This is a genomic window from Streptomyces sp. NPDC001157, assembly GCF_053598255.1.
This window is the reverse complement of record NZ_JBSFJW010000002.1, coordinates 1-57,011: the sequence shown is the minus strand read 5'-3', so window position 1 is coordinate 57,011 and position 57,011 is coordinate 1. Positions and strand designations below refer to the sequence as shown.

Sequence of the window (57,011 nt, the reverse complement as noted above, 5' to 3'; positions counted from 1 at the left end):
GGGCGCCAGGGGTGGAGGGCTGGTTGTAGAACACGAAGTCGCCGTCGCCGCGGACCCTGCCTTCGTCGTCCGTGATCAGCGCGGACACATCGAAGGGGCCGGGCACTCGGACGGTCAAGGCACCGTCCGGAAGGGGCATGTTGCCCCCGGGCACCAACTCGCTCATCCCCGCCGCCCCGGTGTCGTCGCTCACTCCTCGATGGGCTCCACCGGACAACGTCCACCGGGGCGGCCGGGTTCCCGTCGGCTCAGTGCCGGGCGATGGCGGGAGCGATGTCCTCGTGGCGCTCGACGGGCGGAGCGGCGCGCCGTACCTTCGGCTGCTTGCCGCAGAACGCGGACTCCATGGTGCCCAGCATCGTGTTGAGCACGGCAACGTTGTTGGACGTGGTGGCCACGGCCGCGAAGCTGCGCAGGCCGTCCTTCGTGGCGAACGCGTACGTGTAGTAGCCCTGGACGACGCCCGTGTGCCCGTACACCGGGACCCCGCAGGACAGATCGCGGCGCCCCAGCCCCAGCCCGTACCCCTGTGTGCTGCTGACCGGCACCATGCGCTCCATCTGCCGCAGCTGCGCCGGCGAGGTCAACCGGCCGCCGAGCAGTGCGGAGAGGAAGGTGTTCAGATCCTGTGTGGTGGAGATGAGCGCGCCCGAGCTCTGCGCCCAGGACATCGTCTGCTCGGTGGCGTCCACCAGGGGGGCGCCCTTCTGGTCCGGAGTGAGATAGCCCCTGGCATGGCGGCCGGGGATCTGCGTGCCGGGGTGCACGTAGAAGGTGTCGCGCAGTTTCAGCGGCTTGATGATGCGGTTCTCGTACTCCGTCCCTACGGAGTGACCGGTCAGCTTCTCGATGAGCATGCCGGCGACGACGAAGTTGGTGTTGGAGTACGAGAACGAGCCCGGGGCGCTGGTGCGCGGGTGCCACAGCGAGCGCTTCACGAGCTCGCGGTAGGTGAAGACCTTGCTGCGGACCTCCTGGAAGCCGGGGACCGTCTTCGCGAACATGGTGTTGGTGTAGTCGTACAGACCGCTTCGGTGGCCCAGGATCTCACGCACTGTGATCGTGCGGTCCGGCAGCAGCCCCGGCAGATATCGGTCGACCGGGGCGTCGAGTCTCAGCTTGCCCTCGTCGGCCAGTTGCAACAGCACGACGGTCGTGAAGGTCTTGGTGACACTGCCGATGCGGAACCGGTCGGCGGTGCTGATCGCCCGTCTGCTCCCGCGGTCGGCGACGCCCATGGCGGCCCATTCGACCCGGCCGTGGTCGTCGAGCCGGGCGATCGCACCCGGTGCGCCCTGCTGCAGCGCGGTGACGAGGCGGCCTTGAAGGCCGGCCAGGTCGGGCCTGGGCAGCGGCAGGGTGGAGGTGGCGTGTGAGGGGACCGCGAGCAGGGAGAGCACGACCGTTCCCAGGACCGTGCCCTTGGATGCGAGATGAGTCACATTCACGTGAGGCAACTTTCTTCCGTGTCGTCACATCTCCACAGTCGACGCACAGTTGGTCACCCACTGATCACTGAGCGATGTGGATTTGCAAAGCATTGCCATATATCGCACGGAAAGCGATATTTTAGTCTTTGCATGGACATGACTCGTCCAAAAGGGTTTCTTGCCGGGGTCCGACCAGCCCCCATGGCGCTCAACGGCCTCATGCGTCAAGGCAGTTGGTGATCCCGGCCGCCTTGCAAGGAAGGAACCCTCATCAGTGCGTAGACCGCACATACCCAGCGTGGCGGTTGCCGTCGCCGTGACGACGGCCGCCACGGGCCTGGCCGGCACCGCCTTCGGCACCACCACGGGGACGAGTCACGCCGCTGCCACCGCCGGCACCTCGGCCGCGTCCGTGGTGTCCGCCGCCCGCGCCGCCGCCTTCGCCCACTCCTCGGCGACCGGCGTGTCCCAGGGCGACGAACTGCAGGCCGAGGACGTCATGATCGACCCCGAGGGCGCCCGGCATGCCCGGTTCACCCGGGCACACCAGGGCATGCAGGTTCTCGGCGGCGACCTCGCCGTCCACCTCACCAGGCAGTTGACGTACCCCCACGACGCGCGCAACGCGACGCTGAAGGCGGCCAAGGACCTGTACGGGGCGAACAGCGCCGAGTACAACACGGTGGACCAGACCTGGGCCGCCGTGAACGTCACCCCGGCCAACACCTCGGCCGCACGCCGCTGACAGCGGTACGACGACACCGGTCCGGGCACCCCTGTCAGGCGGGGTGCCCGGACCGGGCACTGTCCGGTCGGCACTGCACTGCGGCGGCCGAACTCAAGTGCGACAATGCAAGACCGGCTACCGTTTCCAGTCCCCGCAAACAGCTGTATCTCCCGCAGGTGAGCCCGAAGCCCGTCCGGCTGGAGGAGTGGATGTCCCCCGACACCCTCGGCGAGTGGCTCCGTCACTCCGAAGGACATCGCCCGGTGAAGGCCCGCTTCGCCCGAGCCGGCCGACTCGGCGCCCTCCTGCTGCTGGCCGGTGCCATCCAGGCCGCCCCGGTGCGCGCAACCGGCGACCAGGCCCCGCTCACCGTGGTGGGAGCGCCCGCGGACCGCCGTGAGGTCGTCACCTGGGGTGCGAGCGCCGAGCGCATGGACGACTCGGTCGCCGACCGTGGCTACCGGCTCGTCGTCCACACCAGCACGGGCGGAAGCGATCTGCGGATCCGGCTCTCCAACGCCTTCGGGGACCGGCCGGTGACCTTCGACAGCGTCTACGCCGGTCTGCGGCAGGAGGGCGCCCGACTGGTCCCCGGCAGCAACCACCGGCTGACCTTCGGCGGCGCCCGTTCCGTCACCGTGCCCGCGGGCACCGCCGCCCTCAGCGACCCCCTGCCCGGCCGACTCCCCGCCGCGACCGAGCTCGTGGTCAGCATCCACTCACCGGATGCGGCCGGACCCGCCACCGGTCACTGGATGGCCCTGCAGACGTCCTACACGAGCGAGGGCGACCACACCGCCGAGGAGAGCGCCGCCCACTGGACGCAGACGATCGGCTCCTGGTTCTACCTGGACGCCGTCTCCGTGCGCCCGCCCGCCGGTACCGCAGCGGTCGTGGCCCTCGGAGACTCCATCACCGACGGCCGGCAGTCCACCACCGACCTCGACCGCCGCTGGCCCGACTACCTCGCCCGCCGACTGTGGTCCGCCGGCATCCACGTCAAGGGCGTGGCGAACGAAGGGATCTCCGGCAACCAGGTCCTCGCGGACGGCGGCGGCCAGAGCGCCCTGAAGCGTCTGCAGCGCGACGTCCTCTCCCAGCCGGGCCTCCGCACGGTCTTCCTCTTCGAGGGCGTCAACGACATCAAGGCCCGTCCCGGAGCCACCGCCCAGGACCTGATCGCCGGCTACCGCATGATCGCCGAGCGGGTGCACGCGGCCGGGAAGTGCGTCGTCGGCGCGACCGTCGCCCCGTTCAAGGGCTGGCCGGAATGGGATCCGGCCGACGAGAAGGTACGGGGGGAAGTGAACCAATTCATCCGCGGCAGCGGCGAGTTCGACGCCGTCACCGACTTCGATCGTGTCCTTCGCAGCCCCTACGACCCCGAGCGCATCCGTCCCGACTTCGACGGCGGCGACCATCTGCACCCCAACGACAAGGGCATGCAGGCCCTGGCCGACGCCGTCGACCTGACGAGCCTCGACTGCGCCGCCCGGCACCCCGGCGGCTGAGATCAGCCCGAGGCCGTCGGCTCCGGTGCGATCAGTCCCTGCCGGTAGGCGATCGCCACCGCCTCCGTACGGCTCGAAGCACCCAGCTTGGCCAGGATGTTGGAGACGTGGACGCTGGCTGTCTTGCCGGTGATGAACAGCTCTTCGCCGATCTGCCGGTTGCTGCGGCCGCGGGCGAGCAGCCCCAGCACGTCCTGCTCCCGGGCGGTCAGCGGCGAGGGGCGCTCCCCCTGGGACGGGGCGGTGGCCAGACGGCCGCGGCGTATCAGACCGTCGATCCGCTCCAGCAGGGGCGCCGCGCCGAGCTGCTCGGCCACCGCTCGCGCCTCGCGGGCCTGCACGGCCGCCTCCTCGCGCCGCTCGGCCGCCAACAGGGCCTCGGCGAACCGCACTTGGCAGCGGACCCGCTCGTACACGTCCCCGAAGCCGAACGCGGTCACCGCCTTCTCCCAGGCCGCCGCGTCAGGCCCGGACACCGTCCGCAGCCACTCAGCCTCGGCGCGGGCCAGCCAGGCCATCCCTTCTGGCCCCTGCGGGGTGCCGTCCTCGCCGTGCAGGGCGGTCTGCCGGGCGAGCTCGACCAGTTCGTCCGCGGTGTCCTTCCAGCGGTGCCACTCGCCGCCGGACGAGCGCAGCTCCACGGCGGCGTCGGCGACCGCGGTCAGGGCGAGCGCCGCGAACCGCACCGTGGCGCTGGGGCGGCGGCCCGACTCGTCGGTCAGCGCGTCGACCGTCGCCCGGGTCCGCTCCACCGCCGCCTCCGGCTCGCCGCGCAGCACGGCCGCCTCGGTCAGCGCGATGCCCGCAACCAGCGTCGCCATCCAGTCGAAGGGCCCCTCCAGCAGCACCCGCGCCCGCTCGACGGCGCCCAGGTCGCCTCTGGCCAGCGCCACATACAGGGCGGGCCCCATCGCATAGCCGCCCGCCGAGGGCAGCACGGCCGCGTCGACCGCCGCGGCACGTAGGCACTCGTCCCAGCGGCCCAGCGTGTACAGCACCAGCAGATGCAGATAGCGCATCTCGAGCGGATACAGCGACGACAGCAGCCCGGCACGGCGGGCGCGGTCCAGGCCCTCGGTCACCCACGGCAGACAGCCCTCGAGGTCACCCGCCTCGAAGCAGCCGACGGCCAGGTTGAACAGGGCGCGCATCTCCACCGGCGCGTTCCCCGCCCGGCGGGCGAGCTCCCGGGCCTCCTTCAGCCGCTCACGGCCCTCGACGGTGCGCCGGCCGCCGCCCTGCAGGATCGCCAGCGAGATGAGCAGGTCGGCCTGCGCATCCGCGACCCCCAGCTGCTCGGCCACGCCCAGGGCCTGTTGGGCGACCCGCAGCGCCGTCTCGTCCTCCCCGATGTGGCGGGCTGCCATGACATGTGTGGCCGCCGCCCACACCCAGGTCCGGGTCGGCGGCTCGGCGGGGATCATGGCGAGCGCCTCGCTGCTGTAGGCGAATGCGGCAGTCAGACTGTCGACGCCCATCAGATTGCCGGCCAGTGTGTACCGGACCCGGGCGGCGAGTTCGGAGTTGGTGTCCTGGCCGATGCCGGCGAGCGCGGCCCGGGTGAGGGACACCGCCCGGTGCGACTCACCGGCGTGCGCGGCCGCCGCCGAGGCGCGCAGGGTGAGCGTCACCTGGTCGATGCCCTCGCCCTCGGGCCGGGCCGCCGGGTCCACCGACGCCCACAGGTCGAGGGCGCTCTCCAGGTGCCGCAGCTCCTCGGCGGGCGCGCCCACGCGGTCGGCGTGCCCGGCCGCTTCCAGGGAGGCGGCGAGCGCCTCGGCCAAATCATGGCTCTCGCGGTAGTGGTGGGCGCGCTCGGCGGCGCTCTCGGCGGGGTGCCCGCGTCCGGCGAGCAGCCGGGCGAACGCGCCGTGCAGCCGGGCCCGTTCGCCGGGCAGCAGATCGGCGTAGACCGCCTCCCGGGCCAGGGCGTGCCGGAAGGCGTAGGTGTCGCCGTCACCGGGGACCAGGAGCTGGCGGCCGATGGCCTCGCGCAGCGCCGCCTCCAGCTCGTCCTCGGGCAGCCCGACCGCCTCGCGCAGCAGGTCGTGCTCCACGCGCCGCCCGGCGACGGCGGCGGTGCGCAGCACCTGCTGGGCGGTGTCGGACAGCTGCTCGATGCGGATGAGGAGGACGTCGGCCAGGCCGCTGGGCACGCCGCCCGCCTCCGTGTCCGTGGCCGCGAGCAGTTCCTCCGCGTAGAAGGCGTTGCCCTCGGCGCGCTCGACGATCCCGCGGACCGTGGCCTCCGGCAGCGGGCGCTCCTGCAGCGCGCGCACCAGCCGGGTCACCTCGGCATCCGCCATGGGGCGCAGCTCCAGCCGCTCCACGGCGGGCAGCCGTACCAGCTCGGCCAGGAGCGGGCGCAGGGGGTGGCGGCGGTGCAGATCGTCCGCCCGGTAGGAGGCGAGCACCGCCAGCCGGTGCGTGGGCGCACCACCGGCCGGTCGCTGCAGGATGCCGCGGCTCAGCAGGAAGCGCAGCAGGTCCCGGGAGGACTGGTCGGCCCAGTGCAGGTCCTCCAGGACCAGCAGCAGCGGAGCGATCTCCGACAGGTCGGCCAGCAGCCCCGCCATGCCCTCGAACAGCCGCAGCCGCCCTCCGCCACTGTCTGAACGCGTGAAGGGATCATCCCGTGCCGCGTCCCCGCCCAGCAGTCGGTCCACCACCGGGTGCCGGGCCAGCGCGTCCGCGAACCGCTCGTCGGCCGCGAGCACGCCCAGCACCTCGGTGAACGGCAGATACGGCAGCCCGACGTCACCGAGGTCGACGCAGTGACCGGTGAGGACCGTCATCCCGGCCCGGGCGGCCCGCCCCGCGACCTCGTCCAGCAACCGGGTCTTGCCCACCCCGGCATCCCCGGCGATCAGCACGGCCCGGGCCTCCCCGCCCCGGGCACGCTCCAGCACCCCGGCCAGCCGGGCGATCTCCTCGTCCCGCCCGATGAGCGGTGTGGTGAACATGGTCTGCGGCACGGATCCATCCTGGCACGCGCCACTGACAGTGCTTCTGAGACAGGGGGCGCCGCCATGGCCCCATCAGGCGATCAGGACCGCAGCTGCCGAGCCCAATCCTCCGGCACCCGCCCGGCAGGGCCCGGCGCCGGCTGGTCCGCGGGGTGGCTCACCGGGGGAGCGAGGTCGGGCCCGGACTCGTACAGCTGGTTGGTGTCGAAGTCCCAGAACCAGCCCTCGCCCGGCTCGAAGCTGCGGATCACCGGGTGGCCGGTGTCCCGGTAGTGGGCGGTGGCGTGCTTGGCGGGCGAGTCGTCGCAACAGCCGATGTGCCCGCACTGTGCGCAGCGCCGCAGATGGAACCACCAGCCGCCGGCCGCGTCGCACTCGACGCACCCGTTGCCGCTCGGCGGGACGCCGGGGTCGATTCCGTCGGCACTGGTCATGCGGGCTCCTCCGGTGTGTCGACGTCCGTCGCGGTCAGGGGCAGCAGGACCTGGAAGCGGGTGTCCCCCGGTTCGGACTCCACCTGGAGGGTGCCGTGGTGCTTGTTGACGACGATCCGCCAGGAGATGTCCAGACCCAGCCCGGTGCCCTCGCCCACCGGCTTGGTGGTGAAGAACGGGTCGAAGATGCGGCCGCGGATCTCCTGCGGCACGCCGGGCCCGGTGTCGCGGAACTCCACCAGCAGCCGGTCGTGAGCGAGCGCCGTCCGCACCGTCAACGTGCCTTCCCCGCCGACGCTGTTGATGGCGTGGACCGCGTTGTCGATCAGGTTGGTCCACACCTGGTTGAGCTCCGCCGGGTAGGCCGGGATCTTCGGCAGGGTGCGGTCGTAGTCCTTGACGACCTCGATCCGCGAGCCGATCTTGCCCGACAGCATCAGCAGCGTGCTGTCGAGGAGTTCGTGGACATCGGCGTTCTGGTACGGGGCCCGGTCGAGCTGCGAGTACTGCTTGGCCGCGTCGACCAGGTGCGAGATACGTGTCGTGGAGTCCTCGATCTCGTCCATCAACAGCTCGGTCTCGACCGTGTAGTTGAGCCAGCCGATCGCCCCGGGCAGGATCTCCGGATCCACGTCCGCCGCGACCTGGTCCAGCCAGTCGATGTCCAGACCGGCCTGCACGAACGTGGGCGCGAGCCGCCAGCCGTCCGGGATGCCGTGGTCGTCGAACCAGTCGGTGAGGGCGTCCTCCCGGTCCGCGGCCTCCAGCGGGCTCAACGTCGGCGCCTTGGCGACGAGTTCGGCGGTGCGCTCCTGGACCTCGATGAGGTTCGCCAGCGCCTCGCGCGGATACGGACCCGCGGAGATGACACCCAGCTTGTGCCGCATCTTCGCGACCCGCTCGCGCAGCGTCGCGGTGGCCCGCACGGCCGCCGCCGCCGGATTGTTGAGCTCATGGGTCAGGCCGGCGGACAACGAGCCCAGTGCCAGCAGCCGTTCCCGCTGCCCGATGGCCCGCTGGGTGCTCTTCGAACCGAAGAACAGCCCCTCCAGCAGGTGCACGGCCATAGGGAACCACTCCTGCATGATGGCCGCGAACGTGTCGGCGGGCAGCACGAAGAACCGGGTCGGCTCCGTGACGCGCATCGAGTTGTTGTAGACCTGACGGACCCGGTCCCCGATGTACGCCTGCATGGCCCCCGAGTACACACCGGGCTGAGAGGTGCGGGTCACCTCGACGTCGTCACCGCCGACCCGCCGGGACAGCACGACGGTGCCCTCGATCATCACGAAGAAGCAGGTGGCGGGCTCGCCCTCGGTGTACACGGGACCCGCCTCGAACCGCTCCACCCGCCCCTCGCTGCACAGCCGCCCCAACTGCTGCGGGGTGAGCTTCTCGAACAAGAACAGCGAACCGATCTCCTGCGGGCTGCAGGGCATCACCTGCCCGCTCACGACTGCTCCAGATACCGGTGGACGAGCATCACGGCCATGGCTCCCTCTCCGACGGCGGACGCGACCCGTTTCGCGGACTCGGCGCGGGCGTCGCCCGCCACGAACACGCCGGGAATGTTGGTCTCCAGGTGGTACGGCGGCCGGTCCAGCTCCCAGTCCGCCGGCGGCCGCCCGTCCGGGGTCAGGTCGGGCCCGGCCAGGATGAACCCGTGCTCGTCGCGCAGCACTGTGCCGTCCAGCCAGTCGGTCAGCGGGGCCGCGCCGATGAACACGAACATCCACTGGGCGTCGACGAGTTCGGTTTCGCCGGTCTCCGTGTCGCGCAGGGTGAGCTGTTCCAGCCGGCCGGAGCCGTGCGCGGACTCGACGACCGTGCGGGCGCGCACCGAGATGTTGGGCGCCTCGTTGATCTGCTGGATCAGGTAGTACGACATCGACGCCGACAGGTCCGCCCCGCGCACCAGCAGCGTCACCGACTTGGCGCCCCGGGACAGGTACATCGCCGCCTGCCCGGCCGAGTTGGCGCCGCCGACGATGTACACGTCGTGGCCCTGGCAGGAGGCCGCCTCGGTCAGCGCCGAGCCGTAGAACACCCCGCAGCCGGTCAGGTCGGTGCAGCCCGGCGCGTCGAGCTGCCGGTAGGACACGCCGGTCGCCAGGATCACGCTGTGCGCGGCGACCGCCGAGCCGTCGGAGAACCGCACGGTCCGCGCGGCCCCGTTGACCTCGAGTCCCGTCACCTGGCGCGCGGTGAGGATCTCGGCGCCGAACTTCGCCGCCTGCCGCCGGGCCCGGTCGGTGAGCTGCGCCCCGGACACGCCGTCCGGGAAGCCCAGGTAGTTCTCGATCCGTGAGCTCTGACCCGCCTGCCCACCGGTCGCCGACCGCTCCACCAGCACGGTCCGCAGCCCCTCCGAAGCCCCGTACACCGCGGCCCCGAGCCCGGCGGGCCCGCCGCCGATGACGACGAGGTCGTAGAAGTCCGCCGCCGGCGTCGTCGCCAGCCCCACCCGGGCGGCCAGCTCGGGCGCCTCCGGCTCGACCAGGGGTGTCCCGTCGGGGGTGATCACGAGCGGCAGCCGCTGCCCGTCCTGCCCCGCCGCCGCCAGCAGCCGCTTCCCCTCGGGCTCGTCCGCCGAGTACCAGCGGTACGGCACCTGGTTGCGGGCCAGGAACTCCCGTACGTCCGAGGAACGCGCCGACCAGCGGTGCCCGACCACCTTGGTGCTGGGCACCGGCCGGAAGTCGCTGCAGCGCCACGCCTCCAGCAGGTCGTCCAGGACGGGGTAGAGCTTCTCCTCGGGCGGGTCCCAGGGCTTGAGGAGATAGTGGTCCAGGTCGACGACGTTGATCGCGTCGATGGCCGCGCTGGTGTCCGCGTACGCGGTCAGCAGCACCCGCCGGGCACCCGGATACACATCCAGGGCCTGCTCCAGGAACTCGATGCCGTTCATCTGCGGCATGCGGTAGTCGGCCAGGATCACGGCCACCAGGTCGCCGCGCAGCTTCAGCTCCCGCAGCGCATCCAGCGCGGACTCGCCGGACTCCGCACGCACGATCCGGTACGACTCGCCGTAGCGCCGCCGCAGGTCACGGGCGACGGCACGGGAGACTCCCGGATCGTCGTCCACGGTCATGATGACGGTCCGCGCTGCGTCGGACGCCTGTGCCATACGTCTCCCACCCCGAGTGGTCGGACCGGCGGCCGGCGAGCCCTGTCGCAAAGGCAGCCACCACGCCGGCTCCCGCCCATCGTATGTTCGATCGTCCTGCTTCGCTCCGGTATACGGCGGGCCTCCGCTCAGCGGCGCCTCGACGAGAGCACGCAGAACTCGTTCCCCTCGGGATCGGTCAGCACCACCCACGGCTGCTCACCCTGTCCGACGTCAGCGTGCCGCGCTCCCAGCGCCAGTAGCCGGGCCACCTCGGCGTCCTGGTCGTCGGGGCGGAAGTCCAGGTGGAGGCGGTTCTTGATGGTCTTGCCCTCCGGCACCGGGGCGAAGATCAGTCCCGGCAGGCGGTCCTTCTCGGGGCGGATCTCGTACTCGTCGGCTGCGTCGTTGACCACGACCCAGCCGAGCGCCTCGGCCCACCACTGCCCCAGCGCGACGGCGTCGGCCGCGTCGACGTTCACTTGCTCCCATTCCAAGGCCATGGCAGGAGCGTAGTGAAGACTGGGTCCGATCGACCTGACGACGAGACAGGAGGCAGTCGCATGACCCGCCCGATCACCGCAGGTGTCGACGGAACCGAGGAGAGCATCGCGGCACTGCACTGGGCAGCCCGGGAGGCGGTCCGCCGGGGGCTGGCGCTGCGCGTGCTGCAGGCCTGGCGCTTCCAGCCGTACGAGGCGATCGACGCGGCGGACCCGGACACACAGGCCGGATGGGTGCGGGACGCGCTGGCCGAGGCCGTGCGGGGTGTCACCGCGCGCCATCCGGACCTCGACGTCGCCACGGACGTGGTGGCGGGGGAGACGGTCGACACGCTGCTCGATGCGGCCGCGGAGTCCGAGATGCTGGTGCTCGGCTCACGCGGGCACGGTCCCGTCGTGGGCTTCCTGCTCGGCTCCGTCGGCCAGCAGGTGATCGCCGAAGCGACGCGGCCGGTGGTGCTCGTCCGCGCGGGCGACCAGCCGGCGGCCGAGGCCGCCGGTCGTGAGGTCGTCGTCGGCCAGCAGGGCCAGCCGGACGACAGCGCCGACACACTGCGGTTCGCCTTCGAGACGGCGGCCGCCCGCGGCGCCACCGTACGTGCGGTGCGGGCCTGGACGCTGCCGCCGGTGTTCGCGTACAGCCCGGGCTCGATGCACCTCCTCGACGAGGCCGGCGGCCTGGAACCGTTCGAGTCGAAGGCACTGGCCGCCGCACTGCAGCCCTGGCGGGAACGCTTCCCCGACGTGCGCGTGATCGAGCACCTGGAGATGGGCAGCGCGGGTCAGGTGCTCCTGTCGGTGGCCGCACGGGCCCAGCTGATGGTCGTCGGCCGGCGCGCGCACCGCACGGCGGTCGGCGCGCGCATCGGCTCGGTCGCGCACGGCGTCCTGCACCACGCGGACTGCCCGGTGGCGGTGGTCCCGCACGCCTGAGTCACTCCGGCGTGACCGGCTCCAGGGTCTCGCGCGCCTTGGGCAGCACGTTCTCGATGTAGTCCTCGACCGCCGTGTTCAGCCCGATGTCGTGCTGTGCACGCTCGGACAGGTACCAACGGTGCTCGAGCAGCTCGTGGTAGATCTCCGCCGGATCCATCGCGCCGCGCAGTTCGAGGGGCACGGCGCGGACGGTGGGCCGGAAGACGTCCCGTACCCAGCGGTGGGCCAGCACCTCGGGGCGGGCCGCGAGGGGGTCGCCGGGCGCGTAGTCGTCCTGGGTGGCCATCCAGCTCTCCAGGTCGTTCAGCAGCCGCCGCGCCTGGTTCTCCTCCGCGTCCAGGCCGGTCAGACGCAGCAGCTGGCGCTGGTGGTGGCCGGCGTCGACGACCTTGGGCACGAAGGTGACCGTGTCCCCGTTCGAGGAGTGCTGGATCTGCATCTCGGCCACGTCGAAACCGAGGTCGTTGAGGCGGCGGATGCGGCGCTCGATGTAGTGGTACTTGCCCGCCGGGTACACGGACGTGCGGGTGAGCTCCTGCCAGAGGTCCCCGTAGCGGGCACAGATCTCCATGCCGAACTCGACCGGGTCGACGGACGGGTGCAGCGCCCCCGAGGCCTCCAGGTCCAGCAGCTCGCCGCTGATGTTCACGCGGGCGAGGTCGAGGTCGTACTCGCGCTGCCCGTCGCTGAGCTGGGGGTGCAGATCGCCTGTCTCGGCGTCCACGAGGTAGGCGGCGTAGGCGCCCGCGTCGCGCCGGAAGAGGGTGTTGGACAGCGAGCAGTCGCCCCACGCGAATCCGGCGAGGTGCAGGCGCACGAGCAGCACGGCCAGCGCGTCCATGAGACGGTGCATGGTGGCCGGACGCATCGTCGTCTCGAACATCGAACGGTACGGCTGTGAGCCGCGCAGATGCCGGGTGATCAGCACCGGTTCCAGCGGCTCGCCCTCCTGGTCGGCGCGTCCGGTGACCACGGCCAGCGGATCCACCGCGGGGATGCCGAGCCGGTCCAGGTCGCGCAGCAGCTCGTACTCGCGCAGCGCGGGCCGTTCGGCGAGTTCCTTGACAGCGATCACCTCGTCGCCGGCGCGGGCGTAGCGCACGACGTGGCGGGATATGCCGCGCGGCAGCGGGACGAGGTATTCGTCGGGCCATTCCTCCAGGGGCAGGTGCCAGGGCAGGGCGAGCAGGAGCGCGGGGTGCTCCGGGTTCGTCGCGCTGATCTGCAGTGCCATGGCGTGTGTGTCCTTGCCTCGCGGGTGATCGTCACCTCACCTTAGAGGGCACGCTCCTTGGCCTGAAGTGCCGCTTCACGCAGTGGACCGCGGTGCACGGGGCCGTGCCCGGGCAGCAGCAGCTCGCCGTCCAGCGCGGCCAGGACGTCCAGTGAGGCCACGGCACGGGCCCGCTCGTGGTGGAACATGTCGGGCAGCAGCTGCGGCCCCTGGATCCGCGAGGTGGGGTGGGCGCTGGCCAGGGCGTCGCCCGAGATCAGCACCCCGGCCTCGGGCAGATGGAAGGCCGCGTGGCCATCGGTGTGGCCGGGCGTGTGCACCGGCACTGGGCGGCCCGGCAGGTCCAGCGGGCCCGCCGCCGGGAACGGCTCCGGGGCGGCGACCGGCACATGGGCCGTGCCGCCGGAGCGAAGGGCGTGCACCGACCAGGGCAGCACACCGGGCCGCCAGCTGTTCATCACGATCTGCCCGACGGTCACCTGCTGCAGGAACTCCCGGCGTGCGTGCGGCACTTCGGCCTCGTGGAGATACACGGGCGTGCCGTAGGTGCAGCGCAGATACTCGGCGGAGCCCAGATGGTCGTTGTGCGCGTGGGTGATCAGCACCGCGGCGACCGCCTCCGGTGCACCGCCCACCGCCGCCAGGGACGCGAGCAGTTGCTCCCGGTCTCCTAGGTAGCCGGTGTCCACCAGAGTCATCTCGTCGCCCTCGGTGAGGATCACCCAGTTGGTGTTGCTGCCGTGCACCAGGTGAATGCCGTCGGCGACTTGCCGCACGTCTGCCTGCATGATTTCCCCGCGTGGTGAGGTCCCTGCCCGAACAGCACCAGCAAAGCAGACCCGTCCCGCACCGGAAGCGGCAGGTCCGCGCCAATCTGCGGGTTCAGGGGGAGACCGTCGTGGCAGGGCGTCGGCGCACCAGAAGCAAGATTCGGCTGTGATTGCAGCGGGGTGCCGCGAAATTCGGGCCCACGCGGAGTCGGCGGCCTTCTGCTGCTGTCGGACTGCGCCGCCGGCCCATGGCTTCGGCAGCGGTTCGTGGGCCACTGGGCAATCCGGGCTGGGTCCGCTCCGCAGGTCCCGTTCGAACCTGCGTCGCGGCCCAGCCCGTACTCGATGCGTGCCGGGCTCGGTGTTGCGCGTCAGCGGTGACCGACGTACGCGACGAGCCCGCCGACGGTGAGGCCCACTGCGCATCCGCTGCGGAAGCGTTGGTGGCGCATGCCCGGGGTGTACTGCGCGGCGGTCATTCCGTACGGTGCGCGGACCCCCAGCTCCACGCCGCACAGGCACACGACATATCCGTGACGCAGGGCGGCGGTCTCCCACTCGGGCTCGTACGGGACCCAGGTCCGGGAGTAGATCTCACCGTCGGGCGTCCGCAGTTCCAGCCTGGAGTAGGCGTCTTCGAGGCTCTGCCACGGTCCTGGCCGGCCATCGGGTATCTCGTGCAGTTCCCATCCGGGGACCGAGCGCAGGTCGGCGTAGCCGGGCGGCCTGCGTTTCATGCCGAAGTAGACCTCGTCGGGGTCGCGTCGCGGTGGTTCAGGCATGCGCAGCTCGTCGAATATGGTGGGCCGCCTCTCGTCGAGGCTGTCGCCGTCATCGTCGGATCGCGGCGGATCGGGCAGGCGCTCGTCGGAGAATTCAGGCGGTAGGCGCTGCATGCCGAACAGGATGGCGCCTTCGATCTGCGGTTCCTTGGGTACTTCGTCGAGCGAGGCGGCGTACGGCACCATGTACTGGATGCCATAGCGGCCCACGTGCGCGGCACGCCTGAACTCGAAGAGGGCAGCGGGCATGTGACGTGCGTGACCGAGGGTGACGGTGCCTTCCGCGGTCTCCAACCCCATCAGGATGCCCCCGAGCAGCAGCCCCGGGTCGTCGCAGAACAGGATCTCCCCGAGGTCGTCGACCTCTTCGTACTGACGCCTGCTCATCTCCTGCAGCCCTCCGGTTGGTTACCGTTCCGCGTCCGCGAAGCAGACGGCTGGATGTTGAATCATCCTATTGAAGGATCGTTGAACAATCCATACATTGGAACGCGTGCACCGCCAAGCCGGCGGTTTCACCGAGAGCAGGGGGTGAGGGTGGGCAGGCGTGGGTCGGCGGGTGCTGGTGGGTGCCGCAAGCACCGGCGCGGCGTTGGCGCTGTGGGCGGTCGTCCGTCTGATCGTGCACATGGCCTGCGTCGCGCACGCCCCGTGGATCGCAGGTCCTGACGAGTGCGGCGGAACCCGGGAACCGCCTGGGTCGAGGGGCGGGCGATCTTCACCACCGAAATGGTGGATGTGCTGGCCCGAATGCGAAGACTCCACATGCCTTTCCGCCGGGATTTGTGGTTCGGGCCCGGCGGAAAGGAATGCGTTTGGGAATTGCTCCGGCATTCGTCTCTGTGCGCGGACGGAGTGCACCGTCCCGTCGCGCGTATCGCGTATTGCGACTAGATGCTTGATCCGCCGCCGGAGGTGTTGTTCCACCACGCGCTGTAGGCGTTCAGCGAGTACCGCTTCTGTACGCCGTTGGTCGAGGTGATCTCAAGGCCGTACTGCATGGTGTCGAAGGTGGTGTTGCGCAGGAGGTTCTGCGACGCGGCCCATCGCCAGACCGCCGAGGCGTCGATGGTACCGGTGTTGCTCTGCTGGGCCGGGATCAGCTGCAGGACGTTCCAGCCGGGATCGGCCTGCCACACCGACGCGTACCGGACGCCGCCGATGGTCACGTCGGACGCGACCTGCCTTCCCCAGCCGCCTGCCTGCCCTGAGGCCCAGCTGGTGAAGACCATGATCTCGTCCTGGTTGCCGGACGACCAGATGTCGCTCGTCCAGTTCCAGTGGTCACTGCCGGTGACGGGAGCCGACGACGTGTTGTACCAGAAGCCGGCCGAGTTCAACTGCGACAGCGGCGTCTGGGGCCGGACCCCGATATTCGGGTAGGACTTGATCCCGCCGCCGGAGTGGTTGGCATCGACGTACCAGGACTTGATGCTGTCGACGGTCAGGCACTGCGGGCCGTTGTTCTCGCCCCAGACGTCGTTGTAGATCGTCCAGGTGCCCTGGGTGTACTGACCCCACCGGTCGCAGGTGGAGTAGACCGCGGCCTGCGCGGGAGACGCGATGCTCAGGAACCCGGCTATCACGGCGGCCATCAGGGCCAGCCGACCGAACCCGACCGACTTGCTGCTGACGGATTTAAGCGTTTGCCATCTCATGTGTCCCTCCAAGGACGGCGATGGGTTGTTCCGACCCCCCGGTCTGGTGGCGGACTCTGGCGCCGCGAGGTGTCGCTCGCCGGCGAGTCCGGGCTGGGGACGGCGCGACTCAGCCCGTCCGAGGTGCTTGCGCAGTTGGCCGACTGATCGGCTCGATGGCCGGCCCTGGGCGAATCCCAGACGCAGGAGAGAAGTGTCGAAGCGCTTGCGTCAGTGGACGATAATGATGGGATGTCTGAACGGCAAGGCTCTGCGCAGGAAAGCACATTTCTTTCACTGTCGGACATCGCTGGCGCATCGCTGTTGAATCACTTCGTCGTCGAAGCGCTTCGAATATCAGACCGCGCCCTCCACCTGGCCTTCACGGAACCGCTACTGGCCCGGGTGGATGGGGCGGAAGGTGCCGGGGCGGGCGCCATGTGCTTCACGGTGCCGCGCGCGGCGGAAGGGCTGCCTCCGGCACCGTCCGCCGGAGGCAGCCCCCTGCGTGCAGCCGAAGCGGCCGCCTCTCCGCCTCACTGCACGCCGTGCGGGCGGAACTGGATGCTGATGCGCGGTCCCGCGGCGCGTGTGGTCTTGGGGATGGAGTGCTCCCAGGTTCGCTGGCAGGAGCCGCCCATCACGATGAGATCGCCGTGCCCCAGGGGGCGCCGCACGCTCTCGCCGCCCCGCACCGGACGCAGCAGCAGATCGCGGGGCGAGCCCACGGAGAGGATGGCGACCATGGTGTCCTCGCGTGCGCCCCGCCCGATCCGGTCGCCGTGCCAGGCGACACTGTCCCGCCCGTCGCGGTAGTAGCAGAGCCCGGCCGTGGTGAACGGCTCGCCCAACTCGTCGGCGTAGTGCGCGGACAGGGCCGTGCGCGCCTCGTCCAGCACCGGGTGCGGTAGGGCTTCGTCCGCACCGTAGAAGGCGAGCAGCCGGGGTACGTCCACGACCTGGTCGTACATCTTGCGCCGCTCCGCACGCCAGGGCACCTCGGTGGCCAGCTGTTCGAACAGGACGTCCGAGCCGCCGAGCCATCCGGGCAGGACGTCGATCCAGGCGCCGAGGCCGAGGTGCGTCCGGCGGGCTCCGTCGAGGGAGCCGAGACGCAACTCGTCGGTCTGGTCGAAGAGCGAGCCCTGGAGGTGCGTGGTCACAGACCCAGCGTACTCCTCTATTCGAAAATCTGTTCCTATCATGTCCGGGTGGAATGGTGCCGGAGCCGGTCCCCGGCCTTTCGATACATCGGTGTATCGGATACATTCCCGTATCGAACGGAGGTCGGGAGATGACGACGGAAGAAACGGCCCCGCGCGTGACCAGGCGCCGGGTCCGCACCCGCGCCAACCTCCTCGACGCCGCCTTCTCCGTGTTCGCCGCCAAGGGCTTCGGGCGGGTCTCCATCGAGGAGGTCTGCGAGGCCGCCGGCTACAGCAGGGGAGCCTTCTACTCCAACTTCGACAGCCTGGACGAGCTTTTCTTCGCGCTCTACCAGCAGCGCGCCGACCTCATCGCGGACCAGGTCTCCGGCGCCCTCGCTCAGGACGGACCGGACCTGGACGTGCCCGCCGCCGTCGACCGCGTCACCGAAGTTCTGCTCCTCGACCTGGACTGGCTCCTGGTGAAGACGGACTTCCTGGTGCACGCCGCCCGCGACCCGCACGTCGCCGAGACCCTGCTGGAACACCGTGCACGGCTGCGCCGGGCGGTCGCCGACCGGCTCGCCCGGGCGCGGGGCTTCGCCGAACCGCCCGCCGTGCTCGGCGACATCGACGGCGCGGCGCACGCCGTGGTCGCCGCGTACGACGGCGTCACCACCCAACTGCTGCTGGACAAGGACGTCGACAGCGCCCGCGGCTGGCTCAAGCAACTGCTCACCGCGCTGCTCACCGACGGCAGCGGCACCGCCCGATAGATCTCCGAACGAGCTCCTTCAACCAGACCACCCAACGAGCAAAGGAACCCTCGCCATGGATGCGGACGTCATCGTCGTCGGAGCGGGCCTCGCGGGCCTGGTCGCCGCGCACGAGCTCACCAGCCGGGGCCGCAGGGTCGCGCTGGTCGACCAGGAGAACGCCGCCAACCTCGGCGGCCAGGCGTTCTGGTCCTTCGGCGGGCTGTTCCTCGTCGACTCCCCGGAGCAGCGCCGCCTGGGCATCAAGGACTCCTTCGACCTGGCCTGGAACGACTGGCAGGGCAGCGCCCGGTTCGACCGGGTCGACGACGAGGACTCCTGGGCGGTGCGCTGGGCGCGCGCCTACGTCGAGTGGGCGGCGGGCGAGAAGCGGTCCTGGCTGGACGGGCACGGCATCAAGTTGCTGCCGACGGTCGGCTGGGCCGAACGGGGCGACCTGAGGGCGGACGGACACGGCAACTCCGTGCCCCGCTTCCATGTCAGCTGGGGCACCGGCACCGGTGTGGTGGAGCCGTTCGTCGACCACGCCAAGCAGGCCGCGCGCGACGGACTGCTCACCTTCTACCACCGCCACCAGGTCGACGAGCTGGTGATCGAGGAAGGCGCCGCCCGCGGAGTGCGCGGCACGGTGCTCGCCGAGGACCGCTCGCCCCGGGGTGTGTCCTCCAACCGCGACCGCATCGGCGAGTTCGAACTCACCGCCCAGGCCGTCGTCGTCACCACCGGCGGCATCGGTGCCAACCACGACATCGTCCGCCGCTACTGGCCCGAGCGCCTCGGCACCCCGCCCACCGAGATGGTCACCGGCGTACCCGCCTACGTCGACGGCCGCATGCTCGACATCAGCGCCGAGGCGGGCGTCCGCCTGGTCAACCGCGACCGCATGTGGCACTACACCGAGGGCCTGCAGAACTGGGACCCGAGCTGGCCCGGTCACGGCATCCGTATCCTGCCCGGCCCGTCCTCCCTCTGGTTCGACGCCCTCGGCCGCCGGCTGCCCGACCCCTGCCTGCCGGGCTACGACACCCTCGGCACCCTCAAGTACCTGCGCACCACCGCGGACATCGCGGACTACGACCACTCCTGGTTCATCCTCACTCAGAAGATCATCGAGAAGGAGTTCGCGCTGTCGGGCTCCGAGCAGAACCCCGACATCACCGCCAAGGACAAGGGTGCGGTCCTGAAGAACCGCCTGGGCAAGGGCGCCCCGGCCCCGGTCGAGGCGTTCCTGCGCAACGGCGCAGACTTCGTGACCGCACCCACCCTGGAGCAACTCGTCACCAAGATGAACGAGTTGACGGACAAGCCGCTGCTAGACGCGGACGTCCTGCGCCGCCAGATCGAGGCCCGAGACCTGCAGATCACCAACCCCTACAGCAAGGACTCCCAGATCCAGGGCATCCGCAACGCCCGCCGCTACATCGGCGACCGCCTCGGCCGCGTCGCCACCCCGCACCGCATCCTCGACCCGGCGGCCGGCCCGCTCGTCGGCGTCAAACTGCACGTCCTCACCCGCAAGACCCTCGGCGGCATCCAGACCGACCTCGACTCCCGCGCCCTGGGCGCCGACGGCAACCCGATCGACGGTCTCTACGCGGCCGGCGAAGTGGCGGGCTTCGGCGGCGGAGGCGTGCACGGCTACAACGCCCTGGAGGGCACCTTCCTCGGCGGCTGCCTCTTCTCCGGCCGAGCGGCGGGACAGGCGGCGGCGAAGCAGACCGCCTGAGCGACTCACGGACGGACGGCAGGGGCGGTCGGACTGCACACCGGCTGCCCCTGCGGCATTCCCGTCGACGAGCGGTCGACGCAAGGGGATTGACCCGCGGACGCCTCCGCTGGTTCAGTGGCTGAGCCACTCATCCACCACCCTTCCGTACGAGGAGGCATCCGTGGAGGCACTGCCCCGCGAGACGATCGTGGACGTACTCGAGGCCCGGCTGCGCGAGGACATCCTGGCCGGACGCCATCCGGCGGGCAGCTATCTGCCTCCGGAACGCCAACTGGCCGACGGATACGGCGTCACCCGCACCACCCTCAAACACGCCTTCGGTCGCCTCGTCCAGGCAGGCCTGCTGGAGACCCGGCACGGGGTCGGCACCAAGGTCCGCGACTATGCCCGGCTCGGCGGCGCGGACCTCCTGCCGATGCTCGTGCGGCACGACGCGAGATGGGTCCGCGAGATCTTCGAAGTACGGCGGTCCGTGGGCGCGTTGATCGCCGAGCGGGCAGCGGTCCGGGCCACCCGGGCGCACCACGCGGAACTGCGCCGCCTCTTGGCGGCCGTACGGGACGCGGACGGTGCGGACGCCGTGCAGCTGGCCGACGTCGAGGTGCACCGCGCCCTCGCTCGCGCGACAGGCAACCGGGTCTACGTCCTGCTGACCAACACCCTCTTCAATGCCTACCTCCCCGTTCGCGCCGCCCTGCGCGGACCGTTCACCGACGCGGAAACCGCCCACCGGCGCCTCGCCCCGGTGGTGGAGGCGGTGACGTCCGGCGACAGCAGCCGGGCCCACACGGCCGCCGACGCCTATCTGCGCGACACCGAACGCATCATGCTGGAGGGACTGGCGTGAGGGGCACCTCGTTCACGGAGGCCATGCTCGGCACCGTCCGGCTCGACGGCCGGGACCCGGTTCGCCGCATCCGCCTGGACCTGCGGGCCGAGGCCGACGAGGTCCTGCGCCCGCACCGCACCACCCGGGCCCGGCTCAGCGGCCGTATCCGCATCAGCGGACTGGCAGACGACCCGGACGCCACAGGCGAGTTGGAGATATCGCCGCTGGCCCGCCGCCGCATCCGCTACCGGCTGACGTTCACCGCCGACGGCCGCGCGTTCACCCTGGACGGCTGGAAGTCCGTAACCCCCCGTCATCCTGTGCAGTCGATGACCGTACTGCCCTTCACGCTGTACGAGGGCAGTGCGCGAGTGGGCCTGGGTACCCTCCGCTTCCCCATCACCACCGGCCTGGCACCCTTCCTCCTGAGCTTCCGCTTTCCCCGGCAGGAGGAGCCCGCCCAGTACCTCGCACCGCGCTGGGACGGCAGCCCCGGCCGCACCGAGGTCTGGTACACCACCCTGACCGACCCCATCACCGGCACCGGGATCTGGCTCCACCACGAACTGGTCGCGCCCGCCGACGGATCCGCACCGTACGCCCACGGCTGGGCCGCCGCCTTCCCGCCCGACGCACAGGTCAGCCACGTCCGCTTCGGGCCCGCCCCCTGGAACAGCCCCGAGCACGGATTCACAGCCGGCGGCGTCTCCGCCACCCCGGGCCGACTGACCGGAAATGTCGACGATTTCCACTGGGATCTTGCCGAACAGCCCCTGGCCGAGCCCCTGTTCACCTTTCCCCGCTGGTCCTGGCGGCACCCCCTGCTCCCCGCCGCCCATATGCTTCCGGCGGCCCGGGCCACCTACGACGGAACCTTCAGCGACGGAAAACAGACGCTGACCCTGCACGGCGCCGTCGGCGCCTCCGCCCGCATCCACGGCCACGGCAACGCCCACCGCTGGGCCTGGCTCCACGCGGAACTGGGCCGGGGAGACACACTCGAGGTGATCGCCGCGGTGTCGACGCGGCCCGTACTGCGGCGGCTGCCCCCGCTCGTCTTCCTGCGTCTGCGGCACCGCGACCGCACCTGGCCACGCCGGGCGGAGCGCTCCGCGGTGGGCCTGTTCGGCATCGGACGGTTCCGCGCCCGCATCGGACTGCCCGAGTGGACGGTGACCGGCCGCACGCTGCTGCGCCGCATCCGCGTCGAGGTCACCCAGCCGGCCGAGCGCACCCTCGCCCTGGACTACCGCGACCCGGACGGCGCCCCGGCGGTGTGCCGCAACAGCGAGAGCGCCGACGCGAAGATCATGCTGGAGCGCTGGTGGGGCCACTGGCGCACCGAGGCCGCGTGGACGCTGCAGGGCACCGCACACGCCGAGGTGGGGGACCGATGAGCGGGCCGGGGCTGGTCGCCGCCCTGCTCGCCGACACCGGCGAGGAGGAGTGGCTCGCGCGGGTGCCCGGCAGGCTCGGCACGTTCCTGTCCGCACTGCCCGGTCCCGTACGGGCCGCAGCGGGTGCCGCCGCCACCGCCGTCGACGCGTACGCCGTCCTGCACAGCGGGCGCCGCCTGGCCGCCCTCGCCCCTGACGAGCGCGAGACGGTGCTCGCCTCCCTTGCCGCACGCCCCGGACTCGTACCGGCGCTGGATCTCCTCAAGGTCCCCGTGCTGCTTGCCGCAGCCACCGAGCGAACGCCCGCCCCGCGAGCGCCGGTTGTCGCCCCCGAGGACCCTCCCCTGAACTGCACACCGGCCACCGAGTGGCCCGCGCGTGCCACCGCGGACGCCGTCGTCGTGGGGTCGGGCGCCGGAGGAGCCGTCGCCGCTCGTACCCTCGCGCGGGCGGGACTCGCCGTCGTGGTGCTGGAGGAGGGCCAACACCACACCACGGCCTCGTTCGGCCGCCGCGCCCCGCTGGACCGCTTCACCGACCTGTACCGGGACGCCGGGGCGACCGTGGCGCTGGGCGATCCGCCGCTCCTGCTGCCGGTCGGACGGGCCGTCGGCGGCACCACCGTCGTCAACTCCGGCACCTGCTACCGCACTCCTGACCATGTCCTCGACCGCTGGAGCAGCCGCCACGGCTTCCACCTCGCCGACGGCCTTCCGGCACGGCTGGACGAGATAGAACGCACCCTGCGCGTGGCCACCCAGCCCCTCGACGTCCTCGGCGCCAACGGGCTGCTAGCCCTGGCCGGCGCCGAACGACTCGGCTGGCGGGCCGGCCCGCTGCGCCGCAACGCACCGGGCTGCAGGGGCTCCTGCCAGTGCGTGGTGGGCTGTCCCACCGGCGCCAAGCAGAGCGTGCAGCTGTCCGTCCTGCCCGACGCATGCGTCCACGGAGCGCACATCGTCACCGGCGCACGCGTCCTGCGGATCCTGCTCGACCACGACCACCCGGGTCCGCCACGGGCCGCCGGCGTCCGGGCCCGCCGGGCCGACGGCAGCGAACTGGAGATCCTCAGCCCCCTCGTCGTCACGGCCGCGGGCGCCCTGCAGACCCCGCCGCTGCTGCGCCGCAGCGGCCTGGGCGGCCACCCCCGCCTGGGCCGCAACCTCAGCGTGCACCCGGCCACCAGCGTCGCCGGCCGCTTCACGCAACCGGTCACCTCCTGGGAAGGCGTCCTACAGAGCACCGGTGTCGAGGAGTTGCACGACCGCGGGATCCTGATCGAAGCGACCGCGAGCCCGCCCGGCATGAGCAGCTTCGTCCTCCCCGGCCTCGGGCGTTCGCTGCGCCGTGAACTGGAGGGGGCCGACCGGCTGGCGGTCCTCGGCGCCATGATCGCCGACCGGCCCGCGGGCCGGGTTCTCGGCCGGGACCGCACCCTCGTCCGCTACCGCCTGGACCCCCGCGACGGGGCTCGGCTGATGACGGCCGTACGAGCCATGGGCCGCATCCTCTTCGCCGCAGGTGCCCTGGAGGTGCTCACCGGCATCCCACGGGCGCCGCGCGCCCGCAGCCTCCCGGAACTCGACGCGCTGCTCACCGGGGTCACCCCGCGCGAGCTGCACCTGTCGGCCTTCCACCCGGCCGGCACGGTCGCGGCGGGCAGCGACCCCGAGTTGTCACCGGCCGATGCCGAGGGTCGGCTGCGAGGCGTCGACGGCGTTCTCGTCACCGATGCCTCCGTCCTGCCGGGCTGCCCGGAGGTGAACCCGCAACTGAGCATCATGGCGGCCGCCCTGGCCGTCACCGAGACCTATCTCGAACGCGAACCCAGCAGCCGGAGCAGCACCTCGGCATGACTCTGCTCGGGTTCCTTGGACGCGGTCAGTAGCGTCACGGGCCCCTTGGCCGCCAACTCCCGGACGCGGCCGAGGAGTTCGGCCGCCTCCGGGGCGTCCAGCTCCGCCTCGTAACGCTCGGCGAACTCCTCGTACGACCCCTCACCGGCGTGGTACCAGCGGCGCAGTTCCGTCGACGGGGTGAGGGCCTTGGGCCACTCGTCCACCTGCGCGGCGTCCTTGGACAGGCCGCGCGGCCACAGCCGGTCGACCAGGACGCGCACACCGTCGTCCGGCTCGGGCGGTTCGTAGACTCGACGCACGCGAACGCTCACGATCGGGCCTTTCTGGGTGGCGGGTGACGTCGAGCGTAGTGCTCAGGCGTCGGATGACGTCGTATCACTTGACCCGATTGAGGAGGAAAGCGGGCCGGGCTGCCCATAACCTGGGTTCGTATGATCATCGGCCACCCCCCAGGAGTGCATGTGAGGCCCAGCCGACGCCCCGTCAGACCCACCACCGTCCTCCGCCGTGAGGCCCTGACCGCGACCGTCCCCGTCGCCCTCGCGGCACTGCTCGCAGCCGCCGGACCCGCGACCGCCGGCACGGGCGGCGCATCCGGTGTCGGCGACCCGTACTTCCCGCTCGCCGGCAACGGCGGCTACCACGTCCACCACTACGACCTGACCCTCCGTTACGACCCGCCGAGCCGTCACCTCGACGGATCTGCCGTCCTCATCGCCCGCGCCACCCAGGACCTGACCCGGTTCGACCTCGACTTCAAGGGGCTGAAGGTCACCGGCCTGACCGTCGACCACGACCGTGCGCAGTACCGCCGCGACGGCCAGGAACTCGTCGTCACTCCGCGCCGCCCCCTGCTCAAGGGCGAGGTGTTCCGCGTCAGCGTCACCTACAGCGGTGTTCCCAAGCAGGTCACCGACCCGGACGGCTCGGCCGACGGCTGGATAACGACCGACGACGGCGCCTTCGTCGCGGGGGAGCCGCAGGGCGCCATGACCTGGTTCCCGGCGAACAACCACCCCAAGGACAAGTCCTCGTACGACATCACCGTCACCGTCCCCGAGAACCGCACCGCCGTCTCGAACGGCGCGCTGGTCCGGCAGCGGACCGCGCACGGGCACACCACCTTCCACTGGCGCCAGATCGAACCCATGGCCGCCTACCTCGCCACCGCGACGATCGGGAAGTTCAAGGTCGAGCAGTACACCACCCGCGACGGCATCCGCGTCTACAACGCCGTCGACCCGCGCGAGGCGTCCGAGGCGGCACCCGTCCTGAAGAAGCTGCCGTCCGTCCTGGAGTGGGAGAGCAAGCTCTTCGGCCCCTACCCGTTCCGCAACGCCGGGTCGATCGTGGACCACGCGCCGGACGTCGGATACGCGCTGGAGACCCAGTCGCGGCCCCTGTACGACTCGGCGCCGGATCTGAGCACCCTCGTCCACGAGAACGCTCACCAGTGGTTCGGCGACTCCGTGTCGCTCACCTCCTGGAAGGACATCTGGCTCAACGAGGGCTTCGCGACCTACGCCGAGTGGCTCTACAGCGAGCAGCACGGCGGCGACAGCGCCCAGGAGACCTTCGACGACCTCTACGGCCGCCCGGCGAGCGACCGCCTCTGGGCGTTCCCGCCCGGCGACCCCGGCAGCGGCAAGAACATCTTCGGCACGCCCGTCTACGCCCGTGGCGCGATGGCCCTGCACGAACTGCGCACCGCCGTCGGCGACCGCACGTTCTTCGGCATCCTGCGGGCCTGGGCGGCCGAACACCACGACGGGAACGGGACGACCGCGCAGTTCGTCCGCCTCGCGGAACGCAAGTCGGGCAAGGACCTCAACCACCTCTTCACCACGTGGCTGTACAGTGCCGGGAAGCCGAACCAAGCCTAGAACCTGACGAGTTCCTCACATGTGTCGGTCACAGTCGACCCGTGATCATGAATAGACCCCGTGTCGCCCTGCTCGCCGCGTCCCTGTTGCTCACGGGATGCGGCGGCGGGGCAGTGGCGTCGCCGGGCCACCCGTCCGGCGCCGCCACGGCCACGACGAGCACACCGAACGTCTCCGCCCTCGCCCCGCCCGCGCCGGAGATGTCCGTACAGGCCGCCCCGCTGCACCTGCCCGGCCTGGGACCGAGGACACTGGCTGCGATCCCCACCGACGCCCGCCAGGCAGTGGTCGTCACCGGACGCGGCCGGAACTCCCCGCAGTCCACGGTCGTGCTGTACGAGCGCACCGCGGCCGGCTGGCGGGCCGGCGCGAGCTGGCCCGCACACAACGCGCTCAAGGGCTGGTCCGACCACCACACGGGCGGTGACCTGCGTTCACCCATCGGCGTGTACGGCCTCACCGACGCAGGCGGACTGCTCGGCGATCCCGGCACCCGACTCCCGTACCACCGCTCCGGCGCCTTCACCTCACCCGGCACAGGCTTCGAAGGCGAGCCGCTCGCAGGCTCCTTCGACTATGTCATCGCCATCAACTACAACCGCCGGCCCGGCACTTCGCCCCTGGACTGGACCCGTCCCCTCGGCGCGGGACGCGGCGGCGGCATCTGGTTCCACGTCGACCACGGCGGTCCCACCCACGGCTGCGTCAGCGTCTCGGAGCAGCACATGAAGGAACTGCTGCGCGCGCTCGACCCCGGCCTCCACCCCGTCGTCGTCATGGGCGACGCGAAGTCCCTCGCCCGCTGAAGCGCTTAGGATCCGCCGCGTGTGCGCACATGTGCTGGTCGCCGAGGACGACGAGATGCAGGCCGAACTCATACGCCGCTCGCTGCTGGCGGAGGGTCACTCGGCCACGGTGGTCCATGACGGCGCGGCCGCCCTGGAAGCCGCCCGCCGGCTCAGACCCGACCTCGTGGTCCTCGACCTGATGCTGCCCGTGGTCGACGGCTTCGGCGTGTGCCGGGTGCTGCGCGGGGGCGAGGAGGACATACCGGTGCTCATGCTGACCGCACGGTCCGAGGAGGACGACGTCCTGCTGGGTCTGGAACTGGGCGCCGACGACTACATGACCAAGCCGTACAGCCCCCGCGAGCTGATGGCCCGTATCCGTACCGTGCTGCGGCGCAGCGGCCGGACGGCCGGCGTACGGGAGGATCCCGTCGTCCGCACGGCCGGGCTCGCCGTCGATCCGGAACGGCACGAGGTGCGCTGCGACGGCGAACCGGTGGAGTGCACACCGGCCGAGTTCCAGATCCTGCTCGCCATGGCGGCGGAGCCCGAACGGGTCTTCACCCGGCGGCAGTTGCTGCAGTGCACCCGCGGTTTCGACCGGGCCTCCACCGAGCGGGCCGTCGACGTCCACATCATGAACCTGCGCAGGAAGATCGAGGCCGACCCGCGCCGGCCGGTGCGGCTGCTGACCGTGTTCGGGGTCGGCTACAAGCTCAGCGGCGGACGTCCGTGAAGCGCCGCATCCCGCTGCGCAAGCGGATGCTGGTGCGACTGCTGATCGCGTCCGTGCTGATAGCGGTGTGCTCCGTGGCGGCGACGGCCTGGCTGGCGGTGGAGACCACCACCCGGGCCCTCCGTGAGGAACAGGGCCAGGACCTCGCCGACGACATGCGGATCCTCGCGGAACTCAGCGGCTACGCGGCAACCCACCCCGACTGGAAGGGCGTCGAGGCCACCGTCCGGTCCCTGGCCGCGACCATGGGCCGGCGCATCGCCCTGACCACCGCCGACCGCACCCTCATCGCCGACTCGGCGCGCAAGGGGACCTCCCTGCCCCTCGGTGCCGCCGCCACCGTGGACCCCCTGCACACCGACACCTACACCGAGACCGGCGCCCAACTGAGCGGGATCGATCCCCGTGCCGTGGGCCCCTACCGCCTCACGGCGAAAGAGCGCGCCCGACTGGACGCTCTGGCCGAGAAACAGCAGACGTGCTACCACCGGTTCGGCGTCGAGACCAAGGTCGAGCACAGCCCGAGCGGCCGCCCCGCGATCGTCGGCTCCGACGGCACCGCGGCCCCCGACTACCTGGCCCAGGACTGCGGCTACGGACTGTTCAGCGACCCCACAGGCACCGAGAAGAAGGCACTCGACGACCTGACCGAGGGTGCACGCGCCTGTCTGCATCAGCACGGCCTGAACCTCGGCAGCCCGCTCTACCTGATGCTCAATCCCACCGGCAAGGCCCCTGTGAGCCGGTACGCCATCGCCAAGTTCGCCAAGGCGGACAACGCGAAGGTGATGAAGACGGCACAGGCCTGCAGCGACGAGGCGCTGCGTACCCAACTCGACCCGTATGTCGCCCCCGTGGCCGAGCTGTACCTCGGCGGCGACGACACCACCCCGCCCCGCTTCGACATGTCCCCGGCCAACAAGGCCAAGATCGTCGGTGCCGCCGGTCTCGTCCTCGCCGTCACCCTCGCCGTCACGGCCGTCGTCGCCACCCGGCTCGTACGGCCCCTGCGGGCGCTGACCGAGGCGGCGCAGCAGCCGCCGGACATGCATGTACGGGTTCCGGTGACCACGCGCGACGAGACCGGCATCCTCGCCGAGGCGTTCAACGACCTCACCGAGCGGCGCGCCCGCCTGGAGGCCCAGCGCAAGGCCATGGTCAGCGACATCGCGCACGAACTGCGCAGCCCGCTGACCAACATCCGCGGCTGGCTGGAGGTCACCCGGGACGGCGTCGTCGACCCGGACCCCGCGCTGCTCGGCTCCCTGCACGAGGAGGCGCTGGTACTGCAGCGCATCATCGACGACCTCCAGGACCTCGCGGCCGCCGACGCGGGCACCCTGCGCCTGCACCGCGAACCCGTCCGGGCCGACGAACTGCTGGACCAGGTGGCCGCCGCCCACCGCGTCGCCGCCGACGCCGCCGGCGTCACCGTACGCACCGAGGACGACGGCACCGCTTGGCTCGACGCGGATCCGGTGCGCATGCGGCAGGCGCTGGGCAACCTGGTCTCCAACGCACTGCGGCACACACCCGCCGACGGCACCGTCACCCTGGCCGCCCGCCGGGACGGCGACGAGGTCGTCTTCACCGTGACCGACACCGGCACGGGCATCGCGCCCGAGGATCTGCCGCATGTCTTCGACCGGTTCTGGCGGGGCGAGAAGTCCCGCAGCCGTCGCACCGGCGGCAGCGGTCTCGGCCTGCCGATCGTCCGTCACCTGGTCGCCGCTCACGGCGGAACTGCGGTCGCCGAGTGCGAACCGGGCGCCGGTGCCGTCTTCACCTTGCGACTGCCGGGCACCCCGGCCCCGCAGAGCTGATGCCGGACCGGCGCTAACGGTTGCGTGCGGCCGCGCGCCGGCGCCGCCTGCGCTGCATGGCGTGCCGCTCCGTCTCGCCGGTGCCGCCCCACACGCCCAGGATCTCCCCGTGGCCCAGCGCCCATTCAAGGCACTGCTCCCGGACCGGGCAGCGGGCGCACACCGCCTTCGCCTTCTCCGTCTGCATCAACGCGGGGCCTGAGGTGCCGATCGGGAAGAACAGCTCGGGGTCCTCGTAACGGCACGCGGCCTGGTCTCGCCAGTCGTCCATGAAATGTCACCTGCGATCGAAGTCGTACGTGCCCTCGCGAATGGCTTACTCGGTTTCGAGTCACCTGTCGATGCGCGAGTGAAACGACGGAAATCACACAGATGCTCTGCTCATTGCTCGCGCATGCCCCATGGGGAGCCGTAGGCGGTCAGCAGATCCAGGAACGGGCGGGCCGGGAACGCCTCCGGGCCGAGGACGCCTGCACCGGTCCAGGCGCCGGTGGCGAGGAGTTCGAGCGCGACGACCGGATTGACAGCGGTCTGCCACACCACCGCCTGGCTGCCGTACTCCGCCATGGACCACTGGTTGTCGACCACGTGGTACAGGTACACCTCGCGCGGCGCACCGTCCTTGACGCCGCGCACCCAGGTGCCCGCACAGGTCTTGCCGTGCATCCGTTCGCCCAGCGTCGCCGGGTCGGGCAGGCACGCGGCGACGACGTCCCGGGGCGAGACGGCGACCGGTCCGGCGGCGCTGGGCACCGTGACCGGCTCGGTGCGGTCCAGGCCCAGCAGATGCAGCGTCTTCAGCGTCTCGATGAACTCCCGGCCCAGGCCGTACTTGAAGGTGACCCGGCGCGCGTCCACCCACCGCGGCACGAGCAGCACCTCCTCGTGCTCCACGTTCACGCACTCGACGGGACCGATGCCCTCCGGGAAGTCGAAGACCTCCGGCTCGCTGAACGGCTCGGTGGTGAACCAGCCGCGCCCGGCCTCGTAGACCACCGGCGGGTTGAGGCACTCCTCGATGGTGGTCCAGATGCTGAAGGACGGCGCGAAGTCGTAGCCGTCGACGGTGAGGTTCGCGCCGTCGCGGACGCCGATCTCCTCGATCTCGTCGAAGAGTTCGTCGGCGGCGTGGCGGGCGAAGACGTCCGACAGACCGGGCTCCACGCCCATGCCGACCAGAGCCAGCGCGCCCGCCTTCGCCCACTCCTCGGCCTGCGCGAACTGGTCGTCGCCGAGCTTGACCCCGCACTGCGCGTACGGCCGCTCGGCGTGCGGGTGCGACAGCGACATCGCCATGTCCAGGTAGGTGGCGCCGGCGGCGCGTGCCGCGCGGAACAGCGGCATCACGAAGCGCGGGTCGGTGGCGTTGAGGAGCACGTCGCAGCCGTGCCGACGCAGCAGTTCCGCCACTGCCGCCTCGTCGCTGGCGTCGACACGGGCGGCGGAGAAGCGGCCGTCGTCGAGGGCCGCGACCGCCGCGTCGGCCCGCGCCGGGTCGTGGTCGGCCACCACCATCGCCTCGAAGAACGAACGCCGGGAGGCGATCCGGGTGATGGCGGTGCCGACACCGCCGGCGCCCACGAGCAGTACACGCATGACAGATCTCCCTGTCCGGAGGGTTGATGACGAGGGGCCCCGGCGGAGATACAACGCGGCCGGTTCACGTAAGGTCAATGGCGTTGGCATAAGGGCGCGGGAGGTTGTCATGCCCAAACCGGTGGTGCCCGAGGAGAAACGCCGCAGGCGCCGGCCCACGAAGAGCGGCACGGTCCTGTCGGAGCGGCTGATCGTCGAGACCGCGCTGCGGATGCTGCGCGAACACGGCAGCGCGGGCCTCACCGCCCGCCGCCTGGGCCTCGCCCTGGACGCCGACCCGAGCACCCTCTACCGCTACTTCCGCGGCATGGACGAGCTCACCCTCGCCATCGGCGACGCGCTCATCGGCCAGGCCCTCGACGGCTGGCGCCCGACGGGGGAGTGGCGGGCGGACCTGCGCTCGGTCGGCCTGCGCATCCACGCCGCCTATGTCGCCCACCCGCAGGCCGCGGTGCTGACCACGAGCCGGGTGACCGGTCGGGCGAACGAACTGGCCGCCGACGAGGCCGTGCTGGACGTCCTGCGCACCGCCGGATTCCCGCTCCCGGACACGGTGCGCATCTACCACGCCTTCATCGACCAGACCTTGGCCTTCGCCGCCCTCGACGCCGCCGCCCTCGCCCTGCCCAGCGCCGCCCTGCGCGCCGACGAGGACATGTGGCGCTCGACGTACGCCCGGCTGCCCCGCACCACCCACCCGCGCATCGCCGAGGCGGCACCCCTGCTGGCGGCCCGCATGGTCGACAGCGCGTATCCCACGGCGCTGGAGATGCTGCTGGACAGCGTCGCGGCGCAGCTGGCGGCACTGGGCCGCTGACGGGATCCGCTCACTCGATTGCTTGATGCAAGTCACGTCTCTATAGTCGGTTGAGTCGATTGCATCAAGCAATCCACCGTCCGGTGCCGGAGGCGGAACATGGAGCGTCGCTGGAAGGTCCTCGTCGTCACCTCGGCCGTGGTCTTCATGGCCCTGCTGGACGTCACCATCGTCAACATCGCGTTTACCGACCTCGGACGGTCGTTCCCGCACGACTCCCTGGCAGAGCTGTCGTGGGTGCTGAACGGATACAGCGTGGTGTTCGCCGCCGCTCTCGTACCGGCAGGGCGCCTGGCCGACCGGTACGGACGCCGGCGGCTCTTCCTCGCCGGGCTGCTGCTGTTCCTGGCCGCGTCCGTGGCGAGCGGCCTGGCTGCGTCGGTGCCGGTCCTCGTCGCGGCACGCGTCGTGCAGGCGCTGGGCGCCGCGGTCGTGCTGCCGACCTCGCTGAGTCTGACCCTGCCGGAGTTCCCGCCCGAGCGGCGCGGCACCGCGATCGCCCTGTCGACGGCCGCGGGCGCGGTCGCCGCGGGTGTCGGGCCCTCGCTCGGCGGTCTGCTGGTGGACTGGCAGGGCTGGCGTGCGGTGTTCTTCGTCAACCTCTTCATCGGCCTTCCCGCGCTCGTGGCGGCCGCGCGGCTGCTGCACGAGAGCCGCGACGAGCGGGCGAAGGGCGTTCCCGACGCGCTCGGCGCGCTGCTGCTGGTCGGCGCGGTGGGCGGCCTCGCCCTGGGCATCGTCAAGGGCGAGGACTGGGGCTGGAGTTCGGGCGGAGTGCTCGCCGCGTTCGGGACCGCCGCCGTACTGCTGTCGCTGTTCGTCCTGCGGTCCGTCGCGCACGCCACACCGGTGGCCGACCTCGGCCTGTTCCGCCTGCGCTCCTTCACCGTGGCCACCATGGGCACGTTCGTCTTCGGCGCCGGGTTCTTCGCCTCGCTGCTGTGCAACGTGCTGTTCCTGACCACCGTGTGGCACTGGCCGGTCCTGCGCGCCGGAGCCGCTGTCACACCGGGGCCCGTGATGGCCGCCCTCATGGCCCCGTTGGCGGGCCGGCTCACGGATCGGTACAGACCGCGTGTCGCCGCCGTGCCGGGCACGCTCCTCTTCGGCACCGGCCCGCTCCTCCTGGCCCTGACCGCCACGGCGCAGCCGCACTACTGGCCGGTCCTGTTCCCGGCGGCGACCATCACCGGCGTCGGCGTCGGCCTGTCCCTGCCCGCGCTCGGCGGCGCCGCCGTCCTGGAACTGCCGCCGCCGAGCCTGACCACGGGCATCGGCATGACGTCCGCCCTGCGCCAACTGGGCGCCGTCGTGGGCGTCGCGGCCCTGGTCGCCCTCCTCGGCACGCCCGGACCCCAGGCCCTCGGCGGCTTCCGTCACGCCTGGCTCATGATCACCGGCACCGGCTGGCTCGCCGCCGTCGTCTCGCTCGCCCTGGGCCGCGTCCGGGCACCGCGACCGGAACCCGAGAGGGCCGCCCGGCCGCGTCCCGCGCCCCTGAACGAAGCGTCATGACGTCACTGAAGGAGACACCATGAAGGAGACCGACGCCCTGCGCCGTGCCGTGCGCTGGCCCGGCATCCCCGACCGGGTGACCGCCGTGCTCGCCCAGCAGATGCTCGCGACCCGCCAATTCCGCGAAGGCCACGACTACTTCACCGCCCTCAGCGCCGAGCGCCCCGAATCGGCCCTCGCCGAAAGCCTGGCGGGAGTCTTCCAGGCCCGTCTCGACGGACCGGACGAGAAGGCGATCGCCCGGCTCGACGCGGCCGCGGAACGCGGTCTCGGGCTGCCGCAGTACTTCCGGGGCACCGCCCTCGCGGGCTTCCCGGACTGTGCGGGACGGGCCGACACGGCGATCGCCGACCTGGAGTTCGTGCTCGCGGTACGGGACCAGTTCCCGGCCGGCTTCCTGCACTCCGTGCACGCCGCCCTGGCCCGTGCCTACGCCTGCCAGGGTCGCACGGAGGAGGCGCAGGCCGCGCGCGACCGCCTCGGGCACGCCCCCGGCCTGTCACTCGTCACGGACTACCTGGTCAGCGCCGAGGACGGCCTGCGCATGACCGCGCCACGGCTGGTGGAAATGGCCCCGGGCGTGCACGTCGCCCAGGGCTACGACTTCGCCGACTTCGCGTTCGTCAGCACGGACGACGCCATCGTGGCGATCGATGCGGCGAGCCACCCCCGGCACGTGGAGGCGGCCCTGCGCGATCTGCGGGCCGTCACCCGGGCGCCGATCACCCATGTGATCCTCACCCACGCCCACTTCGACCACATCGGCGGCCTGGATGCACTCGCCGGCCCCGGAACCCAGGTCGTCGCCCAGGCCGCCTTCCCCGACGAACTCACGCTGCAGGCCGTGAGCCCGCCGCCCTTCCCGGCCCTGCTGCCGGACGGCCAGGACCGCCACCCGCACGTCGTCCCCGACCGGCTCGTGGCGCAGCCCGAGAACCTGACCGTCGGCGGGCGGAGGTTCACACTGATCCCCATCGCCGGAGGCGAGACCCGCGACGGCCTTCTCATCCAACTGCCGGACGAGGGCGTGGTGTTCACCGGGGACATGTGCATGCCCTACCTCGGTGCGCCGTTCTTCGCCGAGGGCTCGGCCGAGGGGTTGTTCGACGCGCTGCGGACGGTCCAGGACCTGAGCCCCCGGCTGCTGATCCACGGCCACCCGCCGCTGACCGAGAACTTCACCGTCGAGGCGTTCCCCGGCCTGCTCGCCGCCCTGCGCAACCTGCACGCCGTCGTCGCGGAGGACATCGTCGCGGGCCGCTCGCTGACCGACGTGCTGGACCGCGACCACCTTCCCGAGCTCCTGCGCGGGCATCCGGCCGCGATCCTCCCGTACCTGGTCATGCGCGACGGCTTCATCCAGCGCGTCCACGACCAGCGGACCGGTTACTGGAAGGCTGACGGGGACGGCGTCGACCCCATCGGCCCGGCGCAGTGGGCCGCGGCGCTGGACCTGCTGGCAGGCGGCCGGGCGGAGGCGTTCGCCGCGGCGGGGGAGGAACTGCTGACGCGCGGGGAACCGGCCGCGGCACTCAGGATCGTCGACAGCGCCCTGCTCAGCCACCCGGACGACGCGTCGCTCGCCGAACTGCGCGGACGGATCCTGCACGCCCTCGTGGAGCGGCACCAGCTCTTCAGCCCGTTCAGGTTCGCCTACTATGCGGGGCTCGCGGGGCTGACCGTGTCACCCGCTGGCTGAGCACCGGGCCCGGGCTCCATGTCGCAGTCGTACGGCCCCAGTGGCTTCCCGCAGACGGAGCAGGTGAGCCCTGACTGCAGTCGGCCGCCGCAGCCGCGGTGCAGGACCACCAGCGGCGGCCCTTCCGGGGCCCGGTGCCGGTCCCCCCACAGCAGCAAGGACATGATCACCGGCCACAGGTCCAGGCCCGCGGGCGTCACCACGTACTCGTACCGCTCCGGCCTGGTCTGATAGAGCCGCCGCTCCAGAATCCCGGCCTCGCAGAGCTTGCCCAGCCGGTCGGACAGCACGTTGTGCGCGATGCCGAGACTGCCGCGGAAGTCCTCGAACCTCCGCGTGCCGCGCAGCGCGTCACGCACGATCAGCAACGTCCAGCGCTCACCCACCACTTCGAGCGACCGCGCGATCGAGCAGACCTGACCTTCGTACGTACGAGGAAGCACGGCCCCATCGTACGTCGATTGCATCACGCAAGTCAGTGGCGGCGGGCGGCAGCGCCCCGCAGTGCCCCGGCGGCCGCCTCCGTCACCGCCTCGGCCACCGCCGCGAGCGCCGGGGAGTCCAGCTTCCACTGCTGCCAGTACAGCGGGACGTCAAGGGACTGATCCGCGATGCGGATCAGGCGCCCGGCCCGCAGCAGCGGTTCGGCGTGCACTTCGGGCACCAGACCCCACCCCAGGCCCACCGCGACGGACTCCGCGAACCCCTCCGAGGTGGGCACGAAATGCCGTACCGGACTGGCACCGCCCCGGCCGTGCCGCAGCCGGCGTACGAAGGCGTCCTGCAGGTCGTCGCTGCGGTCGAAGGCCACCGTCGGCGCCACCGCGAGCGCCTCCCGCAGCGGTCCGCCGCAGTGCTCCCGCGCGAAGTCCGGACTGGCCACCGGCACGTAACGCATCCGTCCCAGCGCGCGCACGCTGCAGCCCGCGACGGGCTCGGCGGACGACGTCACCGCCGCCATCACCAGCCCCTCCCGCAGCAGCGAAGCCGTACGCGTCTCGTCCTCGCGGCGCAGCTCGAAACAGAGCCGGGGCTCGTGCCGCACCCGCGTCAGCGCCGGGAGGAACCAGGTGGCCAGCGAGTCGGCGTTGACCGCGATGGAGACCCGGGTCGGCTCCCCGGCCCCGCTCATACCGAGCTCCGCGCGCGCATCGCGCTCCAGCCGTGCCAACTGGCGGGCGAACCGCACCACGACCTCGCCCGACTCGGTCGGCCTCACCGGTTTGGTGCGCATCAGCAGCACCCGGCCGGTGCGCTGCTCCAGCGCCTTCACCCGCTGGCTGATGGCAGAAGGCGTCACATGCATCGCCGCGGCCGCCGCGTCGAACGTGCCCTCGTCCACGACGGCCAGCAGCGTCCGTACCTGGTCGAGGGGCAGCTCCGTCAGCTCCGTCTTCACATCTACTAATGATACGTAAGAATCTTTAGCTGTACGATCAGTGATCGTCTCCGTAGCGTCGATGCCATGACCAACGCTCTGACCGCCGCGGCCGCAGGCTTCGGCACCGGCCTCTCGCTCATCGTCGCCATCGGCGCCCAGAACGCCTTCGTCCTGCGCCAGGGGATCCGCCGCGACGCGGTCCTCGCCGTCGTCGGCATCTGCGCCCTGTCCGACGCCGCCCTCATCGCGCTCGGCGTCGGCGGCGTGGGCGCCGTGGTGGTCGCGTACCCGGAGGCGCTCACGGCGGTCGGCTGGATCGGCGGCGCCTTCCTGCTCTGCTACGGTGCCCTCGCCGCCCGCCGGGTACTGAGGCCGGGCGGCGCCCTGCGGACCGAGGGGGAGACGACGGTCTCGCGCAGGCGGGCCGTGCTGACCTGTCTGGCGCTGACATGGCTCAACCCGCACGTCTACCTCGACACCGTGTTCCTGCTCGGCTCGATCGCCGCCCACCGCGGCCCACTGCGCTGGACGTTCGGCCTCGGCGCCGCTCTCGCCAGCCTGTGCTGGTTCGCCGCGCTCGGTTTCGGCGGACGGGCGCTGGGCCGCTTCCTGGCGAAACCGGCCGCCTGGCGGGTCCTGGACGGACTGGTCGCCGCGACGATGATCACGCTCGGCGGCCTGCTCGTTGCCAGAGCCTGAAGTCCACAGGCTGAGATGGCGCGCCCGAACTGTCTTGCGGTGCTGGGATAGTGAACGCCGGACCCGAAAGATGTATCGAGCAACCAGGACGCCCGTGGACACCAGCGAGAGCAGCACCGAACCGCAGACACCGGACCCGGTCGCGGTCGACCCGCCTCGGCGCGGCTGGCGCCGCTGGGCCATGGACACCCGCCCGCTGCGCATTCCGGCCTACCGCAGACTGTGGTCCTCGACGATCGTCACGGCCGTCGGCAGCCAGCTCACCGCGGTCGCCGTGCCCAAGCAGATCTACGACATCACCGGCTCCTCCGCGTGGGTCGGCGCGGCGAGCCTCGCCGGGCTGCTGCCGCTGATCGTGTTCGCGCTGTGGGGCGGCGCGGTCGCCGACAGCATGGACCGCCGCAAACTGCTCCTCATCACCAACAGCGGCATCGCCGTCACCTCGCTGCTGTTCTGGCTCCAGGCCTTCACGGGGCTCGAGTCCGTGGCCGCCCTGATGGTGCTGCTCGCGATGCAGCAGGCGTTCTGGGGCCTGAACGCCCCCGCCCGCAACGCCTCCATAGCCCGCTTGGTCCCCGAGGGGCAGCTCCCCGCTGCCAACGCTCTGGGCTCGACGGTCATGCAGACCGGACAGGTGGTCGGACCGCTGCTCGCGGGCGCCCTCATCCCGGTCATCGGCCTGCCCGAGCTGTATCTGATCGACGCGCTCGCCCTCTGCGTCACGGTGTGGGCGGTCTACAAGCTGCCCTCCCTGCCGCCCTTGGCGGGCGCGGAGAAGCGACGCGCGGGCGTGCGGGAGATCGCGGAGGGCTTCCGCTACATATCCCTGCACAAGGTGCTGCTGCTGTCCTTCCTCGCCGACATCATCGCGATGGTCCTCGGCATGCCCCGCGCCCTGTTCCCGCAGCTCGCCGCCCAGACCTACAGCTCCTACGGCGAAGGGCTCGCCCTCGGCCTGCTGTTCGCGGCGATCCCCATCGGCGCGGTGCTCGGGGGACTGTTCTCGGGCACGTTCTCCCGGGCCCGCCGGCACGGCTGGATGGTGATCGGCGCGGTCGTCGCCTGGGGCGCGGCGATCACCGGCTTCGGGCTGAGCGGCAACCTGTGGATCGCGGCCGCGTTCCTGGCCCTGGCCGGCGTCGCCGACATGGTCTCGATGGTCTTCCGCGGGGCGATCCTGCTGTCCGCCGCCACCGACGAGATGCGCGGCCGTATGCAGGGCGTCTTCACGGTGGTCGTCGCGGGCGGCCCGCGCCTGGCCGACGTCCTGCACGGCACCGCGGGCTCGGCCTTCGGCCCGCGCACGGCCGTGGCGGGCGGTGGCCTCCTGGTCGTCGCCGTGATGCTGACGCTGGCCGCGGCGATCCCGGCACTGCGCCGCTACCGCATCTGAGCCCGGAGCCGGGCCGGTCCCTGTCGTTCGGATCAGGCCGGCCGCAGGGAACTGCGCCTTGCGGCCGCGGGCGTGCAGAGTGGGGGAGTGCGTGCCAGACCCCGCGACGCCGAGCTGATCCGAACGACAGGCCTAGAGCGCGCTGCGCCCGCGGCTGGCGTGCTGTTCCATGAGCTTGCCCCGGGTCATCTCCAGCCGGTGCGCGAGGATCTCCGCGACGCTGCGCACCAGCGCGAGCCCGAGCTGGGTGTCCTCCTCGCACAGCCGCAGCACCGCCGCCGCGTCGAACTCGTAGGCGCGCACCGGACTGAAGGCCTCCGCGCCGAAGTCCCATTCGTGCGGCGGGAACAGCCAGGACCAGCCGAGCAGATCGCCCGAGCCGAGGCTCGCCACGGTCACCCGGTGCAGCGAGTTGACCCGCTGGTCGAGCGAGACGGCGCCCGAGCGGATGACCCAGAAGCGGTCGGCCCTGCCGCCCGCCTCGAAGATCCGGGTGTCCTCCGGGAAGGAGACCTCCTGCGCGAGCGTCATCAGGCTCTGCCGCTGGGGCGGGGGGAGGGCGGTCAGCAGTTTTATCGCTTTGGTCATGACGCGGGGCTCCTCGCCGAGGATCGGTTCCGGTGCTTTCCCTACGCCCATTTCAGCCGCTGCCGGCGCCCCGAGCACCTCGGCGGACGGCAGTTCTCGCCGAGAACCCCCAAGACATGAAAAAGCCCTGGCTGGACGGGGGAGGCCAGCCAGGGCCGTAAGCGGTGGCGTCAGAGGACGGTACGGTCGACTCCGGCACCACGTATGGATGAACCGTAAACCATCTGCGGGCGTTTTGCTCACTCACAACCGGGTCACGTGACCGGTTTCACTCCGTGGCCTCTTCACCGGCCGCCACGACCCTGATCGTCTGGAGCTCCGGATCGCTCGGGTCCGGCAGATACATCCCCGCCTCCAGACCGGTGCGCAGGTAGCGCAGCACGGGCTCGGTGAGCCGCTCACCCGGCAGTACGGCCGGGATGCCGGGCGGATACGGCGTGATCATCTCCGCTGCGACGCGGCCTGCGGCATCCCGGGTGGGCACGTTCTCCGCGGGGCCGAAGAAGGCGTCCCGGGGCAGCCCGGCCTGCGGCATGCGCAGCTCGGACGGCGACGGCACGTCCACCCGCGGGCCCGGTCCGAGTCCCGGTGCGGCGCGGGCCAGGTCCTTGAGTGCGGCGAGCAGCTCCCCGGTCGTCTGCCGGTCGTCGCCGTGGGTGATCTGCGCGCCGATGCGGCGGTGGTCCACCAGATGGGCGTCCACGGCCCGCTGGTCCCGCAGCCAGTCGGCGGCCCTGAACCCCGTGATGCCCAACCCGCCGATGTCGATGATCACCGGCAGCGGATCGAAGTCGTCGGCCAGGCCGGGACCGCAGAAGTCCTGCCGGTCATTGACGTGCATCCCGTCGATCTCCTCGACCGCGGCACGGACCTCGGCCGCGAGGTCCAGCGCACCACCCATCAGCTCCCTGCCGTGCAGGGCCATCTGGCGGCGCCAGCCGTCGAGTCCGGCGTAGATCAGAACCGAGGGGCTGGTGCTGCCCAGCAGATCGGCCCGCATCTTCAGCAGTTCCGGCGGGACGAGGTCGCCGCGCAGGTGGAAGACGGAGCCCTGCTCCAGCCCGCTGCCCATCTTGTGGATGCTCGTCACACAGATGTCCGCGCCCGCGTCCATCGCCCATGTCGGCAGGTCGGGATGGAACGGCAGATGGGCGCCCCAGGCCTCGTCCACGACCAGGGGGACGGAGCGCAGGTGGCAGACCTCGGCGATCGCTTGCAGTTCTGCGCAACTGCCGTACGGCGTCGGGCTGGTGACCAGCGCACCCTTCGCGTCGGGATGAGCTTCGAAGGCCGCCTCGAAGCCGTCCGCGGACGGCGGATGCGCGAGATGGCGCTGCGCGTCCCAGCGCGGATCGACCCAGACGGGCTCGATGCCCGACAGGATCAGCCCCGCCACGACCGACTTGTGGGCGTCCCGGCCGATCAGCAGCTTCTCGTGCGGTCCCGCGACGGCCAGCATGGCCGCCTTGACGGACAGCGAACTGCCGCACGTGGTGAAGAACGTGTGCTCGGCGTGCACGGCATCGGCCATCAGCTCCTCGGCACGGACCAGCACCCGCCCCCGGGTGAGCCGGTCGTCCAGCCCGCCCGATGCCAAAACGTCACCGAGGAACACCGCATCACCCAGCACCTCCCGTACGGCGGGGTCGGCGCCGCGGGCCTGCTTGTGCCCCGGCGGGGTGAACCCCAGCCGCCCGCGGCGGCGATATTCGACGAGGGCTTCCAGCACGGGCGCTCGGCTGTGATCGACTGTCATGCGCACCCGGGTTCCCGGCATCGGCCACCGCGAACCGGGCGCACACCGAGCGGTCGGAGCGGACGCCCGCTCCGTCCGTGAGCCCTGTCAGCCGGTTTTGCCCGGGGTCAGGATCTCGTCCAGCACCCCGAGGACGGCTTCGTAGGCGAGTGTCCGTACGGCGGCCTCGCGCGCCGCCTCCGGCTCCTCCGCCCGCAGTCCCTCGTCCTGCGCCCGCCACCGGCGCTTCTCCTGCTGCGCGTATGCCCGCGCGCGCTGGATGCGCCGCAGCAGTTCGTCTGAGTCCACGACATCGGTCATGACATCCGCGTACCCCCCGATGGCAGAGGCACGTACTTTTGGCCCGGAGGTTTGGCGGGCCCTGCGCGGGTGAGCCGAACAAGGAGACCTGCGGTGCTCGCGCAGCGGGAGGCGCAGTCGCTGCGAACGGGCGGGGGATCAGCCGTGTCCGAGAGGCGTTTGCCCGGACGGCGGCGGCCGCGGGTGTGGCAGGGTCCGGCTTTCCTGCCCCCGCACGAGGAGGCCGGTTCTTCACCGATCAGGGAGTCAGGCGATGTGCGAGGAGCACGGGACCGCATCCGCCCTCGGGCGACTGGGCGCGCAGCGAACCGGACCGCCGCGCTCGTGTCAACCCGCAGAGGCGCGCAGGGCGGTCGAGCGGGCGGTCACCGACAGCTGCAGGGCCACGCACACCCACTGCGACGAGGAGGCCCTTGGGGACGCCCTGCTCGTCGCCAGCGAGCTGACGACCAACGCGATCCTGCACGGCGGCGGTGTCACGGACTTCCGTGTCGACGTGCTGGGGACGGGTGTGCGCGTCTCGGTGAGCGACCGCAGCGACCGACTGCCCGTGACCAGGCAGACCTCGGATCCGCGGCGGCGGCAGCGCGTCGGCGGCCACGGCTGGCCCATCGTCTGCCGGCTGGCCCGTGACGTGCGGGTGTCCGAACTGCCCGCCGGCGGCAAGTGCATCACCGCCGTGGTCCCCTTCCGCTGAGCGCCCTCCCCGACGTGGCGGTTTGTTCCCACGCGGGCAGGGCATACGGATGTTCGTGCTTCGGACCGGAGGCGCGCCAGCGGGAGCGGCATGGCTGCCCCGGGCCCTCCAGTCGGTCCGGGCGTCGGCCTTCCCGCGGTAAGTCCCTGAAACCCTCATTCAGGAGCGAATCCGCATGCTCATCGACATGTCCACAAGCACTTCCGGCACGCAGACCCGGACGACCGCCCGCGCCCGGCGGCACGACGACGCCCCCGACACGGCGGACCTCTTCGCCCGCCTCGCGACCTTGGAGGACGGCCCCGAGCGGGAGGCGGTCCGCGACGAACTCGTCACGGCCTGGCTGCCCATGGCCCACCGGATCGCCGGCCGGTTCCGCGACCGCGGCGAGTCCGTCGAGGACCTCCGCCAGGTCGCGGCACTCGGCCTGGTCAAGGCGATCGACCGGTATGCCCCCGAGCGGGGAGCCTTCGAGAGCTATGCCGTGCCCACCATCACGGGCGAGGTCAAGCGCCACTTCCGCGACCGCATGTGGGCCCTCAGGGTGCCCCGCCGGATCCAGGAACTGCGCAACAAGGTACGGGTCGCCCGCCGCGAGCTGACGCAGACCCCGGGCAGCCCCGAACCCTCCGCCGCCGACATCGCCGCCCACACCGGGCTCACCGAGGACGAGGTCAATTCCGGCCTGGAAGCCCTCGAAAGCTTCAGCACCCTGTCGCTGGACGCCGAACTCTCGGGCGACGAGGACGGCTACAGCCTCGCCGACACCCTCGGCGCGGCGGACTCGGCGTACGACGTCGTGATCGACCGCGAGGCCGCCAAGGAGGGCCTGCGCCGCCTGCCCGAACGCGACCGGGCCATCCTCTATCTGCGCTACTTCGAGGACATGACACAGAGCCGGATCGCCGACCGGTTCGGCATCTCCCAGATGCATGTCTCGCGCCTCATCAGCCGCAGCTGCGCCCGGGTGCGCGCCGAGGCGCTGGGGCAGCAGGGCGCCGACGGGCGGGCGGCCGCGGCTTGAGCGGCCCGGAGCGAGGAGGAGACCGATGCTGATCCCTCATCCGGCCGTTCTGCGCAGGCTTGTCCACGAGTACGAGGCCGCGCTGGCCGAGGAGGACGAGCGCTGCGGCCCGGCGAGCCCACGGCTTCAGGACCTGGCCTACACCCTGTGCGTGTCGACGGGCACACGGAACGTGGGGCGGGCCCTGGAAGCGGCACACCGGCTGCTCGCGGCTTCACCCCCGGCCCGCCCGGAGACGCCGGAGATCGGCATCCGGTGACACCGGACATGGCCGACGTCCAGGTTCCCGATGACCGGGCGGCGCACGGCCCGGTCATCGGGAAGCACACCCGCCATACGGACCTCGGGAGGCGTCAGTGAACTCCAGTTCCATGGCGCGCACGGGCAGGCTCGGGGCCGAGCGGGCGGCGCGCGGCTCGGTGACCGAGGGCGCCGCCCGGGCGGGGCTCGCCGCCTGCGGCGCCATCTATCTGCTGGTCGGCGTTCTCGCGCTGCAGATCGCCTTCGGCCACGGCAGTCGGCAGGCGGACCGCGGCGGCGCCCTCGCCACGCTGGCGGGGCAGCCGTTCGGCGCCGTGCTGCTGTGGGCGCTCGGCCTCGGGCTGGCCGGCATGGCGGTGTGGCGGCTGTCGGAGGCCGTCTTCGGCTCGGTCGGCCCGGACGGCCGTACGCCACGAATGCGGCTGCTCGCGATCGCCCGTTGTGTCTTCTACGCGGTGGTCGCCTACTCGGTGCTCACGTTCGCCGCGGGCCCCCGCGACGGCGGCGGCCGATCGAGTGACGTGCAGTCCCGCGACGTCACGGCCAGGGTGCTGGACCTGCCCGCCGGGCAGTGGCTCGTGGGGGCGGCCGGGGTGGGTGTGGTCGTGGCGGGCGTGTGGATCGCCGCATGCGCGGTGCGGCGCGACTACCGCGACGAGCTCAAGCTCGGTGAGATGTCCCTGTGGGCCCGACGGCTGGTGGACGTCACCGGCGTGGCCGGCGGTACCGCGCGCGGCCTGGTCTTCGCCGCGGCGGGAACCTTCGCCGTGCGCGCCGCGGTCGACTACGACCCGCAGCGGACCAAGGGGCTCGACGACACCCTGCGCTCGTTCGCCCACACGCCGCTCGGCCCCTCGCTGCTCGCCTGTGTGGCGGCCGGGCTCGCACTGTTCGGGTTGTTCTCGTTCGCGATGGCTCGCTGGCGCAGGGTCTGACACGCGCCACACGGGGAACACGGACTGGATGAACGAATCCGAGTTTCCACCGGAGCACCGGCCCGTCGACCTCTACCTCGGTCTCCTGCGCGCCCGGATGGACACGGAGGACTTTCGGCAGCTGCTCGGCGTGGTCGAACCGGTCCTGCGGGCGATCGAGGAAGAGCGCATGCCTTCCGTGGACTTCGCGCTCGGCGAGGACCGCGGCGAGGGGCTGTCCCAGGAGGTCCGCGACGAGGCCGCCCTGGTCATCGCGGCCGCCGTCACCGGGCGGCTGGACAACGAGGTGGTCGAGATCGACCTCGAGGGGACCGGGCCGATCAGAGTGATCACCGATGCGGACACCGCCGCGGACCCGGTCCGGCTGGGTGAGATCGCCGACTACATCCGCGAACGGCACCGCCAGGACGAGGAACTGCGCGGTATCGCCGAGGTGAGCGGCCTGCCCACGGACCTCTGAGGTCGCTCAGCGCTTGGGTGCCGCCACCGGCACCTTCAGCGGCCGGGCGAGGCCCACCACTGCCTCGTCGAGGCGCTGCAGATGCCGTAGCACCCGGTCGGTGATGCGGCCGTAGCGCGAGCCGCCGGGCAGATCGGACTCCAGGAGGGAGGCGATGCTCGCTCCCGTCTCGACCTCGACGGCGGCCCGCTCGTCCGCGACGCGCGCGGCGATCGTCCCGATGTTGCCGAGGATGCGCTTCCCGGCGCGCCGCAGCCGCGGATCCGCCGCGATCGAGGGATGCGTGGGCAGCAGCTCGGCCATCGCGGCCAGCGAACGCGCGTGGTACGCGCAGGTCTCCAGCAGCGCGACGACATAGCGGGCGGTGTTGCGCCGGGCTCGCAGCGGAGTCACCGGGTGAGTGAGTGGCTGGGTGGCGGTGCGCAGATCGGCCAGCGCCTGGTCCAGGTCGCGTGCCTTGTCGAGGAGCTCGGCCGGCTCCCCGCCGCTGAGCTGGTCGAGGGCGCCCTCGGTGACGTCGGCGAGCCGGTCCAGGGCCGTGACGAGGAGGTCGTTGGTACGGCGGTCGGTGTGCACCGGCAGGACGAACGCCGCCGCGATGATCCCGCAGGCCGCGCCGAGCGCCGTCTCCTCCACCCGCAGCACCAGCACCGACAGGCTGTAGGTGTGCAGCAGGGTGTAGAGCACGCCCAGCGCGGCGGTGACGAAGAAGGACATCAGCGTGTAGGACAGCGGTGCGGTGTAGAACATCGCGAACACGCACAGCAGCACCAGCGCGAACGCCGTCCAGGTGTGGTGTCCGACCAGCCCCGCGAGCAGCAGACCCGCCACCACACCGAGCACCGTGCCCAGCAGCCGCCGGTACCCCTTGACCAGGATCTCGCCGGTCGAGGCGGTGTTGATGAACACGATCCAGCAGGTCAGCACCGCCCAGTACCAGCGCTGGCTGGACAGGAACTCGCCGCCGACGATGGCCAGCGCCGATCCCACCGCGACCTGCACGGCAGCACGCGTGGTGGGACGCTGCAGCCCCGTCGCCGCCTCCTCGGCGGCCTCCTCTCCGGCGTCGATCGCCGCGTCCTCCGCGTCCAGTTCCTCGCGTGAGCGGGCTGTCGACGGTGTGTCGTCGGCGTCGTCCTGCGGGTCGCCGAGCGCGATCCGCAGCCCCAGCACCGCTCGTGCGGCCTCACCGATGCCGCGGAAGACGTCCTGGACGGCGGGTGAGGCCTTCGGCAGGTTCTCCTCGTCGCGGTAGCCGAGGAGCCGGTTGCGCAGCTGGGCCAGGCCGGTTCCCAGGTCCTCGGAGACGGGCCGCAGCACCAGCAGGCGCAACGCCTCCAGGTCGCGGCGCAGGATCGCGGTCGACTCGTCCTGCACGGGCAGCCGGCCGCCCGGCGGGACGGGCGCGCCCGGCAGGTGCAGGGTCAGTGTGTCCGCCCGCTCGGTGCTGCGGGCGGTCAGCAGCAGCAGTCCGAGGCGTTCGGCGGCGATCTCGGCGTCCGCGATGCGGCGCTGCAGGAGCCGGGCCACGGCCTCGTCGGCGGTGCCCTCCTCCAGCCGCCCCTGGATCATCATGGCTGTCTCGTTCAGGCGGGCGGTGCCGTCGCGTACGTCCTGAAGCGCCTTGTCGATCTCGTCCGGCCCGGCGTCGAGGAGGGCGATCTGTGCGGTGACCAGTTGCGCCAGCCGGGCGCGGAAAGCCTCCCGCAGCCGCTGCAGGATGCCCGCGGGCGTCTCGGGCACGAGCGCGAAGCGCACCGCGGCGCTGGAGGCGACGGCGACGGCCACGACGCCCCACAACTGCGGCAGCCCCGACAGCGTGGCGCCGACGAACAGGGACATGAAGTAGACCTGGAAGCCGATCAGCCCGAGCGTGGTGCCGCGGTCGCCGAAGCGGCGGGCGTAGACGGCGCAGAAGATGAGGGCGACGAAGAAGAGGTCGCCGCCCACCACCCGGGAGTGCAGGACCGCTCCCAGTGACACGGAGGCCAGCGCCACCACCATGCCCAGCGCGAGAGTGACGGCCTGTTGGCCGCGCTGCTTCTCCCGGATGGCGAAGGTGGAGACCATCGCCGCGATGGCGCCCGCCACCAGATGGCGCACGTCGGCGCCCAGCAGGGAGAGCACGGCCAGCGTGAGGGCGATGGCGCCGACCGTTCTCAGGCCCGCGGCCAGACGCAGCAACCCGGGATCGGACGCCGCCACGAGATCGCGCAGCCGTCCCCGGACCGACCCTCCCGCTGCCCTCACGCCGCCGTACTCACTCCCGCTTCACGTCATGATCCGCCTCTCAGCATCGCACGACGTGACCGGAGCTTGCGCACCGGCTCAGGTCTCCTTCCGGTCCGTCTCCTCGACATGCGCCCGCACCTGTTCGGGCGTCAGATAGGCGTTGGTGAACTCGAAGTCCTTCAGTGTGGCGGCCTTGCGGGCCTGGAAGCCGGTGCGGACGAAGTCGTCGCCGGCCAGGGCGTTGAGCGTCCAGTTCGTCGCCACGCGGACCTTGGCGACGTTGGTGCGCAGAGCCATCCAGTGGTAGCCGCGGGCGGCCACCTGGGCGGGCAGACCGCGCAGTTCGATGCCGAGCGGCTTGGAGACGGCGTCCCTGCCGCCGAGGTCGACCACCAGGCCGAGGTCCTTGTGGACGTACGGTGTCAAAGGCTTGCCCCGCAGGGTAGCGATGACGTTGTCCGCGACGTGCTTGCCCTGCCGCATGGCGTGCTGCGCGGTCGGCGGGCAGATCGCCGACTCGTCGTCCTTGGCCTTGTCCGGCACCGCGCCGGAGTCGCCCAGCGCGAACACTCCGTCGTGGCCGGGCAGGTTCATCTCGGCGTTGACGGCGAGCCGTCCCCGTACCGTCTCCGCGTCGAGCGTGGCGATGAGCGGGCTCGCGACGACACCGGCGGTCCAGATCAGGGTGCGGGTGGGGATCACCCGGCCGTCGGTGAAGGTGACCTCCTCGGGGCCCGCCTTGGCGATGGAGACACCCAGCGAGACGTCGATGCCGCGCCGCTTGAGGATCTCCTGGGCGCTGCGGCCGAGCTTGTCGCCCAGTTCGGGCATCAGCTTCGGGGCGATGTCGATCAGATGCCACTTGATCAGCGCCGGATCGATGCGCGGGTAGCGCTTGACCGCGGCGTGCGTGAGCTTCTGCAGACAGGCGGCGGTCTCGGTGCCGGCGTAGCCGCCGCCGACCACCACGAACTGCAGCCGCGAGGCCCGCTCCGCCGGATCGTCGCTGGCGTCGGCCAGGTCGAGCTGGGAGATGACGTGATCGCGGATGTACGCGGCCTCGGCGAGGGTCTTCATACCGAAGGCGTGCTCGGTCAGACCCGGGATGTCGAAGGTGCGGGTGACGCTGCCGGTGGCCAGCACGATGTAGTCGTACGGCTCGTTGACGATCCGGTCGGTGATGGTGCGGATGACGCAGACCTTGGCCTTCAGGTCGACGCCGATGGCTCCGCCCGGAATGATCCGGGTGCGGTACTTCTTGCTGCGCCGCAGCGAGACGGCGATCGACTGGGGCGTCAGCACGCCGGAGGCGACCTGGGGCAGCAGCGGCAGATAGAGCTGGTAGGCGAACGGCGTCACCAAGGTGACGTCCGCTTCGTCGGGCGCGAGTTTCCGCTCCAGCCGGCGTACGCACTCCACGCCGGCGAAACCTGCGCCAACCACCAGGATCCTGGGTCGTGTCACGGTGTTCATCCCTCTCTGCGGCTCCAGGCGGTCTGCATCCAACGCCCTTCGCATGCCCTGGATCGCTGCTTGCACCACATCGATCCCACCGTGGCCCCAGCCGTTCCGCCAGCTGGGTGCGGCAGGCAGACGAACGCGTCGAGCACCACCATGCCCGTCCGCGTGCGGAAACGCACCGGTCAGGAGTGAACCTTTTGGATCACGGGCTGCACAGGAAGTGGCGGGATTGTGTTCGGTGTGGTCAGCGGAACACGTTGTCGGCCTCGTCCCAGCTCGACAGCTCGTCCGGCACGGTCTGCCGCGGAGCGCGGGTGCGTGCCTGGTACATCGCGTCGATCTCGAACGCGTAGTGCCGCACGATCGCGTCCCGGCGCAGCTTCATGGACGGCGTCATCAGCCCGTTGGACATGTCGAACTGCTCCGGCAGCACCCGGAAGACCCGGATCGACTCCGAGCGCGACACGGCGCTGTTGGCCGCGGCCACGGCCCGGCCGATCTCCTCCCGCAGCGCATTCTCCTCACGGGCCTCCCGGCTCGGCATGTCGCTCTGCAGGGACAGGGAACCGCGCCAGTACGCCAGGAACTTCGGATCCAGGGTGATCAGCGCCCCCACACAGGGCCGGTTGTCGCCGACGACGACCGCCTGGTGGATCAGCGGATGCATTCTCAGCCGTTGTTCCAGGGCGGCAGGGGCGACGTTCTTGCCGCTGCTGGTGACGATGATGTCCTTCTTGCGGCCGGTGATCGTCAGATAGCCCTGCGCGTCGATCCGCCCCAGGTCGCCGGTGGCCAGCCACCCGCCCCTCAGAACGGTCCGCGTCGCCGCCTCGGCGTTGATGTAGCCCTGGAACACCGAGGGACCTCGGACCAGGATCTCGCCGTCCTCGGCCACGGCGATCTCGTTGCCCGGCAGTGCCTGACCGACGGTTCCCGACAGCTCCCGGCCCAGCGGCTGCGCGGTGACGCCGCCGGCGGCCTCCGTCAGGCCGTACCCGTCGTTCACATAGATGCCGATGCCCTCGTAGAAGAGGGTGAGTTCACGGCTGAGAGGCGAGCCGCCGGACGATGCCCGCATCACGCGGCCGCCGACCGCGGCGCGCAGCTTGCGGTACACCGTCCGCTCGAACAGGGCGTGTTGCAGCCGCAGATCGAAACCGGGCCCCGAACCGCCGCCCAGTCGCTGCCGCTCCAGCGCCGCTGCGAAGTCCCGTGCCGTGTCCGCGGCCCGCTCGAACAGCGCCCCGCGGCCGGCCTCCTGGGCGACCCGCAGGAAGTTCTTGTAGATCTTCTCGAGGAGCGAGGGAACCGCACAGAGATAGGTGGGGCGGAAGGAGAGCAGGGACGCCGAGAGCGCGTCCTCGCTCATGTCGGGCTCGTGCGCCATCACCATGTTGCCGCGAATGCACAGGGTTTGGACGAGAAGGCCGTAGACGTGCGAGAAGGGCAGGAAGGCCAGCACCGAGGCCTGCTGCTCGCCCGGGGGGATCACGGTGTGGCCCCAGCCCGTCAGCAGCGTGTCGCAGGCGCTCGCCAGGTTGCGGTGGCTGAGCGCACAGCCCAGCGCCCGGCCCGTGGTGCCGGAGGTGTAGCTGATGGCCGCCGTGGAGTCCGGCATCACGATGCGGCGCAGCGAGTCGACCGTGGCGAGCGGGATGAACCTCCCGCGTTCCCGCAGGTCGCCCAGCGCCCCCGCGTCCAACTGCCAGACGTGGCGCAGCTGCGGCAGCGCCCCGCACACGGAGCCGACCGTCATCACCGCCTGCTCGTCCTCCACCACCACGGCCACGCAGTCGGCGTCCCGCAGGACCCACTCCACCTGATCGCGCGAGGAGGTGGGGTAGATCGGCACGACCTCGGCACCGAGCGCCCACAGGGCGTGGCTGAGCACCGTCCACTCGTACCGGGTGCGTGCCATGATCGCGACGCGGTGGCCCGGCGAAATCCCGGAAGCGACCAGTCCCTTGGCGAGATCCACCACCTCGTCCCGCACCTCCACGGCGGTCAGCTCCTCCCACGTGGTGGAGGACGGGGTGGGGCGGCGCGCGAGCATCGGCCGGGTGGGATCGAGGGCTGCCGTGTCGAAGATGCTGTCGGCCAGTCCGCCGGTCAGGGGCGAGACGGTGGGGGGAGCGAGGGCGAAGTCGCGCATGCGCTGCTCCTGAGCTGTACGGAGGGTGACCATGCCGACGAGTTCCGTTGTCGACGGTGGTCGAATCTAGCCCAGGTGGGTGCGGATGGTGACCGGAACCTGTGAAGTTGCGGATCCGTGATGATCAGGCCTGGGTGTGGCGCACGCAGGCCGTGACGACCTCCCGCAGGTTGCGGTTGCGCGCCAGGAGTTCACGCTGAATCTGTGCGCCGGTGCCGTCTTTGAGCAGCCGGACGCAGGTCTCCTGGGCGCGCTCGAGATCGCCGGTGTCGGCGAGCGCGCCGCCGATGTGTTCCAGCAGCGCCCGCACCACGCTCTCGGCGGGCAGCCGCCGCATGGTCACGGGGTGCAGCAGTTCGTCGGTGAGACCGGAGCGCGCGGCCTGCCAGGCGCCCAGCCGCAGCAGGCTGACGCTGTGGTCGAGGGGCGGGTGTCCGGCCCACCACTCCCGCGCGGCGGTCTCCACGAGCCCACGGGTCAGCGTGGCGACGAGGGCGGCCGTGTCGGCGTGCAGGCACACGTCGGCGACCCGGACCTCGACGGTCGGGTACTGCCGGGACAGACGTGCGTCGAAGTAGATCATCCCCTCGTCGAGGATCACCCCGCTGCCGACCATGTCCGCCACCCGGCCGTGATAGCGCTCGGCCGACCCGAAGACCTCGGTGGGTCCGGCCGACGGCCAGCGCTGCCACACCCGGCTGCGATAGCTGTCGTAGCGGGTGTCCCTGCCCTGCCAGAACGGGGAGTTGGCGCTGAGCGCGGAGATCACCGACAGCCAGGGCCGGATGCGGTCGAGGACCGCGACGCCCTCCTCGTCGGAGTCGACGGAGACATGGACGTGACAGCCGAGCACGAGCTGCTGCTGTACGGCGATGCCGTACTGCTCCTCCATCCACTGATAGCGGCTTCCCTTGGTGACGGACGGGCTGACGGGCAGGGGTGAAGTGGCGAGCGCGGCCACCGTGCACCCGATCTCCCCGGCGTGCCGGGCGGCCTCCCGGCGACAGCGCACGATCTCCGCGTTCAGGTCCGCCATGTCGGCCTGGGGATGCGTGTTGAACTCCAGCATCTGGTTGTACAGCTCTTTCTCGAACACGCCCTCGCACGTGTTGTCCCGCGCCGCACGGGCGAGCACCGCGGCGGCCAGCGCCTTCGGCTCCCCGCTCTCCGGGTGCACTAGGAGGAGCTCCTCCTCCACTCCGACAGTGCGCACCTGAGGCCGCCTTTCTGTGGCCGGGCTGCGGCTACGACGAGCACCGGGTACCCCGCCGACCGGTCACAACAACGGGGTCAGCCAGACCGTGGCGAGCGGCGGCAGGGTGAGCGTGATCCTTCCCTCCTCCACCTTCACGTCGTCGGGGTTGGTGACGTCGCTGCCGCCGTAGCGGGAATCGTCGGTGTTGAGGATCTCCCGCCAGGCGGGCACCTCGTCGGGCGCCCACAGACGGTAGCCGTGACGCACGACGGGGGAGAAGTTGGAGACCGAGAGCAGCGGGCTGCCGTCGGAGGCGAACCGCAGGAACGCGAAGACGTTGTCCTCGGCGGCGTCACCCATCACCCACTGGAAGCCGCAGGGCCGGGTGTCCTGCTGCCACAGCGCAGGGGTGCGGCGGTAGACGGCGTTCAGGTCGCGCACCAGGTCCCTGACCCCGCGGTGATCGGGCTCGGCGCCGTAGCCGGGATCGACCAGCCACCATTCCGGGCCGTGCTCCTGGGACCATTCGGAACCCTGGGCGAACTCCTGCCCCATGAACAGGAGCTGCTTTCCCGGGTGGGCCCACATGAACCCCAGATACGCCCGGTGGTTGGCGCGCCGCTGCCACCAGTCGCCCGGCATCTTCGACACCAGCGCCTGCTTGCCGTGCACCACTTCGTCGTGCGAGATGGGCAGGACGTAGTTCTCGCTGTAGGCGTACACCATCGAGAACGTCATCTCGTTGTGGTGGTACTTGCGGTGCACCGGCTCGTGCTCCATGTAGCCGAGGGAGTCGTGCATCCAGCCCATGTTCCACTTCAGGCCGAAGCCCAGGCCGCCGCTGTCGGTGGGGCGGGTGACCCCGTCCCACGCCGTCGACTCCTCCGCGATGGTCACCACTCCGGGCGCCCTGCGGTACACGGTCGCGTTCATCTCCTGCAGGAACGCCACCGCGTCCAGGTCCTCGCGCCCGCCGTGCACGTTCGGCGTCCACTGGCCCGAGTCGCGCGAGTAGTCCAGGTAGAGCATGGAGGCCACGGCGTCCACCCGCAGACCGTCGATGTGGAACTCCTCGCACCAGTAGACGGCGTTCGCCACAAGGAAGTTGCGCACCTCGATGCGACCGAAGTCGAACTCATAGGTTCCCCAGTCCGGGTGCTCGGCCCGCCGAGAGTCCCCCGGTTCGTACAGCGGATCCCCGTCGAACCGCGCCAGCGCCCAGTCGTCCTTGGGGAAGTGGGCAGGCACCCAGTCCATGATCACGCCGATGCCGGCCCGGTGCAGGGCGTCCACCAGGTACTTGAAGTCGTCGGGCGTACCCAGCCGCGACATGGGCGCGTAGAAGCCGGTGACCTGGTAGCCCCAGGAACCGGCGAACGGGTGCTGGGTGACCGGCATGAACTCGACATGGGTGAATCCCAGGCCGTTGACGTACGACGGGAGTTCCTCGGCGAGTTGACGGTACGTCAGCCCGGGGCGCCAGGAGGGGAGATGGACCTCGTAGACCGAGAAGGGTGCCTCGTGGACGGGGACGTCACCCCGGTGCGCCATCCACTCGGCGTCTGTCCACTCGTAGTGCGAGGCGTGCACGATCGACGCCGTGTCCGGTGGGACCTGCGCGTACCGCGCCATCGGGTCGGCCTTGAGGAAACGGCCGCCGTACCGGGAGGTGATCTCGAACTTGTAGCACGCGCCCTCGCCGATGCCGGGCACGAACAGCTCCCACACCCCGGACGACCCCAGGGACCGCATCGGCAGCGCCGTCCCGTCCCAGCAGGTGAACTCCCCGGTGACCCGCACCCCCTGGGCGTTCGGCGCCCACACGGTGAACCGGGTGCCGCGCACGCCCTGATGGGTCATCGGCTCGGCACCGAGCGCCTTCCACAGCTGCTCGTGCCGGCCCTCGTGGATCAGATGGAGGTCGAGCTCACCGAGAGCGGGCAGAAAACGGTACGGGTCGGCCGTCTCGTGCTCACCGTCCGCGTACCGCACGACCAGGGTGTACTCGGGGATCGCGTCGAGGGGCAGCACCCCGGAGAACAGGCCGTCGCCCTCCGAGGTCAGCAGGTGCCGCCGTCCGTCGACGACGACGCTCACCGCGCGGGCGTACGGCCGCAGCGCCCGGAAGACGATGCCGCCGGGGACCGGGTGGGCGCCCAGCAGCGCGTGCGGGTCGTGGTGCCGGCCGGTGAGCAGGCGTTCGCGTTCGCCGGGATCCAGGGCAGGCGCGCTCGCGCATTCGGCGGTGAGCGGTCCGGACGGCTCGGGGAGCGAGGTGTCACGCAGGGCCACGGGTTCAGCCTCCTCTTACGGCGAGACGCTCGATCGCCGCCATCGGTACGGGGAGCCAGTCCGGGCGGTGCCGGGCTTCGTACAGGACCTCGTACACGGCTCGATCGGTCTCATAGGCACGCAGCAGTCCGTGCTTCTTGCGCGGGTCCCAGCCGGCCCGCTCGGCATAGCCCGCGCAGTAGGCCTCGCGGCAGCGGCGCGCCCACTCCGGGCGCCAGGGGCGGCGCTGCCGGGCGGCGTAGTCGAAGGAGCGCAGCATGCCCGCGATGTCCCGCACCGGGGACTGGGTGCTGCGCCGCTCGGCGAGCGGGCGGGACGGCTCGCCCTCGAAGTCGATGACGAACCAGTCCCGGCCCGCCCGCAGCACCTGACCCAGGTGCAGATCGCCGTGGATGCGCTGGGCGGGCGGCCCCGGATCGCAGGCGACGAGCGCACCGAAGGCGGTGCGCAGCCGGGGCACGTACGGGCGCAGCGCCGGTACGCAGTGGGCCGCCGCGTCCAGGCGCTCGGTCATGGCCGCGGCCGTCCGCACGCTCTCGTCGTGAGCCCCGGCCGGGAAGGCGGCCGCCAGCGCGAGGTGCACCTCCGCGGTGGCCCGGCCCAACTCGCGGGCCTGCACGGTGAACTCGTCGCCGGCGGCGAGTGCCTGCAGGGCCAGCGCCCAGCCGTCGGAGGCGTCGGGCAGAAACGGCTGCAGCACCCCGAGGGTCGCCTCCTGCGGATGCGTCGTACGGAACCAGGCCACCGGCGCCGGCACCCGGCCGCAGCCCTGCCCGGCGAGCGCACCGGGCACCTCCAGGTCGGGGTTGACGCCGGGCTGCACGCGCCGGAACACCTTCAGGATGAACTCGTCGCCGTACACCAGGGAGGAGTTGGACTGCTCGGCCTCCAGCACCCGCGGCACCAGCCCGGCGGGCACATGCACGGACGGATCGGTCTCGAAGCGCAGCGGGCCCGCCGCACCGGGCTGCCGCAGCCGCTCCAGGAGCAGCTGCGCCGAACGGGGATCCTGCAGCGCGTCGTACACCGTCAGACCGGCCAGCGGACCCTCCTCCGCCCTGCCGATCAGGGCCCGTCCGAGCCTCGGCGAGGGGTGCCGGCGCACGCCGAGCAGCAGCTGGTAGCAGTCACCGGCCGGCGTGGCGCCGCTGGGCGCGGGCAGGCCGCTCTGGCCGGTGTGCACCAGCAGATGCAGACAACCGGGGAACAGCTCCGTCATGGACAGCAGGCCGAGGTCCGTGACGGGCCGGTCCTTGCCCGCGAACCAGCGTTGCCGCGGCAGCCACTCGCGCAGCAGCCCGGCGAGCGAGGCCATGGGCCCGGCGGCGACGCTGGGTCTGGGGCGGAGCGATGCGGTCTTCGCCATGACGCGTCCTTTCCTCGCCTCACGCTCGGGGGCGGCGGCCGATGCGGGATGCGACCCGGGTGAGCCGGAACCAGTAGAAGCCGTGCCCGGCGAGGGTCAGCAGATACGGCAGCTCACCGATGGCAGGGAAGCGCACGCCGCCGATGAGCTCCACGGGGTGGCGCCCGTCGTAGGCCCGCAGGTCGAGCTCGGTGGGCTGCGCGAACCGGGAGAAGTTGTTCACGCACAGCACCAGGTCGTCGCCGTACTCCCGCAGGAAGGCCAGCACCGCCGGGTTGGAGGAGGGGAGTTCCGTGAAGGACCCGAGGCCGAAGGCCGGGTTCTGCTTGCGGATCTCGATCATCCGGCGGGTCCAGTGCAACAGCGAGGACGGGTCGGACATCGACGCCTCGACGTTGGTCACCTGGTAGCCGTAGACCGGGTCCATGATCGTGGGCAGGAACAGCCGTCCCGGATCGCAGGACGAGAAGCCCGAGTTCCGGTCGGGTGTCCACTGCATCGGGGTGCGTACGGCGTCGCGGTCGCCGAGCCAGATGTTGTCGCCCATGCCGATCTCGTCGCCGTAGTAGAGGATCGGCGAGCCCGGGAGCGACAGCAGCAGGGCGGTGAACAGCTCGATCTGGTTCTCGTCGTTGTCGAGGAGCGGGGCGAGCCTGCGGCGGATGCCGATGTTGGCGCGCATACGCGGGTCTTTCGCGTATTCCGCCCACATGTAGTCGCGTTCCTCGTCGGTGACCATTTCCAGGGTCAGCTCGTCGTGGTTGCGCAGGAAGATGCCCCACTGACAGCCGGCGGGGATGGCCGGGGTCTTGGCGAGGATTTCCGAGACGGGGTAGCGGGATTCCCGCCGTACCGCCATGAAGATGCGTGGCATGACGGGGAAGTGGAATGCCATGTGGCATTCGTCGCCGCCGTTCTGGTAGTCGCCGAAGTAGTCGACGACGTCCTCCGGCCACTGGTTGGCCTCGGCCAGCAGCACGGTGTCGGGATACATCGCGTCGATCTCGCGGCGGACGCGCCGCAGGAACGCATGGGTGGCGGGCAGGTTCTCGCAGTTGGTGCCCTCGGCCGCGTACAGATAGGGCACGGCGTCGAGGCGGAAGCCGTCGATGCCCAGGTCCAGCCAGAAGCGCAGGGCGGCGAGGATCTCCTCCTGCACCGCCGGGTTCTCGTAGTTGAGGTCCGGCTGGTGGGAGAAGAAGCGGTGGAAGAAGTACTGCCCCCGCACCGGATCGAAGGTCCAGTTGGAGACCTCGGTGTCGACGAAGATGATCCGCGCGTCGGCATACTGCTTGTCGTCGTCGGCCCACATGTAATAGTCGCCGTACGGGCCGTCGGGGTTCTTTCTCGATTCCTGGAACCACGGGTGCTGGTCGCTGGTGTGGTTCATGACGAAGTCGATGATGACCCGCATGCCCCGCTGGTGGGCGGCGTCCACGAATTCGACGAAGTCGGCGAGGTCACCGAATTCGGGCAGGACCGAGGTGTAGTCGGAGACGTCGTAGCCGCCGTCGCGGAGTGGTGACTTGAAGAAGGGCGGCAGCCACAGGCAGTCGACGCCCAGCCACTGCAGATAGTCGAGTTTGGCGGTGATGCCCTTGAGGTCGCCGATGCCGTCGCCGTTGCTGTCCTGGAAGGAGCGGACGAGGACCTCGTAGAAGACGGCACGCTTGAACCACTCCGGGTCCCGGTCCTTGGCGGGAGTGTCCTCGAAGGTGTCCGGGACGGGCTGGTTGACGGTCATGTCGCTCTGAATCTCCGATCGTGGCTACGCGGACGACTGCTGGACGTGAAACACGTGTGCCGGGGCCCGCCCGGGATCCAGGCGCACATAGTTGGTTCTGCCCCAGTGATAGGTCTCACCCGTCAGTTCGTCGTGCGCGGACACGAATGCGTGCCACTCCAGACCGAGTTGCGGCATGTCCAACGAGACCGTGGCCTCCTGGGTGTGGTGCGGATCGAGGTTGACGACGACGAGGACCGTGTCCCGGCCCGTGGTCTTGCTGTAGGCGATGACCATGTCGTTGTCGGTGTGGTGGAAGCGTAGGTTCCTCAGGCGCTGCAGAGCCGGATGACGCCGCCGGATGGTGTTGAGTCGGGTGATGAGGGGGGTGATGGTGCGGCCTTCGCGTTCGGCCGTCTCCCAGTCGCGTGGGCGCAGCTGGTACTTCTCCGAGTCGAGGTATTCCTC

The 57,011-nt window shown here is 71.2% G+C and carries 50 protein-coding genes (1 of these 50 running past the window's edge); 22 read left to right on the top strand and 28 right to left on the bottom strand.

Going from position 1 to position 57,011, the window contains the following annotated elements; translation table 11 throughout:
• Positions 1-166 carry the 5' end (the start) of a CAP domain-containing protein gene (locus tag ACWDAG_RS03955; protein ID WP_450694382.1) on the bottom strand. 1,223 nt of this gene lie to the left of the window's left edge, so only the first 166 of its 1,389 coding nucleotides appear in the window; it begins with the start codon at positions 164-166; its stop codon lies off the left edge, out of view.
• A gap of 82 nt (positions 167-248) precedes the next feature.
• The gene (locus ACWDAG_RS03950) at positions 249-1,457 is read right to left on the bottom strand and encodes a serine hydrolase domain-containing protein (RefSeq protein ID WP_450693998.1); all 1,209 of its coding nucleotides are present in this window, start codon (positions 1,455-1,457) and stop codon (positions 249-251) included.
• 247 nt (positions 1,458-1,704) lie between these two features.
• On the opposite strand from ACWDAG_RS03950, the gene ACWDAG_RS03945 reads away from it, so the two are divergent.
• Together ACWDAG_RS03945 and ACWDAG_RS03940 are read left to right on the top strand one after the other, a co-directional pair.
• The gene (locus ACWDAG_RS03945; protein ID WP_450693997.1) at positions 1,705-2,175 is read left to right on the top strand and encodes a M4 family metallopeptidase; all 471 of its coding nucleotides are present in this window, start codon (positions 1,705-1,707) and stop codon (positions 2,173-2,175) included.
• A 245-nt stretch (positions 2,176-2,420) separates the two neighbouring features.
• Complete coding sequence (locus ACWDAG_RS03940) at positions 2,421-3,668, top strand: SGNH/GDSL hydrolase family protein (RefSeq protein WP_450694381.1); 1,248 nt, start codon at positions 2,421-2,423, stop codon at positions 3,666-3,668.
• A 2-nt stretch (positions 3,669-3,670) separates the two neighbouring features.
• Here the strand turns inward: ACWDAG_RS03940 and ACWDAG_RS03935 are convergent, their stop codons facing one another.
• From ACWDAG_RS03935 to ACWDAG_RS03915, 5 genes are all read right to left on the bottom strand, one after another.
• Complete coding sequence (locus ACWDAG_RS03935; RefSeq protein WP_450694380.1) at positions 3,671-6,631, bottom strand: helix-turn-helix transcriptional regulator; 2,961 nt, start codon at positions 6,629-6,631, stop codon at positions 3,671-3,673.
• Between the two features lie 83 nt (positions 6,632-6,714).
• Positions 6,715-7,068 (bottom strand): UBP-type zinc finger domain-containing protein, encoded by a 354-nt coding sequence (locus ACWDAG_RS03930; protein WP_450693996.1) that lies wholly within the window; start codon positions 7,066-7,068, stop codon positions 6,715-6,717.
• Positions 7,065-8,522, bottom strand: coding sequence for an ATP-binding protein (locus tag ACWDAG_RS03925; RefSeq protein ID WP_450693995.1), 1,458 nt, complete (start codon positions 8,520-8,522; stop codon positions 7,065-7,067). The genes ACWDAG_RS03930 and ACWDAG_RS03925 overlap by 4 nt, the downstream gene beginning before the upstream one ends.
• Entirely contained in the window at positions 8,519-10,195 is a 1,677-nt protein-coding gene (locus ACWDAG_RS03920; protein WP_450693994.1) for an FAD-dependent oxidoreductase, read from the bottom strand. The genes ACWDAG_RS03925 and ACWDAG_RS03920 overlap by 4 nt, the downstream gene beginning before the upstream one ends.
• 128 nt (positions 10,196-10,323) lie before the next feature.
• Positions 10,324-10,677: a VOC family protein gene (locus ACWDAG_RS03915; protein WP_450693993.1), complete on the bottom strand. Its 354-nt coding sequence runs from the start codon at positions 10,675-10,677 to the stop codon at positions 10,324-10,326.
• A 60-nt stretch (positions 10,678-10,737) separates the two neighbouring features.
• Here ACWDAG_RS03915 and ACWDAG_RS03910 point away from each other — a divergent pair, with 60 nt between their 5' ends.
• Complete coding sequence (locus ACWDAG_RS03910) at positions 10,738-11,610, top strand: universal stress protein (protein WP_450693992.1); 873 nt, start codon at positions 10,738-10,740, stop codon at positions 11,608-11,610.
• 1 nt (position 11,611) lies between these two features.
• Here ACWDAG_RS03910 and ACWDAG_RS03905 read toward each other — a convergent pair whose 3' ends face one another.
• The 5 genes from ACWDAG_RS03905 to ACWDAG_RS03885 all read right to left on the bottom strand — a co-directional run bounded on the left by ACWDAG_RS03905 (position 11,612) and on the right by ACWDAG_RS03885 (position 17,199).
• Positions 11,612-12,847 (bottom strand): DUF4032 domain-containing protein, encoded by a 1,236-nt coding sequence (locus ACWDAG_RS03905; protein ID WP_450693991.1) that lies wholly within the window; start codon positions 12,845-12,847, stop codon positions 11,612-11,614.
• Between the two features lie 41 nt (positions 12,848-12,888).
• The gene (locus tag ACWDAG_RS03900) at positions 12,889-13,635 is read right to left on the bottom strand and encodes an MBL fold metallo-hydrolase (RefSeq protein WP_450693990.1); all 747 of its coding nucleotides are present in this window, start codon (positions 13,633-13,635) and stop codon (positions 12,889-12,891) included.
• 353 nt (positions 13,636-13,988) lie between these two features.
• Positions 13,989-14,786, bottom strand: coding sequence for a hypothetical protein (locus tag ACWDAG_RS03895; RefSeq protein ID WP_450693989.1), 798 nt, complete (start codon positions 14,784-14,786; stop codon positions 13,989-13,991).
• A 503-nt stretch (positions 14,787-15,289) separates the two neighbouring features.
• Positions 15,290-16,057 carry a hypothetical protein gene (locus ACWDAG_RS03890; protein ID WP_450693988.1) on the bottom strand — a complete coding sequence of 256 codons (768 nt, stop codon included), beginning with the start codon at positions 16,055-16,057 and terminating at the stop codon, positions 15,290-15,292.
• Between the two features lie 515 nt (positions 16,058-16,572).
• Positions 16,573-17,199: an alpha-ketoglutarate-dependent dioxygenase AlkB gene (locus tag ACWDAG_RS03885; protein WP_450693987.1), complete on the bottom strand. Its 627-nt coding sequence runs from the start codon at positions 17,197-17,199 to the stop codon at positions 16,573-16,575.
• A 131-nt stretch (positions 17,200-17,330) separates the two neighbouring features.
• Between ACWDAG_RS03885 and ACWDAG_RS03880 the strand changes: the two genes are divergently transcribed.
• The 5 genes from ACWDAG_RS03880 to ACWDAG_RS03860 all read left to right on the top strand — a co-directional run bounded on the left by ACWDAG_RS03880 (position 17,331) and on the right by ACWDAG_RS03860 (position 23,768).
• On the top strand, positions 17,331-17,957 hold the full coding sequence (locus ACWDAG_RS03880) for a TetR/AcrR family transcriptional regulator (protein ID WP_450693986.1): 627 nt from the start codon (positions 17,331-17,333) through the stop codon (positions 17,955-17,957).
• A 55-nt stretch (positions 17,958-18,012) separates the two neighbouring features.
• Complete coding sequence (locus ACWDAG_RS03875) at positions 18,013-19,683, top strand: FAD-binding dehydrogenase (protein ID WP_450693985.1); 1,671 nt, start codon at positions 18,013-18,015, stop codon at positions 19,681-19,683.
• 163 nt (positions 19,684-19,846) lie between these two features.
• Positions 19,847-20,533 (top strand): FadR/GntR family transcriptional regulator, encoded by a 687-nt coding sequence (locus tag ACWDAG_RS03870; RefSeq protein WP_450693984.1) that lies wholly within the window; start codon positions 19,847-19,849, stop codon positions 20,531-20,533.
• A complete protein-coding gene (locus tag ACWDAG_RS03865; RefSeq protein ID WP_450693983.1) occupies positions 20,530-21,912 on the top strand; it encodes a hypothetical protein in 1,383 nt (460 codons plus the stop codon). The genes ACWDAG_RS03870 and ACWDAG_RS03865 overlap by 4 nt, the downstream gene beginning before the upstream one ends.
• Positions 21,909-23,768 (top strand): GMC family oxidoreductase N-terminal domain-containing protein, encoded by a 1,860-nt coding sequence (locus ACWDAG_RS03860; RefSeq protein ID WP_450693982.1) that lies wholly within the window; start codon positions 21,909-21,911, stop codon positions 23,766-23,768. The genes ACWDAG_RS03865 and ACWDAG_RS03860 overlap by 4 nt, the downstream gene beginning before the upstream one ends.
• On the opposite strand, the gene ACWDAG_RS03855 is transcribed toward ACWDAG_RS03860, so the two are convergent.
• Positions 23,723-24,082 carry a DUF488 domain-containing protein gene (locus ACWDAG_RS03855; RefSeq protein ID WP_450693981.1) on the bottom strand — a complete coding sequence of 120 codons (360 nt, stop codon included), beginning with the start codon at positions 24,080-24,082 and terminating at the stop codon, positions 23,723-23,725. The genes ACWDAG_RS03860 and ACWDAG_RS03855 overlap by 46 nt on opposite strands.
• Positions 24,083-24,202: 120 nt before the next feature.
• On the opposite strand from ACWDAG_RS03855, the gene ACWDAG_RS03850 reads away from it, so the two are divergent.
• Genes ACWDAG_RS03850 through ACWDAG_RS03835 form a run of 4 tightly spaced genes read left to right on the top strand, consistent with a single transcriptional unit; the run spans position 24,203 to position 29,001 of the window.
• Positions 24,203-25,654 carry a M1 family metallopeptidase gene (locus tag ACWDAG_RS03850; RefSeq protein ID WP_450693980.1) on the top strand — a complete coding sequence of 484 codons (1,452 nt, stop codon included), beginning with the start codon at positions 24,203-24,205 and terminating at the stop codon, positions 25,652-25,654.
• Positions 25,655-25,701: 47 nt separating this feature from the next.
• The gene (locus ACWDAG_RS03845) at positions 25,702-26,460 is read left to right on the top strand and encodes a L,D-transpeptidase family protein (RefSeq protein WP_450693979.1); all 759 of its coding nucleotides are present in this window, start codon (positions 25,702-25,704) and stop codon (positions 26,458-26,460) included.
• Positions 26,461-26,479: 19 nt separating this feature from the next.
• A complete protein-coding gene (locus tag ACWDAG_RS03840) occupies positions 26,480-27,178 on the top strand; it encodes a response regulator transcription factor (RefSeq protein WP_450693978.1) in 699 nt (232 codons plus the stop codon).
• Positions 27,175-29,001: a sensor histidine kinase gene (locus ACWDAG_RS03835; protein ID WP_450693977.1), complete on the top strand. Its 1,827-nt coding sequence runs from the start codon at positions 27,175-27,177 to the stop codon at positions 28,999-29,001. The genes ACWDAG_RS03840 and ACWDAG_RS03835 overlap by 4 nt, the downstream gene beginning before the upstream one ends.
• A 13-nt stretch (positions 29,002-29,014) precedes the next feature.
• Here ACWDAG_RS03835 and ACWDAG_RS03830 read toward each other — a convergent pair whose 3' ends face one another.
• Both ACWDAG_RS03830 and ACWDAG_RS03825 read right to left on the bottom strand, forming a co-directional pair.
• Entirely contained in the window at positions 29,015-29,272 is a 258-nt protein-coding gene (locus tag ACWDAG_RS03830) for a WhiB family transcriptional regulator (RefSeq protein ID WP_450693976.1), read from the bottom strand.
• Between the two features lie 110 nt (positions 29,273-29,382).
• Positions 29,383-30,597 carry a saccharopine dehydrogenase family protein gene (locus ACWDAG_RS03825; protein ID WP_450693975.1) on the bottom strand — a complete coding sequence of 405 codons (1,215 nt, stop codon included), beginning with the start codon at positions 30,595-30,597 and terminating at the stop codon, positions 29,383-29,385.
• A 109-nt stretch (positions 30,598-30,706) separates the two neighbouring features.
• On the opposite strand from ACWDAG_RS03825, the gene ACWDAG_RS03820 reads away from it, so the two are divergent.
• The 3 genes from ACWDAG_RS03820 to ACWDAG_RS03810 all read left to right on the top strand — a co-directional run bounded on the left by ACWDAG_RS03820 (position 30,707) and on the right by ACWDAG_RS03810 (position 34,628).
• Positions 30,707-31,414, top strand: coding sequence for a TetR/AcrR family transcriptional regulator (locus ACWDAG_RS03820; protein ID WP_450693974.1), 708 nt, complete (start codon positions 30,707-30,709; stop codon positions 31,412-31,414).
• A gap of 99 nt (positions 31,415-31,513) precedes the next feature.
• Positions 31,514-32,929: a DHA2 family efflux MFS transporter permease subunit gene (locus ACWDAG_RS03815; protein WP_450693973.1), complete on the top strand. Its 1,416-nt coding sequence runs from the start codon at positions 31,514-31,516 to the stop codon at positions 32,927-32,929.
• Positions 32,930-32,948: 19 nt separating this feature from the next.
• Positions 32,949-34,628 carry an MBL fold metallo-hydrolase gene (locus ACWDAG_RS03810; protein ID WP_450693972.1) on the top strand — a complete coding sequence of 560 codons (1,680 nt, stop codon included), beginning with the start codon at positions 32,949-32,951 and terminating at the stop codon, positions 34,626-34,628.
• Here the strand turns inward: ACWDAG_RS03810 and ACWDAG_RS03805 are convergent.
• Both ACWDAG_RS03805 and ACWDAG_RS03800 read right to left on the bottom strand, forming a co-directional pair.
• Entirely contained in the window at positions 34,586-35,071 is a 486-nt protein-coding gene (locus tag ACWDAG_RS03805) for a winged helix-turn-helix transcriptional regulator (protein ID WP_450693971.1), read from the bottom strand. The two genes, ACWDAG_RS03810 and ACWDAG_RS03805, sit on opposite strands and share 43 nt — an antisense overlap.
• Before the next feature lie 32 nt (positions 35,072-35,103).
• On the bottom strand, positions 35,104-36,027 hold the full coding sequence (locus ACWDAG_RS03800; RefSeq protein WP_450693970.1) for a LysR family transcriptional regulator ArgP: 924 nt from the start codon (positions 36,025-36,027) through the stop codon (positions 35,104-35,106).
• A gap of 66 nt (positions 36,028-36,093) precedes the next feature.
• Between ACWDAG_RS03800 and ACWDAG_RS03795 the strand changes: the two genes are divergently transcribed.
• Positions 36,094-36,708 (top strand): LysE/ArgO family amino acid transporter, encoded by a 615-nt coding sequence (locus ACWDAG_RS03795; protein ID WP_450693969.1) that lies wholly within the window; start codon positions 36,094-36,096, stop codon positions 36,706-36,708.
• Positions 36,709-36,802: 94 nt separating this feature from the next.
• Positions 36,803-38,101 carry an MFS transporter gene (locus ACWDAG_RS03790; RefSeq protein ID WP_450693968.1) on the top strand — a complete coding sequence of 433 codons (1,299 nt, stop codon included), beginning with the start codon at positions 36,803-36,805 and terminating at the stop codon, positions 38,099-38,101.
• Between the two features lie 132 nt (positions 38,102-38,233).
• On the opposite strand, the gene ACWDAG_RS03785 is transcribed toward ACWDAG_RS03790, so the two are convergent.
• The 3 genes from ACWDAG_RS03785 to ACWDAG_RS03775 all read right to left on the bottom strand — a co-directional run bounded on the left by ACWDAG_RS03785 (position 38,234) and on the right by ACWDAG_RS03775 (position 40,745).
• Complete coding sequence (locus ACWDAG_RS03785; protein ID WP_450693967.1) at positions 38,234-38,689, bottom strand: cyclic nucleotide-binding domain-containing protein; 456 nt, start codon at positions 38,687-38,689, stop codon at positions 38,234-38,236.
• A gap of 268 nt (positions 38,690-38,957) precedes the next feature.
• Positions 38,958-40,445, bottom strand: a complete 1,488-nt coding sequence (locus tag ACWDAG_RS03780) for an aminotransferase class I/II-fold pyridoxal phosphate-dependent enzyme (protein ID WP_450693966.1) — start codon at positions 40,443-40,445, stop codon at positions 38,958-38,960.
• 87 nt (positions 40,446-40,532) lie between these two features.
• A complete protein-coding gene (locus ACWDAG_RS03775; protein WP_450693965.1) occupies positions 40,533-40,745 on the bottom strand; it encodes a hypothetical protein in 213 nt (70 codons plus the stop codon).
• A gap of 253 nt (positions 40,746-40,998) precedes the next feature.
• Here ACWDAG_RS03775 and ACWDAG_RS03770 point away from each other — a divergent pair, with 253 nt between their 5' ends.
• The 5 genes from ACWDAG_RS03770 (at position 40,999) to ACWDAG_RS03750 (ending at position 44,122) form a co-directional block, all read left to right on the top strand.
• Positions 40,999-41,442: an ATP-binding protein gene (locus tag ACWDAG_RS03770; RefSeq protein WP_450693964.1), complete on the top strand. Its 444-nt coding sequence runs from the start codon at positions 40,999-41,001 to the stop codon at positions 41,440-41,442.
• A gap of 175 nt (positions 41,443-41,617) precedes the next feature.
• On the top strand, positions 41,618-42,466 hold the full coding sequence (locus ACWDAG_RS03765; protein ID WP_450693963.1) for a SigB/SigF/SigG family RNA polymerase sigma factor: 849 nt from the start codon (positions 41,618-41,620) through the stop codon (positions 42,464-42,466).
• Between the two features lie 25 nt (positions 42,467-42,491).
• Positions 42,492-42,725, top strand: a complete 234-nt coding sequence (locus tag ACWDAG_RS03760) for a DUF5133 domain-containing protein (RefSeq protein ID WP_450693962.1) — start codon at positions 42,492-42,494, stop codon at positions 42,723-42,725.
• Between the two features lie 112 nt (positions 42,726-42,837).
• Positions 42,838-43,662, top strand: a complete 825-nt coding sequence (locus ACWDAG_RS03755; protein ID WP_450694379.1) for a DUF1206 domain-containing protein — start codon at positions 42,838-42,840, stop codon at positions 43,660-43,662.
• A 28-nt stretch (positions 43,663-43,690) separates the two neighbouring features.
• Positions 43,691-44,122, top strand: a complete 432-nt coding sequence (locus tag ACWDAG_RS03750; RefSeq protein WP_450693961.1) for a hypothetical protein — start codon at positions 43,691-43,693, stop codon at positions 44,120-44,122.
• Between the two features lie 6 nt (positions 44,123-44,128).
• Here ACWDAG_RS03750 and ACWDAG_RS03745 read toward each other — a convergent pair whose 3' ends face one another.
• From ACWDAG_RS03745 to ACWDAG_RS03710, 8 genes are all read right to left on the bottom strand, one after another.
• Positions 44,129-46,372: an FUSC family protein gene (locus ACWDAG_RS03745; protein ID WP_450693960.1), complete on the bottom strand. Its 2,244-nt coding sequence runs from the start codon at positions 46,370-46,372 to the stop codon at positions 44,129-44,131.
• 78 nt (positions 46,373-46,450) lie between these two features.
• Positions 46,451-47,827, bottom strand: coding sequence for an NAD(P)/FAD-dependent oxidoreductase (locus ACWDAG_RS03740; protein ID WP_450693959.1), 1,377 nt, complete (start codon positions 47,825-47,827; stop codon positions 46,451-46,453).
• Positions 47,828-48,059: 232 nt separating this feature from the next.
• Complete coding sequence (locus tag ACWDAG_RS03735; protein WP_450693958.1) at positions 48,060-49,967, bottom strand: AMP-dependent synthetase/ligase; 1,908 nt, start codon at positions 49,965-49,967, stop codon at positions 48,060-48,062.
• 124 nt (positions 49,968-50,091) lie between these two features.
• Positions 50,092-51,180, bottom strand: coding sequence for a glutamate--cysteine ligase 2 (locus tag ACWDAG_RS03730; RefSeq protein WP_450693957.1), 1,089 nt, complete (start codon positions 51,178-51,180; stop codon positions 50,092-50,094).
• Between the two features lie 63 nt (positions 51,181-51,243).
• A complete protein-coding gene (gene glgB / locus ACWDAG_RS03725; protein WP_450693956.1) occupies positions 51,244-53,454 on the bottom strand; it encodes a 1,4-alpha-glucan branching enzyme in 2,211 nt (736 codons plus the stop codon).
• A 4-nt stretch (positions 53,455-53,458) separates the two neighbouring features.
• Entirely contained in the window at positions 53,459-54,820 is a 1,362-nt protein-coding gene (locus tag ACWDAG_RS03720) for a maltokinase N-terminal cap-like domain-containing protein (RefSeq protein ID WP_450693955.1), read from the bottom strand.
• 19 nt (positions 54,821-54,839) lie between these two features.
• Positions 54,840-56,564: a maltose alpha-D-glucosyltransferase gene (treS, locus tag ACWDAG_RS03715; protein ID WP_450693954.1), complete on the bottom strand. Its 1,725-nt coding sequence runs from the start codon at positions 56,562-56,564 to the stop codon at positions 54,840-54,842.
• 24 nt (positions 56,565-56,588) lie between these two features.
• Positions 56,589-57,011 (bottom strand): alpha-glucosidase C-terminal domain-containing protein (locus ACWDAG_RS03710; RefSeq protein ID WP_450693953.1); only part of this gene is annotated, 423 nt, incomplete at its 5' end.

Bases quoted from the DNA above. Each gene is read 5' to 3' on its own strand.
- ACWDAG_RS03935 (WP_450694380.1), bottom strand. From the start codon at position 6,631: ATGTTCACCACACCGCTCATCGGGCGGGACGAGGAGATCGCCCGGCTG.
- ACWDAG_RS03930 (WP_450693996.1), bottom strand. From the start codon at position 7,068: ATGACCAGTGCCGACGGAATCGACCCCGGCGTCCCGCCGAGCGGCAAC.
- ACWDAG_RS03920 (WP_450693994.1), bottom strand. From the start codon at position 10,195: ATGGCACAGGCGTCCGACGCAGCGCGGACCGTCATCATGACCGTGGAC.
- ACWDAG_RS03915 (WP_450693993.1), bottom strand. From the start codon at position 10,677: ATGGCCTTGGAATGGGAGCAAGTGAACGTCGACGCGGCCGACGCCGTC.
- ACWDAG_RS03910 (WP_450693992.1), top strand. From the start codon at position 10,738: ATGACCCGCCCGATCACCGCAGGTGTCGACGGAACCGAGGAGAGCATC.
- ACWDAG_RS03905 (WP_450693991.1), bottom strand. From the start codon at position 12,847: ATGGCACTGCAGATCAGCGCGACGAACCCGGAGCACCCCGCGCTCCTG.
- ACWDAG_RS03900 (WP_450693990.1), bottom strand. From the start codon at position 13,635: ATGCAGGCAGACGTGCGGCAAGTCGCCGACGGCATTCACCTGGTGCAC.
- ACWDAG_RS03895 (WP_450693989.1), bottom strand. From the start codon at position 14,786: ATGAGCAGGCGTCAGTACGAAGAGGTCGACGACCTCGGGGAGATCCTG.
- ACWDAG_RS03890 (WP_450693988.1), bottom strand. From the start codon at position 16,057: ATGAGATGGCAAACGCTTAAATCCGTCAGCAGCAAGTCGGTCGGGTTC.
- ACWDAG_RS03880 (WP_450693986.1), top strand. From the start codon at position 17,331: ATGACGACGGAAGAAACGGCCCCGCGCGTGACCAGGCGCCGGGTCCGC.
- ACWDAG_RS03875 (WP_450693985.1), top strand. From the start codon at position 18,013: ATGGATGCGGACGTCATCGTCGTCGGAGCGGGCCTCGCGGGCCTGGTC.
- ACWDAG_RS03860 (WP_450693982.1), top strand. From the start codon at position 21,909: ATGAGCGGGCCGGGGCTGGTCGCCGCCCTGCTCGCCGACACCGGCGAG.
- ACWDAG_RS03850 (WP_450693980.1), top strand. From the start codon at position 24,203: ATGATCATCGGCCACCCCCCAGGAGTGCATGTGAGGCCCAGCCGACGC.
- ACWDAG_RS03845 (WP_450693979.1), top strand. From the start codon at position 25,702: ATGAATAGACCCCGTGTCGCCCTGCTCGCCGCGTCCCTGTTGCTCACG.
- ACWDAG_RS03830 (WP_450693976.1), bottom strand. From the start codon at position 29,272: ATGGACGACTGGCGAGACCAGGCCGCGTGCCGTTACGAGGACCCCGAG.
- ACWDAG_RS03825 (WP_450693975.1), bottom strand. From the start codon at position 30,597: ATGCGTGTACTGCTCGTGGGCGCCGGCGGTGTCGGCACCGCCATCACC.
- ACWDAG_RS03820 (WP_450693974.1), top strand. From the start codon at position 30,707: ATGCCCAAACCGGTGGTGCCCGAGGAGAAACGCCGCAGGCGCCGGCCC.
- ACWDAG_RS03815 (WP_450693973.1), top strand. From the start codon at position 31,514: ATGGAGCGTCGCTGGAAGGTCCTCGTCGTCACCTCGGCCGTGGTCTTC.
- ACWDAG_RS03810 (WP_450693972.1), top strand. From the start codon at position 32,949: ATGAAGGAGACCGACGCCCTGCGCCGTGCCGTGCGCTGGCCCGGCATC.
- ACWDAG_RS03795 (WP_450693969.1), top strand. From the start codon at position 36,094: ATGACCAACGCTCTGACCGCCGCGGCCGCAGGCTTCGGCACCGGCCTC.
- ACWDAG_RS03785 (WP_450693967.1), bottom strand. From the start codon at position 38,689: ATGACCAAAGCGATAAAACTGCTGACCGCCCTCCCCCCGCCCCAGCGG.
- ACWDAG_RS03780 (WP_450693966.1), bottom strand. From the start codon at position 40,445: ATGACAGTCGATCACAGCCGAGCGCCCGTGCTGGAAGCCCTCGTCGAA.
- ACWDAG_RS03775 (WP_450693965.1), bottom strand. From the start codon at position 40,745: ATGACCGATGTCGTGGACTCAGACGAACTGCTGCGGCGCATCCAGCGC.
- ACWDAG_RS03770 (WP_450693964.1), top strand. From the start codon at position 40,999: ATGTGCGAGGAGCACGGGACCGCATCCGCCCTCGGGCGACTGGGCGCG.
- ACWDAG_RS03765 (WP_450693963.1), top strand. From the start codon at position 41,618: ATGCTCATCGACATGTCCACAAGCACTTCCGGCACGCAGACCCGGACG.
- ACWDAG_RS03760 (WP_450693962.1), top strand. From the start codon at position 42,492: ATGCTGATCCCTCATCCGGCCGTTCTGCGCAGGCTTGTCCACGAGTAC.
- ACWDAG_RS03755 (WP_450694379.1), top strand. From the start codon at position 42,838: ATGGCGCGCACGGGCAGGCTCGGGGCCGAGCGGGCGGCGCGCGGCTCG.
- ACWDAG_RS03750 (WP_450693961.1), top strand. From the start codon at position 43,691: ATGAACGAATCCGAGTTTCCACCGGAGCACCGGCCCGTCGACCTCTAC.
- ACWDAG_RS03740 (WP_450693959.1), bottom strand. From the start codon at position 47,827: ATGAACACCGTGACACGACCCAGGATCCTGGTGGTTGGCGCAGGTTTC.
- ACWDAG_RS03735 (WP_450693958.1), bottom strand. From the start codon at position 49,967: ATGCGCGACTTCGCCCTCGCTCCCCCCACCGTCTCGCCCCTGACCGGC.
- ACWDAG_RS03720 (WP_450693955.1), bottom strand. From the start codon at position 54,820: ATGGCGAAGACCGCATCGCTCCGCCCCAGACCCAGCGTCGCCGCCGGG.
- treS (WP_450693954.1), bottom strand. From the start codon at position 56,564: ATGACCGTCAACCAGCCCGTCCCGGACACCTTCGAGGACACTCCCGCC.